The sequence below is a fragment of the Nitratireductor sp. StC3 genome (assembly GCF_003015025.1).
GTDB lineage: Bacteria > Pseudomonadota > Alphaproteobacteria > Rhizobiales > Rhizobiaceae > Mangrovimarina > Mangrovimarina alexandrii.
This window is the reverse complement of sequence record NZ_PYBP01000001.1, coordinates 840,437-890,353: the sequence shown is the minus strand read 5'-3', so window position 1 is coordinate 890,353 and position 49,917 is coordinate 840,437. Positions and strand designations below refer to the sequence as shown.

The window sequence follows — 49,917 nt, the reverse complement described above, 5'->3', positions numbered from 1 at the left end:
GATGCTCCTTCAAAACCCCGATGATCTGTTCTTCCGAGAACCGTGATCGCTTCATTGCCTGTCTCCTTTGTCGAGGAACAGGCTAACCCAAAATCGGGAACATCTCAGGGGAGCAGGTCAGGAACGGTCGCTCGGCATCGCTCGCCGCAAGGCGCTCGCCCTCGCAGCCTGGCCATCTTTGTGGATGCCGAGGTCTCGTCGATGAAGATCAGCTTCTCGGGATCGAGATCGAGTTGGCTATCGAACCAGGCTATGCGGCGGCGCAGGACGTCCGCGCGCTGCTGTTCGGCAGCATGCGCCGACTTTTTTTGAACGTGATGCCGCGCCGGTCGAGGAACAGCCACACCGTCGAGGGCGCAGCCCGCACGCCGCGCTCGGCGGCAAGGCGCTCGCCGATCTCGGCAAGCGTGATGTCCGGCGCCGCCTCGATCAGGCCCACAATGAAAGCCTCGTGCGCATCGAGCTTCGAGCGCGACGGCTGGCCCTGCTTGCGCGCCTCGGTCTCGCCAGTCTCGCGATAGCGGCGATACCAGGCCCCGGCCGTCGAGATCCCGATGCGGAAGCGCCGCGCCGCCTCCCGCGTCGAAACCCCATCCTCGATCGCCGCAATCACCCGACCGCGAAGGTCGCCGCTCAGGCTCCTCGTCATCTTCACCTCCTGCCAAATCACCCGCAGCAGTGAATCAGACAAGGCCGTCCGCGTTAACCCTCAAATCGACTCTGCGTTCTTCGAAGATGCTCTAGTCCTGCTGTTTCCGACCGTTCACCGGTATGGTTTTCACAAACGTCCAATTTTGATCGGCATATCCGAACATTCCCAGTTCTCGAATTTCTGATAGATGATCGGTCATACTGCCGAAAAAATACACTGTCCTGGATTCCGGTGGCTTTCGGTACAACGACACACCTTCCATTTTTGGGTCATGAAGTCCGAAATATTCCAAAATAGTCGGCGCGACATCGAGGAGTTGCCGATTTTCCAGCTCGGTCTTGAACGCTGTCTGTCCGGGAAACTTCACCATGAGCAGCACGCTCGCCTCGCACGCGGCCTGCTGTGTCGAAATGTCTGAAGGCTTTGTCGTGTCACGATCGAGTGTAGGTACCTTGGGATCGAAGGAAAATCCGTCGTTCCACCAGCTGCAAATGCGCGGCCAGCCTAGGCCATGGTCGGAATGGACGACGATCAAGGATGTGTCGTATCTTCCCAGACTTTTGAGCAGATCGCCGACGCGGCGCAGCACTGCCAAAGAGCAGTCACTTTGGTCTTCCAGGGCGCGGCGGGGGTCTTTGGCTTTTGCTGCGTCTGTGCCGATAAAAGAACAGTCGCCGTCGAAGGCGAACGGTCCATGCGGAAGCATGAAGTGCAAGTAGGTATATCGGCCGCTTGCCGGCCAGTCGGCTTCCTGGCGTTCGAACTCATGCAGCGTTTCCATCGTGAATGACTGGATCGGCCAGTCGGCTTGCGCCCGCTCCGTCGCGCTCAAGGTCTTTTGAAGCCAGTCGGATAGCGAGAACGCATAATCCCACCGTTCGACATCCGGACGGTCATTGCCGAGCGACCCGGAGAGCACCGCTCTCAAGGACGCCGGTATTGACCTCAGAAATATCGTGTCTACGAGAAAGTAAATGGACGCCTTTTCGTCACGTTTATTGTAAATATCGATTGTTGAATTGCATACGATAGCGTTTGGGTCGCAATAATAGGAGTAAAATGGGAAGTACGCCAGTGAAACGCCACTTTCCCGCATGGTTTTTGTCATGCCTTCCGTAAAAGCAGCTTCAGACCATGCTTCAAAATCCTCTGAATATAACTGGCCATGAAATACGGAGCGCATGGAAAGATTTGTTCTGCCATATTGTGACGCAGCATTTGAAAAATATGTATAGCCATCGAGGCCCGGATTTCTATTTTGTTCTATTAGATATTGAACATAGGGCCCAACAAACGCGTCAAGAACGATATGATAGACATTGCCGGGATAAGTCCCGCCATCGGAGAGGTCCGGGCCCTTGGAAATTTCTTGGCCGTTTTCGGCAGGATCGACGAATGTCCCTCTTATGGCGTAGGCATTGATTGCTCCGAAACCACCATTAATGAGTGCGAACGCCGCCAGCGCCCTGATCGTCAGCGCCAACGGCGCGCGCGCGATGAGCGCAATGCAGGTCGCGAGCACCAGAATTTCTATGACGGCGACAGTTGCAAGCTGTCGCGCGGACGATATCCAGATCGTTGACGCCAATGCGTCGAAAACAAACACGCTTATGCAAAGCGAGCCGAGCGTAGCTGCCGCGTATTTTTGCATTGCAGGGCGGAAAAAAATCAATATCGAAAGAAAAAGTAAAATAGAAATCAAGAATGAATAAATTAACGGATACAAGTCTGTCAAATAAAACGTAAATATTTTGGAGTTTTTGGATATCGCGTCAACTGGAATTGAGATAAATAATATTGTTGGAAACGCGGAGGAGGCAAGTAATATTATAAAAAAATATATTATATTTCTATTAGTCATTAACAATGCCTTGAGTACTGGTATACTGTTCTTCCGGATTGGGAGGTCTCCAGGGAGCGTTCAATCCGAGACGACGCGGCGAGGATTTTCTCAAAATTTTCCTTGGTGTATTCGTCGAAAATATCCTCGCGAAGCGCGAGCATTTGGCGGATCGTGGGGTCGTCTTTGGGAACGAATTCTAGGATTCCGGATGGTGCCCTATCTATAATCCAGGGGATAACTTGGTCGAGCGGGGCATTGTGCGCTATGGCTAGGTGATGTTCGAAAGCCAGTGCCAGCACCGCGTCGGCCTTTGCACGCGCATCGTGGCCGCTACGTTCCATCTGGCGCCAGCCTTGGCTTGGTGAGGGGTTCTTCGCATCCAGAAATAGTGGTAGGAAGTTGAGCGATTGCTCCTTGGCGCGATGATGCGCGACGTCCAAGGCTTTTTGATCGAAGTCGAACCCAAGCGCCTGTTCTGCACCGGCGTCCAGAGCGACCTTCGAGTATTCGCCGGTGTTGCATCCGAGGTCAATTATGCTGGCCGGGTGCTCCGATGCCACGAAATCATGCACAAATTGACGTTTTTGCGCTTCCTCGTCCGTGGTATAGGTGTTGTTTTTTGCATAGTCTTCCCACACGGTCGCCCCGATCCGGTCAGGCCTGAGCTTCGCAATCCAGTTGCGCAATTGCTTGAGCAATGCCTTGAAGCTGGCGAGCGGCAAGCTGCGTTTGGTCAATTTGCTCGCGACTTCCTCGCCCCCGGCGGTGCGCTGTTGAAAGCGGTTCGGAACAACCACATGCGTCATGACGTTCCAGGACAGCTTGTTGCGCAGCGAAAGCAGCTTCGCCAACTCGTCGGTCGGAATACCTTCGAGATTGCCCCGGTACCAGCTGTTGTGCGCAACGCCAAAAATCGCGCGGAGCAGGAGCGGGTTGAGGAACTGCTCGCAAAACTGCCGGTGACCGAGCCAAAATTCACCCTGTTGATAGCGGCGGATAGAAAGATGGTCGATGAATATCGGCCTGGGACCGTCAAACTGCACGTTGTAGGCGGACGCATCTGAGAGGGTAAAACCGCGATCCAAGAGTTGCAGATGAAGGTCGAGGTGAAACAAGGCGGCGTCGCGGAGCAGCGAGAAGGACCACTCATAAGGGTATGAGATAAAGGGCAAGCGAGGATGTTCCAAAAGATACGCCTCGCCGGCCTGTTTCCCTTTTTCAACTTCGCTTAAGGCGACGAGCTTCTCGGCGCCCACAAGGCTGTCGAAAACGCCGCTGTCGCGTGCCGCCTCGTAGTCTGCGGCAGCCCTTGGCGCGACCGACCTATATATTGACCCGCCTGCCTCGTAGACATAGCCAGACGGATCTCGGAAAGAGCCTGCGTTTCTTTCCAGCATGGCCGCTCAGCGTTTGTCGTCGTCATTGTCGGACGATGTTTCGGAGTCCCTAGATGACTGGGTGAAAACGCTTTTTACGCGATGCCAGAAGACAGAAACCGACGCCGCGCCGATGGCAACGGCACCCAAAATACCCTGCAAGATCATACTGCCCGTGCCTGGGTCGAGGTAGGCGTAAGCGTTATTGGTTAGTAGTCCCGTTATCGCGATAAAAGTGACTAGTTTGGCGGTCATGGAAGGGTTCCCTTCGTGGAAGTTTTCGAGCTTATCCAATCGATATCGAGACTGTATACGACTGTCAAGAAACTGTCATACATAGGAGTAAAATGTTGAAAATATTGTATTTTGTTTGATAAAAAATAATTGCAGCGCGCAAATGAACGTCAGAATGCGCCTGATTGAAGGTGGTTATGAAGAAGAATCGCATATATTTGTTGAGAATGTTCGCTTTAGAATCAATAGCTTGACGTTATTGGGCGAAATGAGGAATGAGCCTGGAGGGAAGCCGGTCAATAGGTTTTATCAACGCAGGCCGATGCAGCGTCGCCGACAAAAAATACACGCTTGGCGAGCTTTCAACCAACCCCACTTTCCGGTGTCGACTGTGCGACCGGCAGGCTGACGGTGAATGCGGCGCCGCCCTGGGGGCTCTCGGCCACCGTCAGCGTGCCGCCGAAACCGGTCACGATCTGCCGGCTGATGGCGAGCCCGAGCCCGGCGCCGGTCTGGCCGGCCGCGGCGCCGCGCGCGAATTTGGCGAAAATCGCCTCGCGTTCGGCTTCGGGTACGCCGGGCCCGTTGTCACTGACGGTCGCCTCGTAGCGCCCCTTGCGCACGCGGCTGGCGATGACGACCTCGGGCGCGCGGGTGCCGTTATATTTGATGGCGTTGGAAAGCAGGTTGACGAATACCTGGGCCAGCCGGTCGCGGTCGCCGTCGACGATGGCCCGGCGCGCGCGTTTTGCGCGGACGATGCCGACCCCGGCCGCGCGGGCCAGCGCCTCGCAGCTTGCCAGCGCCTGGTCGAGCGCCAGCTCCGGATCGAACGGTGCCGGCGTCGCGCGCGCGCCGCTGTCGCCGGGCTGGTTGAGGTCGAGAATGCCGTCGAGTAGGCGGGTTAGCCGTAGGCTTTCCTCCTGGATGACACGCAGATAGCGCTGCTTTTGCGCCGCCGGCATGTCCGGGGTTTGCAAAAGAATGTCGCTGAAGGCACGGATCGACGTCATCGGCGTGCGCACTTCGTGGCTCACCTGGCTCAGGAACTCGTCCTTGCGCTCGTCGATGGCACGCAATTGCCGGTTGGCGCGTGCGAGCTCGTCGGCCGTCGCCTCGATCTCGCGCGATTTCTGCTCCAGCTCTTCGGAATAGGCGCGGATCTGTTCGGTCTCGTCGGCCAGTCGCTTCAGCTCTTCCACGCTGATCGTCTCGCTGGTGACCACCGACGACACCAGCGCGCGTGCGGTGGCGGCGCCGACATTGGCGGCGAGCCTTTGTTCGACGGTGGCGATTAGCTCGTCGCTGGCGGTCATGGCGTGGTCGCGGGTGTTTTGTGAGGCGAACAGCGACACTGCCTCGCCGGCCCCCAAAACGCGGTCGGCGATGCCGCGCAGATCGCGGATGTTGGCCGTGCGCCGCATGACGCTGAGCTCGCTCTCGGTCTGGCGCCGGAAAATGTCGATGAACAGGCGCGACTGGTAGCGGGCGAGTGGGGTCGGATCGGTGAGCAGCGACACGCCGAAAAACAGCGCCAGATTGGCCGTCATGCTCCAGAACAGGGCATGCACCAGCGGATCGAGCCGGCTGAGGCCGAACAGCGCGTGCGGCCGCAGCCAGCCGAGCCCGAACGGGCCGTCGGCGATTGCGCTCGCCGGCAGCAGGAAGGCGCCTTCGAAACTGGGCAGGAACAGCGTGTAGGCCCAGATCGCGAAACCGGCGGCAAGCCCCGCCAGTGCTCCGGCCTGGGTGGCGCGGCGCCAGTAGAGCCCGCCCACCAAGCTTGGCAGGAATTGCGCCACGCCGCAAAAGGAGATTAACCCGATCGCGGCAAGCGCGTCGAAACTGCCGCTCAGCCGATAATAGAGCAGGCCGAGAAACACGATGAACACGATGCTGACGCGGCGCGCCGTCAGGATGAAACGGCGCATCAGCCGGGCGCTGGCGTCTGGGGCGAGGCGCAGGCTGAGCGCCAGCGGCATGACGAGATGGTTGGAGATCATGGTCGACAGCGCGATCGACGACACGATCACCATCGAGGTGGCCGAGGAAAAACCGCCGAGAAAGGCCAGCAGGCCGATCGTGCCCTGATCGGCGCTGAAGGGCAGGGTGAGCACGAACAGGTCGGGGTTCGAGCCTTCCGGCAGGCGCTGCAGGCCGGCGAGCGCGATCGGAATGACGAACAGGCAGATCAGGAACAGGTAGAGCGGAAACAGCCACGAGGCCGTGCGCAATTGGCGCTCGCTGGTGTTTTCCACCACCGTGACCTGGAACTGCCGTGGCAGGCAGATGACCGCCGCGCCGGCCAGAATGACGAGGCTCACCCAGCGGCTGCCGAACGTGTCGGCGGGGTTGGTCAGGTTGGCCGGCGCATCCGCGAACATTGCCGTCGGTCCGCCTTCATTGCCCAGAACGACCCAAAGCCCCACCGCCACCAGCGCCACCAGCTTGACCACCGCCTCGACCGCGATCGCCGCGATCACGCCGTGGTGGCGCTCGTTGACGTTGATGTTGCGTACCCCGAAAATGATCGAGAAGGCGCACAATCCGGCCGCGACCCAGAACGCGATCGCAAAATCGGGTTTTAGGTTGAGATTGGCGGCCGCGACGGCACCAGCCGGATAGGTCAGCACTTGGAAGCTTGCCGTCAGCGCCTTGAGTTGCAGCGCGATATAGGGCGTGGCGGCAACCACCGCGATGATGGTGACCAGCGCGCCGAGAGCCGAGCTCTTGCCGAACCGGGCCGAGATCAGATCGGCGACCGAGGTGGTGTGGTAGGTGCGTCCGACCGCGACCAGCTTGCGCAGAAACACCCACCAGCCAACGAACACGATCGTCGGGCCGATATAGATGGTGGCGAATTCCAGCCCGTTGCGCACCGCCGAACCGACCGCGCCGAAAAACGTCCACGACGTGCAGTAGATCGAGATCGACAGCGTGTAGACCAGCGGCGACGACAGCCATCCGCCGGGACCGCGCCGCGCCCGACGGTCGCCGAAAAAGGCGACCGCAAAAAGCAGCGCCACATAGGCCATGCACGCGACAATGACGAGATCGGCCGACAGCATCAGTCTTTCGCCGGCTCGTCCGGCCGCCGGAAAGCCTTGTCGCGCGCACCGGCGCCTGCGAGTCGGCTCGCCACGATGGCCGCGCACAAAATCACCAGCGCCCACACGCCGAAGATGTAAAGCACGATCAGCGGAATGCCGCCCAGTGCCACGGGGGCGGTGAAGGTCAGGACAAAGGGCGGCAGGAACAAGAATATGGCCGCGAACGGCAGAACCGAGGCCAGGTCGCGCGTGCCGCGCTTGTCGTCGCCGCGGCGCTCAGTGTCACGCGCCGACAATGGAGCGCACCCGCGCCACGACGTCGGCGTTGGAGAACGGTTTGGTGATGAAGGCGTCGGCGCCGATCGTTTCGGCCATGCGCCGGTCGGCGGCCTGGCCCTTGGCGGTAAGAACCAGAACCGGCAGCCGCTTCAGGGCGGGATCGGCGCGGATGGCGCGCAGCAGCTCGAAACCGTTCATGCCCGGCAGCATGACGTCGAGGATGGCAGCGCTGAACCGGCCGCGGCGCAGCCGGTCGAGCGCGTCCGTGCCGCTGGCGAGCGCCTCCACGGCAAAGTCGGCGCGCTCGAGAATGAAACGCAGCGATTCAACGATATTGGGCTCGTCTTCGACGATCAGGACGCGTGTCCGCTCCACCCCCCGTTCCCTCTTTTATTTTTGCGGTTTTACCTACACGCATCGGCGGTGTTCAAACATTCGCCTTTTGTCTGACGCCGCGCCGCGACAAGGCCCGGCAGGTGCCGGAGTTCAGCCGATCAGCGGAGCTTCCTGACGGTGGCTGCAGTCCTGGCGCGGGCACAGCCGGCAGACCGTGCCGACGGCGAGCGTTGCGCTGTTCCGGTCGATGCCGTCCCCGTATACCGTCGCGTCGGCCTCGGCGGCCTGGCACACAAGCATGATCGATTGCAGGTTGCGCGGCCTGCCGATCGCGGCCGTGCTCTTGTCGACCGCGCGGGCGAAGAACAAAAAACTCTCGCCCGACGGCAGCTGGCCGTAATGCCGGACGGTGACCCCGGGACTCTGGAAGGCGGCGTAAACCGCCCACAAGGGACAGGCGGTCCCGTAACGCGGCAGGGGCAGGGCGGCGAGCGGCAGACGCTTGGTGACATAGCCCGATGGGTCGGAGCGCATATAGGCAAACCGTACGCCCTCCGCGCCCGGCCTGCGCAAGGTCGCAAGTCTGTGGGCGGCCTGTTCGTAGGAGACGCCGAACCGGCGCATCAGCGCGTCAATGTCGTAGCGGCTCTCGCGCGCCGCCAGCAGGAAGGCATCGTAGGGCATCAGGATCGCGCCGGCGACATAGCTTTCGAGCGCGGCAGCGGCGAGGGTGCGCGCCGTCTCCGAGCCGAGTGCGGGGTGGTTTTGCACGATCCGCGCTATGGGGTCGCCCGCGGTCCCGTGGACCGTCTCCTTGACCAGGGCGAAGCGGCTGGACGGGTCGCGGAAGCCGGCCCCGCCGCCCGGCGGGCCGTCGCCATGGCCGAGGCCGGCTGCCAGCGCCTCGAGGTCGGGAAAGAAATTGTCGGTTTCGGCGATGAAGGCGTCGACGCTTTCCATCGGCGTGGCCGAGCGCACCCGCTGATGGGCGCTGCCGAAAAAGTCCACCAGCGCCTGGGCGGTGTCGGACAGGCGGGCGCTGTCGGAGGCGATGATGTCGAGGAAGCGCCGCCGGCTCGGCAGGTCGAGACGTTCCTCGTCGGTCAGGATCTCGGCCGCTGCACGGATTGCCGTCACGCTGGTCAGCATGCGGTGCACGCTGTCGGCCAGGAAGGGATCGCGGTTGAGACGGTCGGCCAGCGCCAGGACCGCCTCGTTGCGATCGCGATAGACACTGTAGAGCCGCAACAAAAGGCCTGCCCAGTCCGGCAGGCGGCCGACCAATTCCTCGGCGCCGTGCGGCGGTAACGCGGCCGCGCCGATCGCCGGATCGACGGCGATCTCGTTGAGATCGTCGACGCGCCGTTTCTCCGCCTGCCCGTCGAGCGTTTCTCGTCCGGTGTTGAGACCGGCGGCGAGGCGTTCGAGCACGGCCGCGGTCACGGGGCGGCGGTTGGCCTCGATCAGGTTCAAGTAGGAAGCGGAAATCCCGGCGCGCCGGGCGAGCTCGGCCTGGGTGAGGGCGCGCTGCTTGCGCAATACCCTGATTTTCAACCCCGAAAGCGTCTTGGTCATCGTCGGCAATCCGCCATTTTTGTGAATTGTTTACACAATTTTCGAGGTAGAGCGCAAGTTATTTACAGAAATTTCTATATAAACCAAAGGCTTATTGTGAAATTGACTGAATTTGCGCAGAAAGGGGAGCGGGCGGCCGGCATGCATCGCCGCATGGCGCCGCACCGACACCCGAGGGAGGAATTTCATGCATTTCGACAAAATGAACCGCCGCGGCTTTCTCACCAGCACCGCCGCGCTCGGCGCCGGTCTGGCCATGCCGACCATTTTCACCAGCGCTTCGCGCGCGCAGGAATATTGCAACATGCCGACCGGCGATACGGTTGTGTTCGGCTTCAACGTGCCGCAGACCGGCGCCTATGCCGACGAGGGCGCCGACGAGCTGCGCGCCTATGAACTCGCCGTCAAGCATCTGAACGGCGAGGGCGACGGCGGCCTGTTGAACACCTTCACCTCCAAGGCGCTGAAGGGCAGCGGCGTGCTCGGCAAGAAGGTGGCGTTCGTCACCGGCGACACGCAGACCAAGTCCGATGCCGCCCGCGACAGCGCCAAGCGGATGATCGAGAAGGAAGGCGCGATCATGATCACCGGCGGATCATCGTCGGGCGTCGCGGTCGCGGTGCAGGGCCTGTGCAACGAGATGGGCATCATCTTCATGGCCGGCCTCACCCATTCCAACGACACGACCGGCAAGGACAAAAAGCGTTACGGTTTCCGCCACTTCTTCAACGCCTATATGTCCGGCCAGGCGCTCGGCCCGGTTCTCGCCGAGGAATATGGCACGGACCGGCGCGCCTATCACCTGACCGCCGACTACACCTGGGGCTGGACCCAGGAGGAATCGATCATCAACGCCACCGAAAAGCTCGGCTGGGAGACGGTTTCGGCGGTGCGCACGCCGCTCGGCGCCGGCGATTTCTCGCAATACATCACCCCGGTCCTGAATTCCGGCGCCGACGTGCTGATCCTCAACCACTACGGCAAGGACATGGTCAATTCGCTGACTCAGGCGGTCCAGTTCGGCCTGCGCGACAAGCAGGTCAACGGTAAGGATTTCCAGGTCGTCGTGCCGCTGTTCTCGCGCCTGATGGCGCAGGGGGCGGGCAAGAACATCGAGGGCATTCTCGGTACCACCAATTGGAACTGGTCGCTGCAGGACGATGCCTCGCAGGCCTTCGTGAAATCCTTCGGCGAGGAATACGGATTTCCGCCGTCGCAGGCCGCCCACACCTGCTACGTCCAGACGCTGCTTTATGCCGATGCCTGCGAGCGGGCCGGAACCTTCGCCGCCCCGGAAGTCATCAAGGCGCTGGAGGGCTTCGAGTTCGACGGCATGGGCAACGGCCCCACGCTCTACCGCGCCGAGGATCACCAGTGCTTCAAGAAGGCTCTGGTCGTGCGCGGCAACGATGACAAGCAGTCCGAATACGATCTGCTCAAGGTCGTCAAGGAAGTCGACCGCGAGGCGCTGACCTACGACGCCTCGATCTTCGGCGGCGACCTCGGGCCCAACGAAGGCAAGAGCTGCTAGGCTGAAGGGCCAAGCACCGGACCGGTCGCCCCCGTGGCGACCGGTCGCCATCGCGGCCCGCCTCGCGCGGGCTTTGGAGCCGGACGGGGCGGCAAGATCATGGACGCTATCATCATCCAAATTCTCAACGGTCTCGACAAAGGCGCGGCCTACGCGCTGATCGCGCTCGGGCTGACGCTCGTGTTCGGCACGCTGGGGGTCGTGAACTTCGCGCATGGCGCGCTGTTCATGCTCGGCGCGTTCTGTGCCGTATCCTTTAACGCGCTTTTGACATGGCCGATCCAGCCGCCGAAGGCGGAAGGTCAGCTGTTCGCCCCCAAGGCGATCCCCTTCATGGAGCATCAGTTCGGCGAACTTGGCGCGGCGATCGTCAATTGGTCGGTGCCGCTGTCGATCCTGATCGCCATCCCGGTGATGCTGCTCATCGGGTTGATCATGGAACGCGGGCTGATCCGCCATTTCTACAAGCGGCCGCATGCCGATCAGATCCTCGTCACATTCGGCATGGCGATCGTGCTGCAGGAAATCGTCAAGAAGATTTTTGGCGCCAACCCGATCCCGCAATCGGCGCCGGAGATGTTCAACGGCACCGCCGATATCGCCGCCTGGCTGGGCATGAGCGATGCCTTCATCGTCTATCCCTGGTGGCGTCTGATCTATTTCGTCTTCGCCGCCGTGGTCATCGGCGCCGTCTTCGCGTTCCTGAATTTCACCACCTACGGCATGGTGGTGCGCGCGGGCATGCGCGACCGCGAGACGGTCGGGCTTTTGGGCATCGATATCGAAAAGCGTTTCACCGTCGTGTTCGGCATCGCAGCGGTCGTGGCCGGGCTCGCCGGCGTGATGTACACCCCGATCCTGCCGCCCGACTACCATATCGGGATGGAGTTCCTGGTTTTGAGCTTCGTCGTGGTGGTGGTCGGCGGCATGGGCTCGCTGTCGGGCGCCGTGCTGGCCGGTTTCGTGCTCGGAATCCTGCAATCCTTTGCCTCGATGAACGAGGTCAAAAGCATCTTTCCCGGCATCGATCAGATCATCATCTATCTGATCGCCGTGATCATCCTGCTGACCATGCCACGCGGGCTGATGGGACGCGCCGGCGTGATGGAGGACTGACCGATGTTCGCCAATCTTTCGCGCAATGACTGGCTGCTTTTCCTGGGGTTCTCGATCGTGGTGCTGATCAGCCCGTGGACGCTCACGCCGTTCGGCGCCGGGTACCCCGCCCTTTTGCAGAAATTCTGCATTTTCGGCATCTTCGCCCTCGGCTTCAATATCCTGTTCGGGCTGACGGGCTACCTCTCCTTCGGTCACGCAGCCTTTCTGGGCGTGGGCTCCTATGCCGCCGTGTGGTCGTTCAAGCTCTTCACCATGAACGTCCTTCCCAGCGTCATTTTCGGCATTGCCGCGGCCGGCCTGTTCGCCGTCGTCATCGGCTATATCAGCCTGCGCCGCTCGGGCATCTACTTCTCCATTCTCACGCTCGCCTTCGCGCAGATGAGCTACAATCTCGCCTATTCCGTGCTGACCCCGATCACCAATGGCGAGACCGGCCTGCAACTGACGCTGAATGATCCGCGCATCATCGACAACGCCTTCGCCGCGCCGGGCGCCGGGCTGCCGCAGACCAATTTGTTCGGCATCGACATGAGCGGCTATCCGGGTTTCTATTTCTGTGCCGCGGCGTTGATCGTGTGCTTCTTTCTGACGATGCGCATCTTCCGCTCGCCCTTTGGCATGATGTTGCGGGCGATCAAGTCGAACCAGAACCGCATGCGCTATACCGGTTTCAACACCAGGCCGTATCTGCTGACCGCCTTCGTCATCTCGGGCATGTATGCCGGGCTGGCGGGTTCGCTGATGGCGGCCACCGATCCGCTCGCCGGCGCCGAACGCATGCAGTGGACGGCCTCCGGCGAGGTGGTGCTGATGACCATTTTGGGCGGTGTCGGCACGCTGGTCGGGCCGGTGCTGGGCGCGGGCGTCATCAAATATTTCGAAAACATCTTTTCCTCTTTCAACGAGGGCACCCTGCACGCCGCCTTCGCCTTCCTGCCCGACGGGCTGGAGACGGTGATGGTCAAGCTTGCCGGCCTGTTCGTCGGCGAGGGATGGCATCTCACCCTGGGCGTCATCTTTATGCTGATCGTCATCTTCCTGCCGGGCGGCATCATGGAGGGCATTGCCCGGCTGGCGAAGCTTGCCGGCATCAAACGCAAACCCTCCCACGCCGACATGTCGGCCGGGTCGGCCCAGCCAGCGGAGTAGGGCGCATGTCCACGCAGAACATGGTTCTCAACGTCGCCGACGTCAGCAAGAGCTTCGGTGGCCTGAAAGCGCTGAGCGATGTCGACCTGCAGATCGAGGAAGGCACCGTCCACGCCATCATCGGCCCCAACGGCGCCGGCAAATCGACGCTGCTCAACGTGTGCATCGGCCGCATCGCGCCCGACACCGGCCACGTGATCTTCGACGGCGAGATCCTCGACAGCCACCAGCCGCACGAGATCAACCAGCTCGGCGTCAGCCGCGTCTTCCAGACGCCGGAGATCTTCGCCGATCTGTCCTTGCTCGACAATGTCATGATCCCCGCCTTCGCCCGCCGCGACGGCTCCTTCCGCTTCAACGCCATCCAGGCCGTCAGCGGCCAGGCCGATATTCGCGAGGAGGCCGAGGCCGTGCTGCATGATGTCGGTCTCTACGAGCAGCGCCATGCGCTCGCCGGCAGTCTGTCGCGCGGCGACAAACGGCGGCTGGAAATGGGCATGTGCCTGATCCAGCGTCCCAAGCTGCTGCTTCTCGACGAACCGACGGCCGGCATGTCCCGGCATGATACCAACATGACCATCGACCTGCTCAAGCGTCTCAAGCAGCGCGGCATGACCAAGGTGATCATCGAGCACGACATGCATGTCGTGTTTTCGTTGGCCGACCGCATCAGCGTGTTGGCGCAGGGCCGCATCATCGCCGAAGGCTCGCCCGAACAGGTGCGCGCCGATCCGAAGGTCAAGGAAGCCTATCTGGGGGAAAGTGAGCAATGAACGCCAGCGTTTCGGCAGCCGACACCGCCACCGCCTCGCCGGTCTCACCAGACACGGCGCCGTTTTTCAGCGTTAAAGACATCCACGCCTATTATGGCGAATCCTATATCGTCCAGGGCGTGTCCTTCGACGTCGCCAAGGGCGAAGTCCTGTCGTTGCTCGGCCGCAACGGCGCGGGCAAGACCTCGACGCTGCGCACACTCGCCCGGCTCGACCAGCCGGCGCTCAAGCATGGCGAGATCTGGCTCGACGGGCGGCCTCTGCACGATATGAAGGCGCATCAGGCGGCGGTCGAGGGCGTTCAACTCGTGCCGGAGGACCGGCGCATCATCGGCGGGCTCACGGTGGAGGAAAACCTCATCCTGGCCCAGGTCAGCGAGCCGCGGGGCTGGGAGATCGCGAGGATATACGAGCATTTCCCGCGCCTGGCCGAGCGCCGCAACCAGGAAGCCACCACCATGTCGGGCGGCGAGCAGCAGATGCTGGCCGTCGCCCGGGCGCTGGCGCGCGACATCAAGATCCTGTTTCTCGACGAGCCTTACGAGGGGCTGGCACCGGTCATCGTCCACGAGATCGAGAGCATCGTGCGCCAGATCCGCGATATCGGCATCACCACGATCATCGTCGAACAGAACGCGGTTGCCGCGCTGCGCCTGTCGGACAAGGCGGTCATCATGGACATGGGGCAGATCGTTTACGAGGGCTCGGCGCGCTCCGTGCTCGACGACACCCGGTTGCGCGACGAATATCTCGCCATCTGAGCCCGGCGTGCGGCCGGTCACGCCGTCAGCGGAAAGACGCGTGCGTTCGGCCGGTATAGGCGAGCCGGTATTCGAGCGCGATCGCGCCCCACACCAGGCCGAGCAGCACGTAAAAATGCCGCCAGTGATCGGTGTCGATCACCGTGCCAAGCAGGACGTGGCCGACGAGGACGACATAGGCGCACAAAAAATAGGGGTGCCAGGGGCGGTCGCGAAACAGGATGCGCAGGCCGGCCACCAGCGTCCACACGATAAGCATCGCGTAGGCCGCGAAGCCGAGCCAGGAATAGGCCAGCAGCGCCTTCAGCCAGATATTGTGCGTGTCCTCGCCGAACGTCTTGCCGAACACCAGCGGCCCGATGCCGAACGGGCTTTCCAGCGCGATCGAAAACCCGATCGCGTGCCGCGCGAAGCGCCCGAGCCGCGCGCCGTCATAGTCCTGCACCAGCCGGGCGCGATCGGCGAACAGGTCGGCGATCACCGGAATCTGCAAGGCGATCACCATGCCGGCGACCAGAAGCGCCAGCGCGATCAGTGCCATGACGATGATCTTGACGCGGAACGCGCCGCTACGGTGGCGTATGAACACCGCCAGGGTGATCAGCATCGCCGAGATCGCGAACAGGCCCCATGCGCCGCGCGAAAAGGACAGGAAAAGGCCGAAGGCGATCACCAGCAGCGGCAACGCGTAATAGGGGATGCGCGTCGCCGGGCCGGTCAAAAGCCGATAGAGCAGGTAGATGCCCGGCAAGGTGATGAACGGGCCGAACACGTTCGGATCCTCGAACACGCCGGCCGCGCGTTCGAACTTGGTGAACATCTCCGCCCCCGGGAAGGCGTGGAAATAGCCGAGTATGCCGAAAAACGCCGTCGACAGCGCGGCCGCGATCCAGGCGTGGAAGACCAGTTGGTAGAACTCGGGCCGCCGTTCCAGCACTGCGGCGAAGAACACCGAGGTCAGGGCCAGAAACAGCGACACCGCCAGATAGAGCGGCGCGTCGTTGAAGGTGTCCATCTGCAGCATGGAGACGACGCCGCCGAGATTGAAGACGATCAGAAGCACCAGAAGCGGCGCCGTGCCGCGCGACAGATGCAGGCCGAAAAGCGCCCAGATCGGGATCAAAGCGGCCATGTAGAGCTCGTAGGGCGCCGGCTCGCGGATCACGAAGCCCGACAGGAACACGCCCAGCGCAATCGCGGCCGAGGCCAGCAGCGAAATCAGCTTGGCGTTGATGGCCTGGCGCGGCAGAGAGGGCGCGGCTGCCGTCAATAGGCGGACTCCGTTTTCAAGAGCCGGATCGGCGTCAGCACCAGAATCTTGAGATCAAACCACAGCGACCAGTTCTCGATGTAATGGAGGTCGTATTCGGTGCGCATCTTGATCTTCTCGTCCGTATCCACCTCGCCGCGCCAGCCATTGATCTGGGCCCAGCCGGTCACGCCCGGCTTGACGCGGTGTCGGGCGAAATAGCCGTCGACCACTTCGTTGTAGAGCAAATTGTGCGACTGCGCCGCCACCGCGTGCGGGCGCGGGCCCACCAGCGACAGGCTGCCGACCAGTGCGTTGAAGAACTGGGGCAATTCGTCGATCGAGGTCTTGCGGATGATGCGGCCGACGCGCGTCACGCGCGGGTCGTCCTTGGTCACCGCCTTTTTCGCCGTCGGGTCGCATTGCTCGGAATACATCGAGCGGAACTTCAGCACCTCGATGACCTCGTTGTTGAAGCCGTGCCGTTTTTGCCGGAACAGCACCGGCCCCTTGCTGTCCAGCTTGATGGCGATCGCGGTCGCGATCATCACCGGGGCGAACAGCACGATTCCGAACAGCGAAAACACGATGTCGAAAATCCGCTTGGCGACAGAGTCCCAGTCGTTGATCGGCTTGTCGAAAATGTCGAGCAGCGGCACCGAGCCGATGAAGGAATAGGAGCGCGGCTGGAAACGCAGCGCGCTCGAATGCGCCGACAGGCGGATGTCGACCGGCAGCACCCAAAGCCGCTTGAGCATCGACAGAACCCGCGCTTCGGCCGAGATCGGCAGCGAGACGATCAGCATGTCGATTCTGGCGATGCGGGCGAATTCGAGCAGTTCCGAAACCGTGCCGAGCTTGGGATAGCCGGCCACGATCGGCGGCGAGCGCTTGTCGTCGCGATCGTCGAAAATTCCGCAAATGCGGATATCGTTGTAGGGCTGGCGCTCGAGCGAGCGGATCAGGCTTTCGGCGGCGGCCCCACCGCCGACAATGACGGCGCGGCGCTCCATTGTGCCGTTGCGTGCCCAGCGGCGGATCAGTCGCGACACGACGAAGCGCAGCGCGAGGACGCCGAGCAGCCCGCTGAGATACCAGCCTGCGAACCACAGCCGCGAGAACTCGGCGGAATTTTTCATGAAAAAGCCGGCGAGCGCCATCAGCGCGAAGGTCGCCGACCAGACCAGCGCGATACGTCCGGCAAAGCGCAACGGCGCGCGCAGGGCGCCGATATGATAGGCGTGCGCGAATTCTAAAAGCACCACCGCGCCCAGCGACCCAGCCGGGATCGCAACCGCGTATTCCCAGTAGAGATGGGTCTGCGGACCGACGTAATAAAGATACATCAGCGCGCCGGCGAGCGCGAAAACGGCGAACTCGGACAGTCTGAGCATGCCCATGACCATCACCGGCGACAACGTGTCGCGCCGGTACTGGCTGGCGATATTGCGCGCCATCGGGCCCAGCGTGCCGGCCGTCTGATGGGCCGTGCCCTCGTCCTCGAATTGCCGGACCGCCTCGAGCGTGTATCTCAGTTCTGGGTCGATCTTGTTCATGCCAACGCCTTCCACGCCGCAACGGGTCTAGCAGGAAGCTGCTAAGATTCCCTTGATGGGGCCGTCGGCATTGGCGTTATTTGCGGGTTAGCGGACGCGTGCGACCGTGTCCTCGTAGATTGCCTCGATGCGCGTGGCCATCGCGTCGGCGCTGAAATTTTCTGTCATGAAGGCGCGCCCGGGCATCGAGGCCGCATAGGCGTCCTCGTCGGCGAGCGCCTCGGCCATCTTGGCGGCGATCGCGGCCGCATCCGGCTCGACAAGTGCGTTGGACGCGGTGGCGAAAATCTCGGGGATGCCGCCGACCGCGCTGGCGATCATCGGCCGGCCGGCGCCGAGTGCCTCGATCACGATATAGGGCATTGCCTCCGCACGCGACGGCACCACGACGATGCGCGCGCGCGTGAAAGCCTGACGAGCCGGCATCGGCATCTCGAAGCGGATCCGTTCGCCCAGCCCGAGCGCGCCGGCCTGGGCGATGTAGCGTTCGCGATCCTCGCCGTCGCCGACCATCACCGCGCTCACCGGGCGTTGCAGCGTGTGTTGCGCGCGCGCCAACGCGTCGATGAAGATGTCGGGACCCTTCAGGTCGCGCATCATGCCGATATAGAGGAAGTCGGCGGCCTGTTGATCGGTCGCCACCGGCTCGAATTCTTCGGCGCGAATGCCGTTATAGACGACGTGATGGGGCGCTTTCGGCTCGCCGATCTTGCGCCGGAACATGGCGCGCTCCTGCTGCGACACGAACAGGATATGATCGGAAAACCGGTCCATCAGTCGCTCCAAACCAAAGAAGAAGCGGCCCGTCAGGGCCGTTTCGTCGTAGTGGAGACTGCCGCCATGCGGCGAATAGAGGCGGGCTACGCGAGACCCAGAAACCCGCAACAATGAGCCGAACATGCGCGCGTAGACGCCACCTTTGGCGCCGTGCCCGTGCAGGATGTCCGGCCGCAATTTCTTGATCAGTCCAAAAGTCCGAAACGCGGACACGATGTCGCCCGGTCCGATATGGCGCTGCATGGGGGTGCGCGCCACGCCCAGCGCGAGCTCGGGCTCGAGCTCGGCCAACAGGCGGTTTTCGAAATCGCCGCCCGTCGAGGAATCGCACACCACCCCGACCTCATGTCCCGCCGCCGTCTGCGCCTGGCTCAGGTCGCGCACATGGCGGAAAATACCGCCGACAGGGGAGCGGAAGCAATGAACGATGCGCAGGCTTTGTGTCACGGAATACGAGGCCGTTGCGCGTTAGAACAGGCGTTCGCGGACATAGATCGTGTCTCCCGGCAGCACCGGGTCGGAGGTCAGAACGCGCCCGGTCATCACCTTGCCGTTGATGTCGCGCGTGATATCGACGCCGCCCTGATTGGCTCTGGCGGTAAAGCCGCCGGCCGCCGCTATCGCCTTTTGCGCCGTCATGCCCGGCACGTAGGAATACTGGCCGGCCGCGCCGACCTCGCCCATCACGAACACCGGGCGATAGCGGTCGATCTCGACAGACACGTCGGGGTCGCGCAGATAGCCGTCGCGCAGCTTGCCGGCGATCTGCCGCTCGATCGCGCTGGCCGATTGTCCGCGCGCGGCGACCGCGCCCACGAGCGGGAAGGCGATATAGCCGGCCTGGTCGACGCTGTAGACGTTGCTTAGGCTTTCCTGCTCGAAAACCGTAATGCGCACGCGGTCGCCCGAATCCAGCACGTAGGGCTTGGTCAGTGCGGCGTGGAAGGCCGGCGGAGCCGGACGATAGCCGGAACACCCCGCCGCTGTCGCGAGCGCGAGAAGGGCAACCGAAATGACGAGCCGGCGTTTCATGATCCGCTACGCACCTTTGATTGACACAGGCGGCCGCCAGGGGAGGCCGACATCGCGCTTGTTATCCACCTGTTAGGGTTAATGCCCGGTAAAGGGCCGGCGCGAAGACGGTCGAGACAGTTCTTTCAGCCGGCACTGGTTTCTTAACCTGCCGGTTACCATAGGCGTTTACTTTTGCCCGCAGAAAACTCGGAGTTTTGCCGATGGCCGGCGTGCGCAATCCCGACCAGGACCTTGATATCGACATTGCCGCTTTGTTTGCGGGACTTGCCGGCAACTGGCTGCGCATTCTGGTCGTTGCGCTGGGCGTGACGGCGGTTGCGTTCATGCTGGCCTCGATGGCCACCCGCCACTACAAGGCAGAAACCCGTATTCTGATTGAGACGCGGGAATCGGTGTTCACCCGGCCCGAAACCCAGCGCGACGCCGATCCCATCCTCGACGAACAGGGCGTGACCAGCCAGGTGGAGGTGATTTCCTCCACCGACATTCTCACGAAGGTCGCCCGTCAGCTCGACCTGGCGGCGCTGCCCGAGTTCGAAGCCGACGGCCAGGTATCGCTCGTCGACAGGCTGATGATCCTGACCGGGCTGCGCGGCGATCCCGTCGCGCTGCCGCCAGAGGAGCGCGTGCTCAAGGTTTTTCGCGAAAAGCTCAATATCTATCGTGTGGAAAGCTCGCGCGTCATCGTCGTCGAGTTCTCCTCCGAGGACCGCGAACTGGCCGCTGCCGTGCCCAATGCGATCGCCGACGCCTATATCCAGCTGCAGCGTGATGCCAAGCAGCAATCCAATGCCGACGCAACCGAATGGCTGGAGCCGGAAATCGCCGATCTGCGCGCCAAGGTGAAGGAGGCGGAAAGCAAGGTCGCCAATTTCCGCGCCCAGTCCGACCTGCTTGTCGGGGGCAACAATTCCATGCTTGCCACCCAGCAGCTTTCGGAGCTGTCCAGCGAATTGTCGCGCGTGCGCGCCAACCGCGCCTCGACCGAGGCGACGGCGCGTTCGATGCGCGAGGCACTGTCGCAGGGCGCTTCGATCGACGCTCTTCCCGACGTGCTGGCCTCGCCGCTGATCCAGCGCCTTCGCGAGAACCAGGTTCAACTCAAGGCCGATATCGCCGACCTGTCGGCCAGCCTGCTCGACAATCATCCGCGCATTCGCGCGCTGCGCTCGCAATTGGCCGACCTCGACCGCCAGCTCCGCGCGGAGGCCCAAAAAATCCAGTCCAGCCTGGAAACCGAGGCCGAATCCGCGCGTTTGCGCGAGCGCGAATTGGTCGCCGAGCTCAACAAGCTCAAGGCCGAATCCGCCCGCGTGGGTGAGCAGGAAGTCGAATTGCGCGCCCTGGAGCGCGAGGCGGCCGCACAGCGCGATCTGCTGGAATCCTACCTGTCGCGCTACCGCGAGGCGCTCTCGCGCAAGGACCGCAACTACCTGCCGGCCGATGCCCGCATCTTCTCGCGCGCCACGGTGCCGGGCGAACCCTATTTCCCCAAAGTGCTGCCGATCTCCGGTGCGGCATTCGCCGCCGCACTCATCCTGATGGCAGTCGCGACCCTGCTTGCGGAACTGTTCAGCGGTCGCGCGCTGCGTCCCGCGCAGCGTTATGACGGTGTGCCGTCAAATGTCGTCATGCCGCGCGACCAAGCCGACGAGGCCGAAGCCGAAACCGCCCGGCGGCAGGCCGCCACCGAGGTGGCCGCGCGCGCCGAAGTCGAACAGGCCGATGCCGACGAAAATCTTGTCGAAGACGACACCGGCGTCGAGGCGGCGGCCGCCGCGCCGATGCCGGTTTTCACCCGTGGCCAGATCACCATCGAGGCGGCAGCGGAAAAGCTCATCGCAGGGGGCGCGTCGCGGGCCCTGTTCATCTCTCCGGAAGGCGACGAGGGGGCGGCGTCGGCCGTGATGGTCGCGCGCGAGGTGGCCGACGCCGGATTGCGTGCGCTGTTGCTCGACCTGACGGAAACCGGCGCGGCATCGTTTCCGATGCTGGAGAGCGCGCGGCTGCCGGGGATAACCGACCTGTTGTGCTCGAAGGCGCAGTTCACCGACGTCATCCATCCCGACCACTATTCGGAGTGCCATGTGATCCCCAGCGGCACTGCCGATCCCGCCCTTGCCATGCGGGCGGCGGACCGCCTGCCGATCATCATGGAATCGCTGACCACCGCCTACGACATGGTGATCGTGGAATGCGGACCGGCGGACGCGGCCGGCATCGGCCGGCTGATCGACGGGGCGAGCGAGGTTTTCGTCTCCGTGATCGAGGAAGACGACGAGGCGATTTCCACCACCACCACCGATCTGCACTCCAGCGGCTTCTCCGACGCCATGCTCGTCACTCCGGTGGGGTATGTTCCGCCTTACGCGCCGGAGCCGGGCCGTCGGTCCGCGGCCTGATCGAACCGGCGAAATCAGGTTTCGCGGCTGCCGCGTGTTGCCCGGCGCGCCCGCTTGACGGCCTCCCAAAGAAGAGGGGTGGCTTTCACCCGTCGCTTTACCAGCGCGGCGGTGCGGCGCGACAGGGCGCTTGCGCGACCCTTGAGCGTTAGCGGGAGAACGATGTCGACGTGGTGGGTCTCGATACCGCACCACAACCGCTTGTAGGTTTCGTCGCCGACGCTGAAATCGTAGATCGCCAGACCCTGCTCGCATGCCTCGCGGATATTGTCGAAAAACAGGAACTCGCCCGGACTGGCGAAGGCGAGTTCGTCGCCGGCGATCGCTCCGAACTCGCAAATGACGCTGTCGGCGCTGATGCTCGAACCCGTCACCGCGCGCAGCAGGCCGCCGACTTCAAGCCCGTGCAGCACAAAGGCGGGGGCGGCCTTGTGTGCCTCGGATCCGAACAGCTCGCGGAAGAAGTCCTGGACCGGTGTTCCGTCAAAGACGTTCTTGATACCCATGGTGGCGAAACGCTCGGCCTTCATGGCGAAAAACGCATCGAGCAGGCGTTCGCTCTCGAGCCGGTTTTCGGCGCGCAGGCGGCGAAACCCGCCGGCCGCCTCGAACTTGCGGGTTTGCGAGCGGTGTTTCTTGCGTTTGCGCTTGCCGCTGGCACGAGCCAACACCGCCTCGAATCCGCCGGTGAGATCGACGGCCAGCGCCGGATTGGGGCTTTGCGCGCCGCCAAGACGACTTAACGGGTTCGGGCTGCCGCGAAACGCGCTGATCAAGCGTTCGAAGACGAGCAGGTCGATATCGGGCCGCGCGGCCCGGATCGACCGGATGAGGGTTTTGATGTCGCCTGGGCCGATGTCGGCGGCCGCGGCCGGCACAACGGGCGAAAAATTGCCGTTGGCATGGGTGCCGCCGACGAGGCAGGCCATCTTGGCGGAGCCGTGCGCCACGACTTCCAGCGCCACGGCGAAGACCGGTCGGTGCCGGCGCGACAAAGTCGCGACGACGATGTCGGCGTTGCAGTGCCGGGCCCAGCACGCGACCCATTGCGCGCTCTGGGCGGGCGCAAAGACGCAATCGGGGCACAGGGCGGCATAGGCCGTCAGCGCGGCCTCGCCCTGCAGGCAGGTCGCCTGCAGGGCATCGCGGCCGGAATAAGCTGCGCGGCCCGCTTGCGTGGCGTGGCGGTGCGTCTGCGGTGCCGTTCGCGTCGTCACGGGGCTCCTTGCGTCAACCATACCTTTAACCTTCGGGTGTAGACCTCGAACGGTAACAGGGCCGAACGGGCCTTTCGGCCGATGCGCCGAACCTAACCGACAATGGTGAAGGAATGATCGACAGGGGGGAATTGCTGCGCAAACTGGCCCTGAACGTGGCGCGCTTCAGCCTCCTGGGGCCCATTGCCGGCGGTTTCTATCGCGGTGTAGGTGCCATTTTGATGCTGCATCGGGTCACGGAGGCGACGGGCGAGGTGATCGGCGCCAACCGCCATCTGACGGTTTCGCCGCATTTCCTCGACGCACTTCTGGTCGAGGTGGGCCGTCTCGGCTACCGGTTCGTGACGATGGACGAGGCGGTCGATCGGCTGGCTTCGCGCGCAAGCGGCGAGCCTTTCGTCACCGTCACCGCAGACGATGCCTATCGCGACAACGTGCAGGAGGCTCTTCCGGTGCTGGAAAAGCACGAAGCGCCGATCACGATCTATGTCGCGCCCGCACTGATCGAGGGCCGGGCGCTGTTGTGGTGGGACGTTCTGGAACGGATCGTGTCGTGCCGCGACACGGTCTATCTGTCGACGGCGAGCGGCAAGGTGGCGCTCGACTGTTCCACCCCGGCCGGCAAGCTGAACGCCAACAACGCCATTCACGATTATCTGACGCGCGAGGTGCCGGAGGAACACCAGCGCGCGGTCATCCGCGATCTGGCGCTCGCGGCCGGGGTCGATCCCGAGGGGCCGAACCGGGAAACGCTGATGAACTGGGACGAGATCCGCGCCGCGGCCGCCCATCCGCTGGTCACGATCGGTTCGCATACCGTGCATCATTACAATTTGCGGCGGCTCGACGAAGACAAGGCCCGCCGCGAGATCGTCGATGCCGGGGGCATTCTGGAGATTGAGCTCGGGGCGCGTCCCCGGCACATGGCCTATCCCTACGGCTATGTCTCTGCGGTCGGCGCACGCGAGGTCGCGCTGGCGCGGGAGGCCGGCTACGCCTCGGCCGTCACCACGCGCCACGGTATGGTGCAAGCCGAGCACGCCCGTCACCTTCACTCGCTGCCGCGCATCTCGATCAACGGGCGCTATCAGCGCGTGGCGCATGTGCGCACCATGCTGTCGGGCATCACCACGCCGATCGCCAATCGCGGCCGCCGGGTCGTGACCCTGTGAACCGTCCTAGGGTCGCAATTTCGGCGGCCCGACCATCCATTTGATGATCGCCATCGCGGGCAGGATCCACAACAGGCCAGTGAACAGAAAATAGGCGAGATGCACCAGCGCGCCGGATTCGGCCAGCCGCGCGGTGGCGATCGCGGTGGCCAGCAGCGCGTAAATCACCACCAGCGCCACCAGCAGCACGGTGCCGATCAGTTTTTTCACTCGCACGGGCATCGGTCTTCCTCTTCTGGCGTGCTTATTGCGCCTTCGCGCCGGCCGGTGCAATCCCGGCGGCCCGGGAAACGTCCGGCGCGACGGCTTGCCGCGTGGGGCATGCTTGCCAGCGCGGGGCAATTGGTCCACCTGTTCGCCGTCATCGACGCAGCAGGGAACCGGTGCCCATGACCGCCATCGCGCAGACGCCGCTTCACGGTGCCCTCGCCAAGCTCGACCGCGACCGCGCCCAGGTGCGGGCCTGGCTCTATGTCGTACTCGTAGTGCTGTTTGCGCTGGTCGTGGTCGGCGGCGCGACCCGGCTTACCGGTTCGGGCCTGTCGATCACCGAATGGAAGCCGATCCACGGCGTCATCCCGCCGCTCAATGCCGCCGAATGGCGCGAAGAGTTCGAAAAATACCGGCAGATCCCGCAATACCAGCAGATCAACAAGGGCATGAGCCTTGCCGAGTTCAAGGTGATCTTCTGGTGGGAATGGGCTCACCGGCTGCTTGCCCGCGGCGTCGGTTTCGTCTTCGCCCTGCCACTGATCTATTTCTGGGTTGGCGGCCGCCTCGAACGGCGCGTCAAGCCGAAACTCCTCGGCCTGCTTGCGCTTGGGGGGCTGCAGGGGGCGATCGGCTGGTGGATGGTCGCTTCCGGGCTCGTCGAGCGCACCAGCGTCAGCCAGTACCGGCTGGCGACCCACCTGACGCTTGCCTGTCTGATCTTTGCCGCCACCATGGTTGTGGCGCGCGGGCTGGCGCCGCATTCCCAGGCGCCGTCCGGTCGCGCCACGCGGCGCTGGGCTGGCTGGTTGGTGGTTCTGGTCATGGTGCAGATCTATCTGGGCGGTCTCGTCGCCGGCCTTGATGCCGGCCTCGCCTACAACACATGGCCGCTGATGGACGGCAGCCTGATTCCCGGCGGCCTGTTCGTGCAATCGCCCGCGATCGCCAATTTTTTCGAAAACCCCAAGACGGTGCAGTTCGTGCACCGCCTGGGCGCCTACATCGTGTTCCTGGCCGCGCTCTGGCACATGATCGCCACCCTGCGGGCCGAAGCCGGCACGACCCACGCGCGCCGCACCGTTCTGCTTTTCCTTCTGGTTCTGGCCCAGGCCGCCATCGGCATCATAACGCTGCTCCTGCAGGTGCCGCTCGGCTGGGCCTTGTGGCACCAGGCCGCCGCTTTGGTCGTGCTCGGCTTCGCCGCTGCCCACTGGCGCGGCACCAGGGGCAGTTATCCGCGCGAGACGGAAGTCGAACTCAGGAACTGAGGCGCACGGCGGATTGGACCGCCGGCCTCAGCGCGATCGACGCTCCGTCATGCCGCGCCGAGCATCAGCGTCATGTTCTGCACGGCAGCGCCCGAGGCGCCCTTGCCGAGATTGTCGAGCACGGCGACCAGATTGGCCTGACCTTTGCCCTCGGTCCCGAAGACGTAAAGCCGCATGTCGTCCGTGCCGTTGAGCGCGGTCGGGTCGAGACGCGCGAGGCCGGCGCTTTCGGCCAAGGGCACCACCTCCACGATCGACTGTCCGGCATAATGGGCGTCCAGCGCGGCATGGATGTCGCCAAGCTGCGGCGCCCCGGAAAGATCGGCAAGATGCAGCGGCACCTGCACGATCATGCCCTGGGCGAAACGACCGACGCTCGGCGAAAAGATCGGCGCGCGGGTGAGAAGTCCGTGCGCCTGCATCTCCGGCACATGCTTGTGCGCCAGGGTCAGCCCGTAGAGGAAATGGGGGGCTGCGATGTGCTCGGGATGGGCCTTGTCCTCCATCTGCGCGATCATCTGCTTGCCGCCGCCCGAATAGCCCGACACCGCGTTGACCGTGACCGGATAGTCCCCGGGCAGGATGCCGGTTTCGGCCAGGGGACGCAGCAGCGAGATCGCGCCGGTCGGATAGCAGCCCGGATTGGCGACCAGCCGTGCCTTGGCGATTTTCTCACTCTGGCCGGCGGTCATTTCGGCGAAGCCGTAAGCCCAGTCGGGATGCGTGCGGTGCGCGGTCGAGGTGTCGATGATGCGCGTCGAGTTGACGCCGTCCAGCATGGCGACCGATTCCCGCGCCGCGTCGTCCGGCAGGCACAAGATGGCGATGTCGGCGTCCTTCAGCATCGCCGCGCGCAAGTCGCGGTTGCGCCGCTCGGCCTCGGGAATCGAGAGCATGTCGAGGTCGGCGCGGCCGGACAGCCGCGTACGGATCTGTAGACCCGTCGTGCCGTGTTCGCCGTCGATGAAGATTTTCGGTTTCATGGCCTTCTCTAGCTCAAAAAGGAATCTGCCATCAACGGCTTGCCGCGATCGTTTGATTCAACGGCCGAGGCGTTTGACTCAGCGCATCAACGCCTTCGCGCGCCGGATCAGGGCCGGGGCGTTGCACCGGCTGTGCCTATGCTTGTTCCCGCGCCTTTCGTTCGGCCAGCAGTCCCAGATAATGCTGGGCCACCGTCGCCCCGGCGATCGCGGTGATGTCGGCATGGTCGTAGGGCGGCGAGACCTCCACGATGTCGGCGCCGACGATGTCGAGCTGGCCGAGCTGGCGTAACACCGACAGCATCTTGGCGGAGGAGGGGCCGCCCGCAACCGGCGTGCCGGTGCCGGGCGCGTAGGCCGGATCCAGGCAGTCGATGTCGAAGGTGATGTAGACCTTGCGTCCGCCGGTGCGCTCGGCGATCTGATAGGCGATCTCGTCGGCGCGCATTTCGTCGATCTCGTGGCCGTAAAGGATCCGGATGCCGCAATCCTGCGGCGCGTGGGTGCGGATGCCGATCTGGATCGAGCGCTCGGGATCGATCACGCCGTCGCGCACCGCGCGGCCGACGAAGGAGCCGTGATCGATGCGCTTGCCGTCGTCGAACCAGGTATCCTGATGCGCATCGAACTGAACCAGCGCGAGCGGTCCGTGTTGCGCGGCGTGTGCCTTCAAGAGCGGCCAGGTGACGAAATGGTCGCCGCCCAGCGAAAGCAGGAACGCACAGGACTTGAGCAGCTTTTTCGCCTCGCGCTCGATCGTGGCCGGGGTTTTTTGATGATTGCCGTTGTCGAGCAGGCAGTCGCCGTAGTCGATCACGGCCAGTTCGGCGAACAGGTCGCGCGCGAACGGATATTGCGGGTCGTTGTCGAAGATCGCCGCCGCGCGCCGGATCGCCTGCGGGCCGAAGCGCGCGCCGGGGCGGTTGGTGACGGCGGCGTCGAAGGGGATGCCCCACACCACCGCGTCGGCGCCCTTGAGGTTTTTCGTGTAGCGGCGGCGCATGAACGACAGCGCCCCGGCATAGGTCGGATCGCCGGCCGCACCCCGGTTGGAGCGGGCTGTGAAAGCATGGTCGATCGAGGATGCGGGCATGGCGGGCTCCTTGCTGATGTCGAAGCAAGCTATCGTGGCTCGGTAACGTCGGCGCAACAAAAAAGCGGACCCGAAGGCCCGCTTTTGCATCTGAAACCAGTTGCGAAGATCAGCGCTTCGAGAACTGGAACGACCGGCGGGCCTTGCGCTTGCCGTATTTCTTGCGCTCGACCACGCGGCTGTCGCGGGTCAGGAAGCCGCCCTTCTTGAGCGTACCGCGCAGCGTCGGCTCATAATGGGTCAGCGCCTTGGAGATGCCGTGGCGAACCGCGCCGGCCTGGCCCGAAAGCCCGCCGCCGGTGACGGTGGCGACGATGTCGTACTGGCCGTCGCGGTTGGTGGCGACGATCGGCTGGCGCAGGATCATCTGCAGCACCGGGCGCGCGAAATATTTGTCGAAGTCCTTGTCGTTGACCGTGATCTTGCCGGAACCCGGCTTGACCCAGACGCGCGCGATCGCGTCCTTGCGCTTGCCGGTGGCATAGGCGCGGCCCTGGTCGTCGAGCTTCTGGACGTGAACCGGCGCTTGCGGCTCTTCCGTCGTGGCGACAGCGCCGGTGGCGGCGCCGAGTTCTTCGAGCGAGTTGAGCTCAGCCATATCAGGCCCTCTTGTTCTTGCGGTTGAGCGCGGCGACGTCGAGCGTCTCCGGCTGCTGGGCGACATGCGGATGGTCGGTGCCGGCATAGACGCGCAGGTTCTTCATCTGGCGACGGCCGAGCGGGCCGCGCGGGATCATGCGTTCGACGGCCTTTTCGATGACACGCTCGGGAAAGCGGCCCTCGAGCAACTGGCGCGCGGTGCGCTCCTTGATGCCGCCGGGATGGCCGGTGTGCCAGTAATAGGTCTTGTCGGTATATTTGCGGCCGGTCAGCGCCACCTTGTCGGCATTGATGACGATGACGTTGTCGCCGTCGTCGACATGCGGGGTGAAGCTCGGCTTGTGTTTGCCGCGCAGGCGGTTGGCGACGATCGAGGCGAGGCGGCCGACGACGAGACCTTCGGCGTCGATCAGCACCCACTTCTTGGTCACGTCCGCAGGCTTCTGCGAAAATGTTTTCATGGTTCCGGTTTCCAAAATGACCTTCGCTGGCGAAGGCGTTTCTTGTTGCTTCGATTGCCGGGCAGGCCAAGGCCGGCCGGCAAAACGGGTCGCGTCGACAGATCCTCGATGTGACCGCGCGTTCCCATAAACGCCGCAAACGATCCGGTCAAGGGATTTCAACAACGGCCTTCAAAATTATAACAGTAAAATCAATAGGTTAAAAATACGGTATTAAAATACCACATTATTCTCAGCGTTGAACGGGGGCGAGGACGCCTCGTTAGGGCTCGGTGGCGGTGTTCGGGGTTCGTCAACCGTCCCGTTTCGGCGGGATCGAATAGGTGCCGGTGGCGTGCGCCACCGTCAGCCCGTCCGCGCCTGCCTTCATGTCGACCTCGAACACCATCAGGTTCCGGCCCAGCTTGATGATGCGGCAATGGCCGTCGATCGGGCCGGCCGGCGCCTTGCGCACGAAATTGATGTTGAGATTGGTCGTCACCGACAGCGCGTCGGGGCCCGCATGCGAAAGCACGCACACATAACCGCCAATGTCGGCGAGCGTGAACAGGGACGGACCCGAGACCGTGTCGCCCGGCCGCAAATGGCGTTCGTTCGCATTGAGCCTGACGGTGCAGCCGCCGGCGAACACCTCGAGCGTGACATAATCGGAAAATTCGGCATTGAGTTGCGGATAGGCGCGTCGCAACAGCGCGTTGATCTGGTCGGCGTCGAGTTTCGGTTCGTGGATCGTCATTGGCTGCTCCTGGCTCTAGCGGGTGAAGCGCGCTTGTCCGCGGGTCGCGATACCGCCTTGCAGCCCGGTATTCGGCGTGAGCCCGCAGGCTTCGACCATCCGTCGGGATGCCGTGTTGGTTGGTGAAACGAACTCGTAGATATGCGTGGCTCCCAGCGTTCTTACCGCGTCTCGAACCGATATCGCGTTGACCAGCGTTCCCAGGCCTCGGCGCCGGGCTGCCGCCGCCACGGCGATAAGCCCGCACCAGGCGTGGCGCGCATACCGGCTGAAGCGATTGTGCGGGAGATACGCATGGCCGCAGGCGAGCAAGACGCCGGACGCGTCCTCCAGCCCGACCGTCACGGCATGTCCGAAATTTCCCCGTAGGAACGAGGCCGAGAACGGGGTGATACCGTTCTCGTGCATCAGCCGTTGAAAGCGCGCTGCCTCCGCGTCGTCCGCATCTGCGTCAAGCCGCACGACTGTGACATCGCTGGCGCGCGCGCCGTCCAACACGGCCTCGCTCCCTTGAAGGGCAGTGTGTGCGTCGGCACTGAACATGTCCCAGTAAGCGACATGGTAGCCCAGTTGCGCCATCTGCAGGCTCGTCTGTTTGGCCGTGTCGGGTACGATCATGCGGAACGCGAACGCCCCGTCGCGTTCCAGCACCCTGGCAATCTCGACCGCGCCCAGCTGCTCTGGATCGTCGGTTCCGATCAACCGTCCCATATTGCATGCGCCCGGCGTGTTCATCGTCCAGTCGTAGTCGAGTTCCGCGCGTTGCTGAAGGAGGCGCTGATTTTCGTCGCCGACATAGCCGCTCATCGGACCGGGCCTCCTATTTTGGATTGATCGGCCGGTTCTCGGTCCAGTCGAACGTGCCGAGATCGCGTTCGCGCACCGCCTGTTTCCAGCCGGTCTCTTCGGCGCGATGTTTGAAATTGAGCCCTTCCGGCGAATGGCGGGTGATGCCGTCGAAGAGCGTGGCGAACATCTGCGTCTGCTTCAGACCCATCGCCTCGATCGCCTGGTTCACCACCAGCTTCTGCATCATCAACTGGTTGACCGGTACGCCCGCCATGCGTTCGGCGAGTGCGTCGACCTCGTCGTCGAGCCGGTCGGCCGGCACCGCCTTGAGCACCAGGCCGAGCCGCTCGGCCTCGCTGCCGGTGATCCGGTCGCCGGTAAAAAGCATGCGCTTGGCGCGTTCCGGCCCCAGCCGGTAGACCCACATCGCCGTGGTCGGACAGCCCCAGACCCGCACCGGCATGTAGCCGATCTCGGCGTCCTCGGCCATCACGATCATGTCCGCGCACAGCGCGATGTCGGAGCCGCCGGCGACCGCGAAGCCGTGCACCTTGCACAGCACCGGCCGGTGGCTGCGCCACAGCGACATGAACAGTTCCGTGTTGCGCATCATGAAGGCGTAATCCTTCATCGGGTCCCATGGCATATCCTGGGTCACCGCATTGCCGTCGCCGCCGGCCGCCTCGGCATAGTAGGCGAGATCGAATCCGGCGCAGAAGGCGCGCCCGGCGCCGGCAAGCACGATGACGTGCACGCCCGGCTCGTCATTGGCGCGCGCCACGCATTCTGCCAGTTCGCGCGGCAAGTCGTCGTCGATGGCGTTGAGCACGTCCGGCCGGTTGAGCGTGATGCGGGCGATGCGCCCGTCCTTTTCATACAGAACTCTCGCCATCCGCTCCTCCCCAACGTCTCTTCCGTTTTCGTAAACGTCAATCACAATTGCCGTTTCCCGGCTGATCTTCAAGCCCCGGCATGATAGTCATGGCTGACGAACAGCGATCAACAGGATGAAAAGGGAGGTGGCCGATGGCCGAGATCGTGAACCTCGCGAGCAGCGAAGCGTCCGACGGGCTGCTCGACGTGGCGACCAGCGACGGCGTCATGACGCTGACCCTGGCCAATCCGCCCGCGCACGCCCTGTCGACGGAGATGATCGCCGCGCTGCACGAGGCGCTGCTGGCGGCGCGCGAGGACCGGGCCGTGCGGGTCGTGGTGCTTGCCGCGACCGGCAAGATCTTTTGCGCCGGTCACGATCTCAAGGAGATGGCCGCGCACCGGCGCGATCCCGACCGTGGCCGGATCTTTCTGGAAGAACTGTTCCGGCGCTGTTCGGAGATGATGAAGACGGTGGTGCGCCTGCCCATGCCCGTGATCGCCAAAGTCGGCGGCGTGGCGACGGCCGCCGGCTGCCAGCTCGTCGCGAGCTGCGACCTGGCGATCGCCTCCGAAACGGCGCGTTTCTGCACGCCCGGCGTCAATCTGGGCGGCTTCTGCTCCACGCCGATGGTGGCGCTGTCGCGCAATTTGTCGCGCAAGCACGCCATGGAGATGCTCCTGACCGGCGAGATGATCGACGCGGCGACCGCGCGCGAGTTCGGCCTCGTCAACCGGGTCGTGCCGGAGGAGTATCTCGACCAGGTGGTGGCGAAATACGCCGCCGCCATCGCCTCCAAATCGCCGGTGGCGATCGCCCGCGGCAAGCGCGCCTTCTACGAACAGGCTGACATGCGCCTGTCGGAGGCCTATGACTACGCGTCCGCCGTCATGGTCGATGGTTTCATGACCCGCGACTCCGAAGAAGGCCTCGACGCCTTCTTCGACAAGCGCGATCCCGAGTGGACGGGCAAGTAGCGATGGCGCGCCCGGGCTTGATCGATCCCGCCGCTTCCGGCACAGGCATGGCATGAACCACGACGCATACGACAACGCCTATATCGCCGATATTCTCAACGCGGTGAAATCCGTCGCCATCGTCGGCGCCTCGGCCAACGATGTCAGACCGTCCTTTTTCGTGACCAAATATCTGATCGACAAGGGTTACACGGTCTTCCCGGTCAATCCCGGCAAGGCCGGCGGCACCATTCTCGGTCGGCCGGTTTTTGCACGTCTCGCCGACATTCCCGAGCCGATCGACATGGTCGACATTTTTCGCGCCAGCGATGCCGTGCCCGGCATCGTCGAGGAGGCGCTTGCGCTTAACCCGTTGCCGAAAGTGATCTGGATGCAGCTCACCGTAAGTCACGATGAGGCCGCCGCGCGCGCGGAGGCGGCCGGCATCAAGGTGGTGATGGATCGCTGTCCGAAGATCGAATATGCGCGACTTTCCGGCGAAATCGGCTGGAACGGCGTCAACAGCCGCGTGATTTCGGCCAAAAAACCGCTGATGCGCGACGGCTACCAGAGTTTTGGCATCGTCAAGCGATAGCGCGCCAGCCTTGCGGCGCGGGGCGGCAGGGGCGGCAGGGGCGTAGTTTCCGGCAATCCGCACCAAGGCTTACACGCATGAATCATGCACGCCACTATACCACGCTTCTGGAGGCCGCACGGCGCCATGCGCGTCGCCCCGACGAAGCAGAAGACATTGTCCAGGAGGTGCTTCTCTCCGCCTTTGCGGTCGGTCGGATCGACATGTCGAAGCCGGAAAACCGGCGATGGATCGCCGGGGCGATCCGCAACCGCGCCGCGTTTGACGCGCGCAGCGCCATGCGGCGAAAAATCCGCGAGGCGCAATGGCAGCAGCAAGCTGAGCCGGCGCATGATGATGCCGGGACCGACGCGCCCATTCCGTCCGCCCTGCCGAAATCGCTGCGCGTCGTCGCCGCGCTGGCGCTGTCGGGCCACACACGGCGCGAGATCGCCTACCTGCTCGGGCTCACCGACACTGCGGTGCGCCAGCGCGTCTCGGCGCTCAGAAAGGCGCTCGCACAAAGCGGCAGCCGGCTGCCGGGCGGACTGCCCGGTCTCAGCCTCGATCTGCCGTACGGACGCATAAGGCAGGGATTGCGGCCCTATCTGGCGCGTAAGAACGGTGATTTCGCCAGCCATGATCCGGACGGGCACGTTTTTCTGATCCGGCGCTCACAAAAGTCGCGGGCGCGGCAACGATAGGCGTATCACGTCACCAACAAGGAACTCCCGAACATGCTGCCCAAACCGCATCGCGCTTCGATCGTCTTCTACGTCTCGGATATCGTCCGCACGGAAGCTTTCTACAACGACGTCCTCGGGCTGGGGCTGGTCCGGCAGGAGGGGGCCGAACCCTTCTGGCTGCAAGGCACGCTGGATAGCGGTCTCGACATGGTCTTTTTCGAGATGGAGGCCAGTCGCGGCAACACGCCGGCGCTGGTCTTCGACCTCGAGGACGGCGGCATCGACGACATCGTCGCAGCGCTCGCCGAACAGGGAGTAACCATCGTGACCCCGGTCGAAGAGGCACCCGGAGGATGGAGCGCCGACTTTCAGGACCCCGACGGCTTCGGTCTCGGCCTCTACCAGGCGGCCGAAAAGCCCCGTTCGCGAAAATAGTCAACCGAAAGGGCGGCTTGCGGCGACGGGTTTGATCCCGGATGCTCACGCGCCACGCAAATTTCTGCTTTGCCAAGCCGCCCTCCCTTTGCGATGTATGGCGCGCACATCCATTCAGGGAGATAATAAATGGTTCAGCGCACGCCCGGATTCGATACTCTTGCCATCCATGCCGGCGCGCAGCCGGATCCGGCAACCGGCGCGCGCGCCACGCCGATCTACCAGACCACCTCCTTCGTCTTCGACGACGTCGACCACGCCGCCTCCTTGTTCGGGCTGAAGGCGTTCGGCAACATCTACACCCGCATCATGAACCCGACCCAGGCCGTGCTCGAGGAGCGCATCGCCGCGCTCGAAGGCGGCACCGCCGCGCTCGCCACCGCCTCCGGCCACGCCGCCCAGTTGCTGGTGTTCCACACCCTCATGCGGCCGGGCGACAATTTCGTTTCCGCCAACAAGCTTTATGGCGGCTCCATCAACCAGTTCGGCCACGCCTTCAAGAATTTCGGCTGGGAAGTGCGCTGGGCCGATACCGACGAGCCGGAAAGCTTTGACGGCCTGATCGACGACAAGACGCGGGCGATCTTCGTCGAAAGCCTGGCCAATCCCGGCGGCAAGTTCGTCGATCTGGAAAAGATCGGCGACATTGCGCGCAAGCACGGCCTGCCGCTGATCGTCGACAACACCATGGCCTCGCCCTACCTGCTGCGGCCGATCGAACACGGCGCTGACATCGTCGTGCATTCCCTGACCAAGTTCATGGGCGGCCACGGCAATTCCATGGGCGGGGCGATCGTCGACGGCGGCACGTTCGACTGGTCCAAATCCGGCAATTACCCGATGCTGTCGGAACCGCGGCCGGAATATGCTGGCATGGTGCTGCACGAAACGTTCGGCAATTTCGCCTTCGCGATCGCCTGCCGGGTGCTCGGCTTGCGCGATTTTGGGCCGTCGATCTCGCCCTTCAACGCGTTCTTGCTGCTGCAGGGCATCGAGACGCTGGCGTTGCGGATGCAGCGTCACTGCGACAACGCCCTGAAGGTTGCCGAATGGCTGGAAAAACACCCGCTGGTCGACTGGGTATCCTATCCCGGCCTGCCGTCCGACCCCAATCATGCGCTGATGAAGAAATATTCGCCCAAGGGCGCCGGCGCAGTGTTTACCTTCGGGCTGAAGGGCGGTTTCGACGCCGGCGTGAAAGTGGTCGAAAATGTCGAGCTGTTCTCGCACCTGGCCAATATCGGCGACGTTCGCTCGCTGATCATCCATCCGGCTTCGACCACCCACAAGCAATTGTCGGACGAGCAGCAGACCGCCGCCGGCGCAGGCCCCGATGTGGTGCGGCTTTCGATCGGCATCGAGGACGCCGACGACATCATTGCCGATCTCGACCAGGCGTTCGCCAAGGCCGGCTGACCGCAAGGAGAAAAGGACCGGCGGCGTTCGTCGCCGGTCATGCAGGCCGATTGCGATGCCGTCGACGCAAGATGTTGCCGGAAAGCCCATCGATGGCCGGGAAGATTGCGCGCGGAGGGTCCATCGCGCAAATTCTTGCAAGTTTTCCCCTTGATCCCCGTTTTCCACAGGTGGTCAAACCTTGTCGCGCCCGCGCGGCAGGCATAGCGTGAGGTCATCTCAGGTGCTTGGACGTCCCGCCCGGACCGCGGGGAAAACCGAAAGGCAAACCTGAGCCCGTGCTGGCCCGGATGGGACGGCGGGGCGACCCGCCAGACGATGCGGAGCCAGGGTCCCGCGGACCCGCTGAAAGCGGTCTGGAACGCGGAAAGCGGAACCGATGCTGCCGTGAAGGCCGGTCAAGTCCTTCGATGGCGTGCTTGCAGGTCCTTGTGGGCTGCGGGCGGGTTTCGGGAAGGGAAATCCTTCGGGAAACGCCGTTGCCGAAATCGTCCGGTTCAGCGGTACCGCTTGGCGGATGGTCTTCGGACCAGAGGCAAGATGAACGCTGATCCGAACAGGGAGGCACTGGGAGCGATCCCAGTGCTTTCCTTGTCTGCGGACCGGCTTGGCCGTTCAAGGGCTCGTTCTGTCTCGGAGCGGGACGTCGTCGGCCGCGATCCGTGCGTCTTTTGCCCGCTGAACTCCTGTTCCGATCCATTGTCTACGCCGCGCTCAACCTGTCGTGCGACACGGCGTTGCGCTTGAAACGGGCCGGTTGCGCGGGGGCGGCGTGTCGGTCGGCCCGGAGCGCTTGGACAGCAGAAAAATCCCGACGCCGATCAGAAGGGCGGCCGGCAGCAGGCATTGCGGCACGCTCTCGTCCAGAACCAAGATCGCCACCGCAGCGCCGCTGATTGCGCCCACCGAGCCGATTTGGCTGAGATAGACCGGGCCGGCGACTTTTTGCAGCACGAAATAAAGCAGATACATCGCCGAAAACGTCGCGATCTGGGCAGCCAGCGTGCCGAGCACGGCCGGCGTTGCCGGGAGCGAAAGCGGGATCGTGGCGGCCAGGCTTGCAAGGCCAAGCAGCAAGGCCGCGCCCAATAACATGCCTGGCGCCAATGACAGCGAACCAGCGCCCTGCGGCCAGCGCATGGTGCGGTAAATATTGCCGGCGGCGATGATGACCGGGGCCAGCAGCGTCGCCGCGATCCATATCGGCGCGCTGTCGCCGCTCATCGTCTTGGCGGCGGCCAGGAACACGACGCCGACCAGTGCCGCCAGGATGCCCGCGCCGCGTATCGCGCGGAACCGTTCCAGGCCGAACGCGATCGCCAGCGCATAGGTATAGAGCGGCGGAAACGCGAAGGAGATTGCGGCGAACCCGGCGCCGACATGCGGCACGGCCGAAAAGATCAAAAAATTCGGCAGCGCCAGGCTGAGCAGGCCCGACATGAAAAAATATTCGCCGGTGCGGCGGCCTGCGCGTGGCAACTGGCCGGCGAGCGCGGCGGCCGCGGCCAGCACCAGGCCGGCGCCGAGCGTGGACCAAAACAGCAAGGCGAAGGGCGTCGCGCCGGCTGCCGTCGCGAGCTTGACCAGATTGGCCGTCAGGCCGATGAACAGGCCAACGACGACCAGCAGGCCGAACGCGAGCAGCGGGGCTGAGCGGGGTGTGGCGGGAGGGGGCATGGCGTGTGGTCCGGTTCTGGTCGGTATCGGTTGACATTTATCTTTGTATCAAGATACTTTTCGTCAAGTCAAATAGGAGAAAAAAGATTGGATCGCGTCACTCTCGCCATCGCGCAATGGCAGCGCGAACGTCCCGATCTCGATACCCTGCCGATGGCGGTTCTCGGCCGGATCGCGATCGCCGCCCGCGCGATCGCGCGCGATCATCTCGACCCGGTTTTCGCCCGGTTCGGGCTCCAGGCCGGCGATTTCGACGTGCTGGCGACCCTGCGCCGCGCCGGCCCGCCCTATGCGCTGAGCCCGACCGAGCTCTATACGGCCACCATGGTCACCTCTGGCACCATGACCAGCCGGCTCGACCGGTTGGAAGGCAAGGGTTTGATCGCCCGCGCGCCCGACCCGCGCGACCGCCGCGCCCTGCAAGCGGGCCTGACCGAAAAGGGCAGGGCGCTGATCGACGAGGCGGTGAGCGCCCATGTCGAGAACGAGGCCAGGGTCGTTGCGGCCCTCAGCCGCGCCGAGCAGGAGGAACTCGACGCCCTGCTTGCCAAATTGCTGGCAGGTCTTCCCGAAAGGTGAACGGCGCTAAAAGCGTACGTTCAGCCGCTCCAGACCGTGGAAATGATAGATGTCGCGATAGCGCGGCGTCTCGGCCAGCCGGAGGCCGGGCAGCCGGTCGAACAGCACCTTGAGCCCGACCTGGAGCTCGAGCCGGGCGAGCGGCGCGCCGATGCAGAAATGAATGCCGGCCCCGAAAGTGACGTTCTTCTGGTCGGTGCGCGCCGGGTCGAAGCGGCGCGGCGCCGAAAAGGCGGCAGGATCGCAATTGGCCGCCCCCAGCAGCAGACCGATGCGCTCGCCCGGTTCCACCGTGATGCCGGGCTCGATCTCCACCGTCTCGTAGGCGTAGCGGGTAAACATGTGCAGCGGCGCGTCGATCCGCAGGCATTCCTCGACCGTGGCCGCCGTTGCCTCCGGCGTTTCGAAAAACCGGCGTGGATCGCCGCCCTCGGCCAGCAGCGTGCGCACCGCGTTGCCGGTCTGGTGCACGGTCGCCTCGTGGCCGGCGTTCAACAACAGGATCACCGACGAGATCAATTCGTCCTCGTCGAGCTGCTCGCCGTCCGCGCTGGCCTCGATCAACAGGCTCAAGAGATCGTCGCCCGGTGCCTCGCGCCGCTCGCGGACATAGCCGCGCAGGAAGGCGGCGAAATCGCGTGCCGCGCGGTTGGCCTCCTCTTCGGTCCGGCGGTCCTGGGTCAGCGTGTACATGGCCACCATCCGGTTCGACCACGCAACCAGCCGGTCGCCCATCTCGACCGGTACGCCCAGCATCTCCGCGATCACCGTCACCGGGATCGGGGTGGCGAAGGCGGGGAGCAGATCGGCTTCGCCGTCGGCCTCGAAACGGTCGATCAGCGTATGCGCGAGCTGCTCGACGCGCGGGCGCAGCCGTTCGACCTGGCGCGAGACGAAGGCGCGGTTGACCAGCTTGCGCAGCCTTGTGTGTGCCGGTGGTTCCAACTCCAGCAGCGAGCGTGCCTCCACCGCATCGAAATCGGCGAGATGGGCGCGTTCGTCGCCGACGATCGCCGGCGGTCCCCAGCGGTTTTCGCGTCCGAAGCGCCGGTCGCGCAGCAGCCGGTTGACCGCGTCGAAGCCGGCAAAGCACCAGAACCCGTATTCCTGCCAGTAAAAGGCCGGCATATGGGCGTGCAGCCAGCCATAGGCCCCGTACGGATCCTGGACGAAGGCGGGGTCGCGTGGCGAAAGCGATAGCCGGCGCTGGGTCAGGTCGGCGCCGGCGACAAGGGCGGTCTCAAGGCTCATCCCCACCCCATAGCCCAGCTCCGCCATTCGGCGCCATGTTTGTGTTGTGGTCCAGAGCTCGGCGCGCGCATGCCCGGCGATCGGTTCTGGCGACCGGTCTATGGGGCGATCGTCGCGGCAAGCGAAGGCCACGCCTTCAAGAACGCTTCGCGGGTCCGGATGCCGGGCGAGCCGGATTGGCGCGTTTGGTCCTGGGCCAGACGGGCAAAGACCAGGCGACGCTCGCCGCGGACAGCCCAGCCGACGAACCAGCCAAAACCGCGTGCCCGGTCGAAACTGCCGTCCGCCTTGCGCGGGTAGGCGCCGCCCGTCTTGCCGGAAACGCGCCAGCCGCCGGTTTGGGTCGTCGCCACGATCCGCAGCGTCTTGTCCATTGCGGCCTGGCTGACGGGCAGGCGTCCGGTGACGAGCTTGCGCAGGAACGCCACCTGCTCCAGGGGCGAAATGGCCAGAGACGAGCTGATCCAGGCCCGTTCGAGCCCGTTATTCTTGCCGGGATCGCCGGAAAAATCGGCATTGCCGTAGCCGAAAGCGCGCGCATAACGTGTCAGCGCATCCTCGCCGAGCGCGCGCGTGATGCGTTGCGAATACCACACGACGGAATATTTCAGCCAGCGCGTCGGTTCCGTCGGCCGCCGCCAGTTTTCGCCGCCCCAGTCGACCTCTCCCTCCCGGTAGGCGAGCACCGGCGCTTTCATGTCGGTCAGGAAGCCGGCGTCGAACCCGATCACGGCGAGCGCGACCTTGAACGTGGAAGCCGGCGTCGCACGTAGATCGCACGTGCCGTCTTCCAGCAGGCGCGCACCGGTGTCGGCATCGACGATCACCGTGCACAGCGTTTTTGCCGACGCCGTCGAAGGGACCAGGACCGCCAGCAGCGACAGGCAAAACAGGCATGAGCGGATCATCGAGGTCCTTTCCAAGGTTTGTTCGAAATAAGGACCGGGGCGGGCTAAAGCCAAGTGAAGCGGGAGGTCGCGGCTTTCGCCGGGCCGCGTTTGCCGCTATCAGCGATCCAGATCGTGCTTGTCGGCGACAGGGCTGGCGGAGGCGCGGTCGGGGAGGCACGGATGCAGGTCATCGTCGTCGGCGCCGGCATCGCCGGTCTGTGCACGGCCTGGGCGCTTGCCGCGCGCGGCCACGCCATCACCGTGCTCGAACAGGGGCAGATCCCCAATCCGCTTGCCGCCTCCGGCGACCATCACCGCATCATCCGCCGCGCCTATGGCTCGGTCAGCGGCTACGGCGATGCCATTACCGAGGCCTATGATGCCTGGGACGCGCTTTGGTCCGATCTCGGCCGCAGCCATCTCGATCCGCGCGGGTTCCTGTGCGTGTCGCGCCAAAAGGGCGACGAGGCGGAGGATTTTCTCGAAGGCCTGAAGGCCGGCGGCTATCCGTTCGCGCTTTTCCAGCCGGACGAGGCGGCCGCGCGTTGGCCGTTTCTCGACGCGGGCGCGATCCGTTACGCCTATGCCTCGCCTGAGGGCGGGGCGCTGCACTGCCGGCGCATCGCCGCCGACCTGCTGGGCTGGCTGCGCGACAAAGGCGTCGATGTGCGCGAGCATACCCGTGTCGTCGCCGTCGACGAGGACAAGGGCCGCGTGCATCTGGCCGACGGTGGCACGCTCACCGCGCAGAAAGTGGTCGTCTGCGCCGGCGCCTGGGTGACCAAGCTTTTCCCCGATCTGGCCGGCTCGCTGGCCGTCTACCGCACGGCGGTCGTCTATCTCGACCCGCCCGCTGAACTGGCAGGCGCCTGGGCGGACGCACCCGTCGTGCTGGATGTCGGCGGGGCCACCGACGGCTACATCATCCCGCCCTCTGGCGATGGCGGGTTGAAATTCGGCTCCGGCCTGCACCGCTTCGCCTCGCCCGACGCCGACGCGCGGAGAACGCCCGAGGCCGGCGAGGGCGAGGCGATCCGCGACCTGTTCGCACCGCCGTTGACGCGCATCGCCGACTATCGGGTCTCCTCGGTCGTCACCTGCGCCTATACCTTTACCCCGGACGAGGCCTTCTTCGCCGCCGAGCGCGGCCGCTGCCTGGTGGTGTCGGCCTGTTCCGGCCACGGCTACAAGTTCGGCGCCTATGTCGGCCGTCGCGTGGCCGATCATGTCGAGCGGCCCGATTTCTCCCGTCTGCGCGCCGGGCTGCGGGCCGAGCCTGCGTAAACCATTCCGGCCGTTTCCCGGGGGCGCGGCGCACCCGGCCTTGCGAAAGCGGGACCGGGCCCCTTATCTAGCGCGGAGTGAGCCTTGCCGAATCAAGCCACCGGCGCAATCCAGCTACCGGAAGGGGGATACCTGATGAAAGACCCAGTCGAGACCGCGATGAACCTCGTTCCGATGGTTGTGGAGCAGACCAATCGTGGCGAACGAGCCTACGACATTTTCTCGCGGCTTCTGAAGGAGCGCATCATCTTCATCACCGGCCCGATCGAGGACGGCATGGCCACGCTGGTATGCGCCCAGCTTCTGTTTCTGGAGGCGGAAAACCCGAAGAAGGAAATCTCGCTCTACATCAACTCGCCCGGCGGCGTGGTGACGAGCGGCATGGCCATCTACGACACGATGGAGTTCATCAAGCCGGCGGTCTCCACGCTGTGCATCGGCCAGGCCGCCTCGATGGGCTCGCTCCTGCTGTGCGCCGGCCACAAGGACATGCGTTTCGCCACGCCCAATGCGCGCATCATGGTGCACCAGCCCTCAGGCGGCTTCCAGGGCCAGGCCTCAGACATCGAGCGTCACGCCCAGGACATCATCAAGCTCAAGCGCCGTCTCAACGAGGTCTATGTCAAGCACACGGGCCAGGACTACGAGACCATAGAACGGACCCTCGACCGCGACCATTTCATGACCGCGGAGGAGGCGCTCGAGTTCGGCCTTGTCGACAAGGTGATCGCCAGCCGCTCGGCGATCGAGACCGAGGCCAAGGACAAGCCTGAAGGCTGACCTGGCAGGGCGCGCGCCAAAGCGCGCGCCTGACGCAATTTTGAAACATCCTGCGGCAATTCTGTCACATTCGGGTGTTCCCTCCTGCGGGGGGAGGCCCTACGTTAAGCCTATGTTGAGTTTCGGGGGAATACCCTCGGGCGGGGTTTGGCGAGTTGTTGCCGCTTCGCGCAAAGTGTGTTTCGTAGTCGAACGGGGTAACGGGTGAGTTCGACAAGTCCTCCCGGTTTCCCAAAGACATATCCTCCTCGCCGGCGCTTGCCGGGAAGGACCGAAAAGGACTGAAGGCATGAGCAAGGTCAGCAGCAGCGGTGGCGGCGATTCCAAGAACACGCTCTATTGCTCGTTTTGCGGCAAAAGCCAGCATGAGGTTCGCAAGCTGATCGCCGGCCCGACCGTGTTCATCTGCGATGAATGCGTCGAGCTGTGCATGGACATCATCCGCGAGGAGAACAAGACCTCGATGGTGAAGTCGCGCGAGGGCGTACCGACCCCGCAGGAGATCATCGAGGTCCTGGACGACTACGTCATCGGACAGAGCCACGCCAAGCGCGTGCTGTCGGTCGCCGTGCACAATCATTACAAGCGCCTGGCCCACGCCTCCAAGGGCAACGACGTTGAACTGTCGAAGTCCAACATCCTGCTGATCGGACCCACCGGCTGCGGCAAGACGCTCTTGGCCCAGACCCTGGCGCGTATCATCGACGTGCCCTTCACCATGGCCGACGCCACCACGCTGACGGAGGCGGGTTATGTCGGCGAGGACGTGGAAAACATCATTCTGAAGCTTCTGCAGTCCGCCGACTACAATGTCGAGCGGGCCCAGCGCGGCATCGTCTATATCGACGAGATCGACAAGATTTCGCGCAAGTCGGACAATCCCTCCATCACCCGCGACGTGTCGGGCGAGGGCGTCCAGCAGGCGCTGTTGAAGATCATGGAAGGCACGGTCGCCGCCGTGCCGCCGCAGGGCGGCCGCAAACATCCGCAACAGGAATTTCTTCAGGTCGACACCGCCAACATCCTGTTCATCTGCGGCGGCGCCTTCGCCGGCCTCGACAAGATCATCTCCGATCGCGGCCGCAAGACCTCGATCGGTTTTGGCGCGGAAGTGGCCTCGCCGGAAGATCGCCGCTCGGGCGAGCTGTTCCGGCTGGTCGAGCCGGAAGACCTATTGCGCTTCGGACTGATCCCCGAATTCGTCGGCCGCCTGCCGGTGTTGGCGACGCTGGAGGATCTCGACGAAAAAGCATTGGTCCAGATCCTCAGCGAGCCCAAGAACGCGCTGGTCAAGCAGTACCAGCGCCTGTTCGAGATGGAAAATGTCGAGCTGACCTTCCATGAATCGGCCTTGCTCGCCATCGCCCGCAAGGCGATCGAGCGCAAAACCGGCGCGCGCGGCCTGCGCTCGATCATGGAATCGATCCTGCTCGACACGATGTTCGAGCTGCCGGCCCTGGAAGGCGTTCAGGAAGTCGTGATCTCGGAGGACGTGGTGACCGGCAAGGCCCGGCCGCTCTACATCTACGCCGAGCCGAAAAAGGAAAAGGCCAACGCCAGCGCCTGACCGATCGGTGGCGGCTCGTGCCGCCGTTTCGGCCTCCAGACCGGGCCTAAAGGGTGGCGCGTACGCGCCGTCGGACCGCAATGGTTCGTGCCGTTTCCGTACCTTTTGCGTTTGTCGTGGCGCCGCAGTGCTTGGGTGGCCGGCCGCCCTTGATCTTTGACTGCCGGGCCTCCAACTAAGATAGGACGAGACGGCGCCTCATCCGACCGTGCTTGGGCTTCGCGTGGCGCGAAGCAGAGATAGGCGGAACGGGTCGGTGCCGTTACAATAGGATTCGCGGTTGGCTTAAGGGTGGCCGCGGAATGAAAGGCAAGACTATGACCACAGCCCCAGCGCCCACCGGCTCTGCCCCCGGCGGTGTTTACGCCGTCCTCCCCCTGCGCGACATCGTGGTGTTCCCGCACATGATCGTGCCGCTTTTCGTCGGACGCGAAAAGTCCATCAAGGCGCTCGAAGACGTGATGGGCGCTGACAAGCAGATATTGCTCGCAACCCAGATGAATGCCGCCGATGACGATCCCGCGCCCGACGCGATCTACGAGGTCGGCACGCTGGCGAACGTGTTGCAGCTTCTCAAACTGCCCGACGGCACCGTGAAGGTGCTGGTGGAGGGCGCCTCGCGCGCGCGCATCACCGAATTCACCGATCGCGGCGACTTCCACGAGGTTCGCGCCGAAATGCTGGCCGAGCCCGAGGAAGAAGAGGTTGAGATCGAGGCGCTGGCGCGCTCGGTGGTCGCCGACTTCGAAAATTACGTCAAGCTGAACAAGAAGATTTCGCCCGAAGTGGTTGGCGCCGCCAGCCAGATCGAGGATTATTCCAAGCTTGCCGACACGATCGCGTCGCATCTGGCCATCAAGATCCCCGAAAAGCAGGAAATGCTGGCAACGCTTGCCGTGCGCGAGCGCCTGGAAAAAGCGATGGGCTTCATGGAGGCCGAGATTTCGGTGCTCCAGGTCGAAAAGCGCATCCGCAGCCGCGTCAAGCGCCAGATGGAGAAGACGCAGCGCGAATATTACCTCAACGAGCAGATGAAGGCGATCCAGAAGGAGCTCGGCGAGGGCGAGGACGGCCGCGACGAGATGGCCGAGCTCGAGGAGCGCATCAAGAAGACCAAGCTGTCGAAGGAAGCGCGCGAGAAGGCGAGCGCGGAGCTGAAGAAGCTGCGCACCATGTCGCCGATGTCGGCCGAGGCCACCGTCGTGCGCAACTATCTCGATTGGCTGCTGTCGATCCCGTGGGGCAAGAACTCCCGCGTCAAGCAGGATCTGCATTTCGCCCAGGAGGTGCTCGACACCGATCATTACGGGCTTGAGAAGGTCAAGGAGCGGATTGTCGAATATCTCGCCGTGCAGAGCCGGCAGAAGAAGCTCAAGGGTCCGATTCTGTGCCTCGTCGGCCCGCCCGGCGTCGGCAAGACCTCGCTTGGCAAGTCGATCGCCAAGGCGACCGGTCGTGAGTTCATCCGCATGGCGCTAGGCGGCGTGCGCGACGAGGCCGAAATCCGCGGCCATCGCCGCACCTATATCGGCTCGATGCCCGGCAAGGTCATCCAGTCGATGAAGAAGGCGAAGAAGTCCAACCCGCTTTTCCTGCTCGACGAGATCGACAAGATGGGCATGGATTTCCGCGGCGATCCGTCTTCGGCCCTGCTGGAGGTGCTCGATCCCGAGCAGAATTCGACCTTCATGGACCACTATCTGGAGGTCGAATACGATCTGTCGAGCGTGATGTTCGTGACCACAGCCAACACGCTCAACATCCCGCCGGCCTTGATGGACCGCATGGAAATCATCCGTATCGCCGGTTACACCGAGGATGAGAAGGTCGAGATCGCCAAGCGCCACCTGTTGCCCAAGGCGATCCGCGATCACGCGCTGCAGCCGAAGGAGTTTTCGGTCGACGACGAGGCCATCCGCCTGACGATCCGCACCTATACGCGGGAAGCCGGCGTGCGCAATCTCGAGCGGGAACTGATGAAGCTCGCCCGCAAGGCTGTAACCGAGATCCTCAAGACCGACGCGAAATCAGTCGAGGTGACATCGGACAATCTCGCCGACTATCTCGGTGTGCCGCGCTACCGGTTCGGTCAGGCCGAGGGTGAGGATCAGATCGGTGTGGTCACAGGCCTCGCCTGGACCGAGGTTGGCGGCGAGCTGTTGACGATCGAAGGCGTGATGATGCCCGGCAAGGGCAAGATGACCGTGACCGGCAATCTGCGCGACGTCATGAAGGAATCGATCTCGGCCGCGGCGTCTTATGTGCGCTCGCGTGCGGTCGATTTCGGCGTCGAGCCGCCTGTTTTCGACAAGCGCGACATCCACGTCCACGTGCCGGAAGGCGCAACGCCCAAGGACGGTCCGTCGGCGGGGGTGGCCATGGTCACGGCGATCGTGTCGGTGCTGACCGGCATTCCGGTGCGTAAGGAGGTTGCCATGACCGGCGAGATCACCCTGCGCGGCCACGTGCTGCCGATCGGCGGGCTCAAGGAAAAGCTTCTGGCGGCCCTGCGCGGCGGCATCAAGAAGGTGCTGATCCCGGAGGAAAACGCCAAGGACCTGGCCGAGATCCCCGACAACGTCAAAAGCGGTCTGGAGATCATTCCGGTCGCCCGCGTCGGCGAGGTGCTCGAGCATGCGCTCATGAAGATGCCCGAGCCGATCGAATGGACCGAGCCGGCCGAACCCGCGGAGGCGGCCAAGGCCAAGGCCGACGAGGCGGGTGCGCAGAACCTGGCGCATTAGTCCTCGCCGCCGAGGCGACTGTAGAACAAGGAAAGCCGGGCCCTCTTGCCCGGCTTTTCGTTGGAAAACGATCGAAAAACCCCGCAAATGCGGTCTTTAGCCGATTTGCTGCTTGGTTGGGGCCTTACTTGTCACTAGAGTTCGGGCGCGGCGGGTTGAGTCGCCATAAATGCGGTTTTTGAACGAATGAGGATTTCATGAACAAGAACGAACTCGTATCGGCCGTGGCCGAGGCGGCGAACCTCTCCAAGGGAGACGCGCAATCGGCCGTCGAAGCCGTATTCTCGGTGATCACCGGCGAACTGAAAAATGGCGGTGACGTCCGTCTGATCGGCTTCGGCAATTTCGAAGTGTCCCGGCGCGAGGCGTCCACCGGACGCAATCCGCAGACCGGCCAGCCGGTTCAGATTCCGGCCCGCAACGTCCCGAAATTCTCGGCCGGCAAAGGCCTCAAGGACGCCGTCAACAGCTAGGCTTTTGCGGCGCGGTGTCCGCCGGAAAGCCCGCCGAGCAGCGGATGCCGGGAGCGGGGTGGAGCCTGGTTGCTTCTCGTCGGTTTTGTCGGGGGACGATCAATGAAGCCGGGCACGTCCCGGCTTCATTCATTGTGGGGGTCTGATGACAGAGCCCGGGCTTCGGAGGCTGTGTCGAGCGCACGCCAGCCTCCGTCTCCCACGGCCTCCAGCAGCGGTGTTTCAAACGCGCCGCGCACCCGTCGGCAAAGACCGGCTTCGAGCGTTTCAAGCTCGGTCTGCCAGCGTGCGGTCTGAAGCATGGCATAGGCGAGCACGACCGGCCTTGTTCCTGCCTTGCCGAGCAGCTTGACCACGGCCGCCGTGGAGCGGCCGGTCGAGATCGCGTCGTCGACGACCGCGACCCGCCTGCCTTGCAGAAGTGGCAGCAGGCGCGGATCGAGATAGAGATTTCGCGTGTGTCCCGGACTGGTGATCGAGGCGAGCGGTTCCGAGAGCGCGTCATCATACCAGAATTTCCGCGAGGTTCCGAGCGCGACCATGCGGCTGTGGCCGAGGCCGCGCGCCACCGCGTGGGCGAGCGGCAGGCCGAGGGTCGGCACGCCGACGACGATCTCGGGCTTGAACGGGCGTATGGCGTCGATCATGTGCCCGGCCAGCGCCTCCTCGACGACAAAACTCGCCTGATTGACGATTAGCGAAGCCACCGCGAGCCGGCTTTTGCCGGGCAGGGGGCGGATCGGCAGCGCGATCTGGCACCCGTCGGGCAATACCGCCGGATAAAGCGTGTCGTGGCGCGTCTGCGCCTTGCAGGCAAAAAAGCCCGGCGGATAGAGTTCCTGCCAGAATTCGTGCGGTTTCAGTGGCAATCGCGTCCTTTCTGTTGCAAAAAAAGACCTCGAAACAAGGTTTTGCGCGGCGCGACCGGGTCGGCCCACGGCGGATGGAGTTTAGGGATGACGGGAGCGGAAAACCATGCCGGCGAGGACGAAATCGCCTTTCTCACCCGCTTGAGGCGCGATCTCCACGCCCATCCGGAACTCGGTTTCGAGGAGGAGCGCACCAGTGCACTCGTTCGCCGCATCCTGAACGAGGCGGGCCTGGCGGTTCACGCCGGCCTGGGCAGGACCGGCGTCGTCGGCACGCTGTCGCGCGGTGCGGGCGGACGGCGTATCGCCTTGCGCGCCGACATGGACGCACTTGCCATGGGCGAGGCGGCAACGGCCGACGAGCGGCCCTACCGTTCGACGATCGAAGGGCGCATGCATGCGTGCGGCCATGACGGGCACACGGTCATGCTGCTGGGGGCGGCGCGTGCGCTTGCAAACCATCCCGATCTTGCCGGCACCGTGCATTTCGTCTTCCAGCCGGCCGAGGAGGGCCGGGGCGGTGCCAAGGCGATGATCGAGGACGGGTTCTTCGATCGCTTTCCGGTCGATGCCGTCTACGGCCTGCACAACATGCCGGGGCTTGCCACCGATCAGATCGCGGCGGTCGAAGGCCCGCAACTGGCCAGTTCCGACCGCTGGACGCTGACCTTCCGGGGCAAGGGCACGCATGGCGCCAAGCCGCATTTCGGACGCGACGCCGTCACCGCCGCCGGCCATTTCCTGTCAGCGGTCCAATCGATCGTGGCGCGCCGTGTCGACCCGTTGCAGCCGGCCGTGGTCAGTGCCTGCGCGCTTTCGGCCGGCGATTTCGACGCCCTTAACGTCATTCCCGACGAAGTGCGTATCGGCGGCACCACCCGCGCCTACACGCCGGAGACCCGCGACCTGCTCGAGGAAGAGATCGGCGTGTTCGCGCGCGGCGTCGCGTCGATGTTCGGCATCGAGGTCGATTACCGCTACATCAGGCAGATCCCGCCGGTGATGAACGATCCCGAAACGACGCGGCGTGCCCGGCGTGCGGCCGAATTGGCGCTGGGTGCCGGGCGGATCGTGAACACCTTCGCCCCGTCGACGGCCGGCGACGACTTTGCGCATTTTTCCGCCGTGGTGCCGGGCGCCTATGTCTGGCTCGGCAACGGACCGGCCGAAAACGATGCGCTCCATCACAACAGCCGCTACGATTTCAACGACGCCGCGATTGCCTCCGGCGTCGCCTTCTGGACCCGGCTGGTGGAAATCGAACTGGCAGCCGACTGAGCCCGCCTCAGCGTTTCCCAAGCATGTCGGCAAGCAGCGCCAGCGCCTGGTCGGCGTCGACGCGCAGCGCCACCGTCACGCTGGGCGCGTCCGCCTTGCCGGGCGCCAGCGCGCCGGCGTCGGGTCCTTCGCCGGTATCGACCGACAGGGTGAGGTCTTCGCAGTCGAACAGGTCGGGGCGGAGCGCGAACAGCATCACGCAGGGATCGTGCAGCGGCCGGCTGGTGCCGCCCGTCGTGGTGGTGAAATAGGCCTCGATCAGGTCGGCGGAGGCGGTTGCTGCCGTGGTGGAGGCCGCGCGCAGCGACGCCACATAGGCGCGCGCGGCGCGCACGCGGCGTGTCACGTCGAGCGGGATCAGCGTCACCGGTAGGCCGCTGCCGAGCACGGCCGCCGCCGCCTCAGGATCGGCGGCCAGGTTGAATTCCGAGCGCGGCCCGATATTGCCGGGCTCGTCGATGGCGCCACCCATTGCGATGATGCGGCCGACGCGCTGGGCCGTGTCCGGCCGGTCTCGCAGCAAAAGCGCCAGATTGGTCAGCGGCCCGAGCGCCAGGATATCGAGCGTGCCGGGCGCAGCCGCGTCCAGCGTGGCTGCGATCCAGCCGGCGGCGTCGGCGCCGGCCGGTGGCGCATGGGGTTCGGGAAACGGCACTCCACCGAGCCCGTCGCGACCATGAATCTCGGCGGTATCAAATCCCTTGCGCGCCAGCGGCTCGGCCGCTCCGGCGATCACCGGAATGTCGCCGCGCCCGGCCAGCGCCAAGATGCGGCCGGCATTGCGCGTGGTGGTCTCGATGCCGATATTGCCGGCGACCGTCGTCACGCCGCGAATGTCGAAGGCGGGTGCGGCGAGGGCGGCCAGGATGGCGATCGCGTCGTCGATGCCGGGGTCGGTATCGATGACGACCGGCCGGGGCGCGGTGTCGTTCACGCTCTTTCGGTCTCCGTTGCGGCAAAGGCGGCAAGGATGCGCGCCCAGGAGCGGATGCCCTTGTGGTAGCTCGACAGGTCGTATTTTTCGTTCGGGCTGTGGATACGGTTGTCGAACTTCGCAAAGCCGACCAGCAGCGAATCCATGCCGAGCCGGTCTTTGAAGACGGTCGCGATCGGGATCGAACCGCCAGTGCCGGCGACCGCCGCCTCGCAGTTCCATTCTTCGGACAGCGCCCCGAGCGCCTTTTGCAGCAACGGGCTGTCGATGGGCATCACGGTGGCCGAACTGCCGCCATGGACCACGAAATCGACGCTGCAATCCTCCGGCACATGCGCGCGCACATGGGCGCGGAAGGCCGCGCGGATTTTTTCGGGGTCCTGGCCGGCAACCAGGCGGAAAGAAATCTTGGCGTGTGCCT

General features: G+C 64.1%; 47 protein-coding genes (1 of these 47 running past the window's edge). 20 read left to right on the top strand and 27 right to left on the bottom strand.

The window, feature by feature from the left end; all coding sequences use genetic code 11:
- Window positions 1–250: 250 nt before the first annotated feature.
- From C7T96_RS04420 to C7T96_RS04380, 8 genes are all read right to left on the bottom strand, one after another.
- The gene (locus C7T96_RS04420) at window positions 251–649 is read right to left on the bottom strand and encodes a helix-turn-helix domain-containing protein (protein ID WP_146149139.1); all 399 of its coding nucleotides are present in this window, start codon (window positions 647–649) and stop codon (window positions 251–253) included.
- Window positions 650–740: 91 nt separating this feature from the next.
- On the bottom strand, window positions 741–2,387 hold the full coding sequence (locus C7T96_RS23815) for a hypothetical protein (RefSeq protein WP_158264305.1): 1,647 nt from the start codon (window positions 2,385–2,387) through the stop codon (window positions 741–743).
- A 125-nt stretch (window positions 2,388–2,512) separates the two neighbouring features.
- On the bottom strand, window positions 2,513–3,892 hold the full coding sequence (locus C7T96_RS04405) for a class I SAM-dependent methyltransferase (protein ID WP_106569905.1): 1,380 nt from the start codon (window positions 3,890–3,892) through the stop codon (window positions 2,513–2,515).
- 6 nt (window positions 3,893–3,898) lie between these two features.
- The gene (locus C7T96_RS04400; protein WP_106569904.1) at window positions 3,899–4,126 is read right to left on the bottom strand and encodes a hypothetical protein; all 228 of its coding nucleotides are present in this window, start codon (window positions 4,124–4,126) and stop codon (window positions 3,899–3,901) included.
- Window positions 4,127–4,467: 341 nt separating this feature from the next.
- Window positions 4,468–7,173: a sensor histidine kinase gene (locus C7T96_RS04395; protein WP_106569903.1), complete on the bottom strand. Its 2,706-nt coding sequence runs from the start codon at window positions 7,171–7,173 to the stop codon at window positions 4,468–4,470.
- The gene (locus C7T96_RS04390) at window positions 7,173–7,451 is read right to left on the bottom strand and encodes a hypothetical protein (protein ID WP_106569902.1); all 279 of its coding nucleotides are present in this window, start codon (window positions 7,449–7,451) and stop codon (window positions 7,173–7,175) included. The genes C7T96_RS04395 and C7T96_RS04390 overlap by 1 nt, the downstream gene beginning before the upstream one ends.
- Window positions 7,438–7,809, bottom strand: coding sequence for a response regulator (locus tag C7T96_RS04385; protein ID WP_106569901.1), 372 nt, complete (start codon window positions 7,807–7,809; stop codon window positions 7,438–7,440). Before C7T96_RS04385 ends, C7T96_RS04390 begins: the two co-directional genes overlap by 14 nt.
- Window positions 7,810–7,920: 111 nt before the next feature.
- Window positions 7,921–9,345 carry a helix-turn-helix transcriptional regulator gene (locus C7T96_RS04380; protein ID WP_106570006.1) on the bottom strand — a complete coding sequence of 475 codons (1,425 nt, stop codon included), beginning with the start codon at window positions 9,343–9,345 and terminating at the stop codon, window positions 7,921–7,923.
- A gap of 187 nt (window positions 9,346–9,532) precedes the next feature.
- Between C7T96_RS04380 and C7T96_RS04375 the strand changes: the two genes are divergently transcribed.
- The 5 genes from C7T96_RS04375 to C7T96_RS04355 all read left to right on the top strand — a co-directional run bounded on the left by C7T96_RS04375 (window position 9,533) and on the right by C7T96_RS04355 (window position 14,678).
- A complete protein-coding gene (locus C7T96_RS04375; RefSeq protein WP_106569900.1) occupies window positions 9,533–10,876 on the top strand; it encodes a substrate-binding protein in 1,344 nt (447 codons plus the stop codon).
- A 99-nt stretch (window positions 10,877–10,975) separates the two neighbouring features.
- A complete protein-coding gene (locus C7T96_RS04370; protein ID WP_106569899.1) occupies window positions 10,976–11,992 on the top strand; it encodes a branched-chain amino acid ABC transporter permease in 1,017 nt (338 codons plus the stop codon).
- A gap of 3 nt (window positions 11,993–11,995) precedes the next feature.
- Window positions 11,996–13,144 (top strand): branched-chain amino acid ABC transporter permease, encoded by a 1,149-nt coding sequence (locus C7T96_RS04365; RefSeq protein ID WP_106569898.1) that lies wholly within the window; start codon window positions 11,996–11,998, stop codon window positions 13,142–13,144.
- A gap of 5 nt (window positions 13,145–13,149) precedes the next feature.
- The gene (locus C7T96_RS04360; protein ID WP_106569897.1) at window positions 13,150–13,917 is read left to right on the top strand and encodes an ABC transporter ATP-binding protein; all 768 of its coding nucleotides are present in this window, start codon (window positions 13,150–13,152) and stop codon (window positions 13,915–13,917) included.
- Complete coding sequence (locus tag C7T96_RS04355) at window positions 13,914–14,678, top strand: ABC transporter ATP-binding protein (RefSeq protein WP_106569896.1); 765 nt, start codon at window positions 13,914–13,916, stop codon at window positions 14,676–14,678. Before C7T96_RS04360 ends, C7T96_RS04355 begins: the two co-directional genes overlap by 4 nt.
- A 25-nt stretch (window positions 14,679–14,703) precedes the next feature.
- Here the strand turns inward: C7T96_RS04355 and C7T96_RS04350 are convergent, their stop codons facing one another.
- From C7T96_RS04350 to C7T96_RS04335, 4 genes are all read right to left on the bottom strand, one after another.
- The gene (locus C7T96_RS04350) at window positions 14,704–15,948 is read right to left on the bottom strand and encodes an O-antigen ligase family protein (RefSeq protein ID WP_106569895.1); all 1,245 of its coding nucleotides are present in this window, start codon (window positions 15,946–15,948) and stop codon (window positions 14,704–14,706) included.
- The gene (locus C7T96_RS04345) at window positions 15,945–17,483 is read right to left on the bottom strand and encodes an undecaprenyl-phosphate glucose phosphotransferase (protein ID WP_106569894.1); all 1,539 of its coding nucleotides are present in this window, start codon (window positions 17,481–17,483) and stop codon (window positions 15,945–15,947) included. The genes C7T96_RS04350 and C7T96_RS04345 overlap by 4 nt, the downstream gene beginning before the upstream one ends.
- 87 nt (window positions 17,484–17,570) lie before the next feature.
- Complete coding sequence (locus tag C7T96_RS04340) at window positions 17,571–18,707, bottom strand: glycosyltransferase (RefSeq protein ID WP_106569893.1); 1,137 nt, start codon at window positions 18,705–18,707, stop codon at window positions 17,571–17,573.
- Window positions 18,708–18,728: 21 nt separating this feature from the next.
- Entirely contained in the window at window positions 18,729–19,292 is a 564-nt protein-coding gene (locus C7T96_RS04335) for a polysaccharide biosynthesis/export family protein (protein ID WP_106569892.1), read from the bottom strand.
- A gap of 203 nt (window positions 19,293–19,495) precedes the next feature.
- Between C7T96_RS04335 and C7T96_RS04330 the strand changes: the two genes are divergently transcribed.
- Window positions 19,496–21,697, top strand: coding sequence for an exopolysaccharide transport family protein (locus C7T96_RS04330; RefSeq protein ID WP_106569891.1), 2,202 nt, complete (start codon window positions 19,496–19,498; stop codon window positions 21,695–21,697).
- A gap of 14 nt (window positions 21,698–21,711) precedes the next feature.
- On the opposite strand, the gene C7T96_RS04325 is transcribed toward C7T96_RS04330, so the two are convergent.
- Window positions 21,712–22,914: a GNAT family N-acetyltransferase gene (locus tag C7T96_RS04325; RefSeq protein WP_158264304.1), complete on the bottom strand. Its 1,203-nt coding sequence runs from the start codon at window positions 22,912–22,914 to the stop codon at window positions 21,712–21,714.
- A 113-nt stretch (window positions 22,915–23,027) separates the two neighbouring features.
- Between C7T96_RS04325 and C7T96_RS04320 the strand changes: the two genes are divergently transcribed.
- On the top strand, window positions 23,028–24,086 hold the full coding sequence (locus tag C7T96_RS04320) for a polysaccharide deacetylase family protein (RefSeq protein ID WP_106569889.1): 1,059 nt from the start codon (window positions 23,028–23,030) through the stop codon (window positions 24,084–24,086).
- 6 nt (window positions 24,087–24,092) lie between these two features.
- On the opposite strand, the gene C7T96_RS04315 is transcribed toward C7T96_RS04320, so the two are convergent.
- Window positions 24,093–24,308 (bottom strand): DUF2842 domain-containing protein, encoded by a 216-nt coding sequence (locus C7T96_RS04315; RefSeq protein ID WP_106569888.1) that lies wholly within the window; start codon window positions 24,306–24,308, stop codon window positions 24,093–24,095.
- A 167-nt stretch (window positions 24,309–24,475) separates the two neighbouring features.
- On the opposite strand from C7T96_RS04315, the gene C7T96_RS04310 reads away from it, so the two are divergent.
- Window positions 24,476–25,567, top strand: a complete 1,092-nt coding sequence (locus C7T96_RS04310; protein WP_106569887.1) for a COX15/CtaA family protein — start codon at window positions 24,476–24,478, stop codon at window positions 25,565–25,567.
- Between the two features lie 47 nt (window positions 25,568–25,614).
- Here C7T96_RS04310 and argC read toward each other — a convergent pair whose 3' ends face one another.
- From argC to C7T96_RS04275, 7 genes are all read right to left on the bottom strand, one after another.
- Entirely contained in the window at window positions 25,615–26,550 is a 936-nt protein-coding gene (argC, locus tag C7T96_RS04305; protein WP_106569886.1) for an N-acetyl-gamma-glutamyl-phosphate reductase, read from the bottom strand.
- A 136-nt stretch (window positions 26,551–26,686) separates the two neighbouring features.
- The gene (speB, locus tag C7T96_RS04300; protein ID WP_106570005.1) at window positions 26,687–27,643 is read right to left on the bottom strand and encodes an agmatinase; all 957 of its coding nucleotides are present in this window, start codon (window positions 27,641–27,643) and stop codon (window positions 26,687–26,689) included.
- 109 nt (window positions 27,644–27,752) lie between these two features.
- A complete protein-coding gene (rpsI, locus tag C7T96_RS04295) occupies window positions 27,753–28,241 on the bottom strand; it encodes a 30S ribosomal protein S9 (RefSeq protein ID WP_106569885.1) in 489 nt (162 codons plus the stop codon).
- 1 nt (window position 28,242) lies between these two features.
- Window positions 28,243–28,704 (bottom strand): 50S ribosomal protein L13, encoded by a 462-nt coding sequence (gene rplM / locus C7T96_RS04290; RefSeq protein ID WP_106569884.1) that lies wholly within the window; start codon window positions 28,702–28,704, stop codon window positions 28,243–28,245.
- A 292-nt stretch (window positions 28,705–28,996) separates the two neighbouring features.
- On the bottom strand, window positions 28,997–29,440 hold the full coding sequence (locus tag C7T96_RS04285; protein ID WP_106569883.1) for a PaaI family thioesterase: 444 nt from the start codon (window positions 29,438–29,440) through the stop codon (window positions 28,997–28,999).
- Between the two features lie 15 nt (window positions 29,441–29,455).
- The gene (locus tag C7T96_RS04280) at window positions 29,456–30,247 is read right to left on the bottom strand and encodes a GNAT family N-acetyltransferase (protein WP_106569882.1); all 792 of its coding nucleotides are present in this window, start codon (window positions 30,245–30,247) and stop codon (window positions 29,456–29,458) included.
- A 13-nt stretch (window positions 30,248–30,260) separates the two neighbouring features.
- A complete protein-coding gene (locus tag C7T96_RS04275; protein WP_106569881.1) occupies window positions 30,261–31,121 on the bottom strand; it encodes a crotonase/enoyl-CoA hydratase family protein in 861 nt (286 codons plus the stop codon).
- A 134-nt stretch (window positions 31,122–31,255) separates the two neighbouring features.
- Between C7T96_RS04275 and C7T96_RS04270 the strand changes: the two genes are divergently transcribed.
- The 5 genes from C7T96_RS04270 to C7T96_RS04250 all read left to right on the top strand — a co-directional run bounded on the left by C7T96_RS04270 (window position 31,256) and on the right by C7T96_RS04250 (window position 35,170).
- Entirely contained in the window at window positions 31,256–32,080 is an 825-nt protein-coding gene (locus C7T96_RS04270) for an enoyl-CoA hydratase (RefSeq protein ID WP_106569880.1), read from the top strand.
- Between the two features lie 52 nt (window positions 32,081–32,132).
- A complete protein-coding gene (locus C7T96_RS04265) occupies window positions 32,133–32,654 on the top strand; it encodes a CoA-binding protein (RefSeq protein ID WP_106569879.1) in 522 nt (173 codons plus the stop codon).
- A gap of 77 nt (window positions 32,655–32,731) precedes the next feature.
- On the top strand, window positions 32,732–33,337 hold the full coding sequence (locus C7T96_RS04260; protein WP_106569878.1) for a sigma factor: 606 nt from the start codon (window positions 32,732–32,734) through the stop codon (window positions 33,335–33,337).
- A 33-nt stretch (window positions 33,338–33,370) separates the two neighbouring features.
- Complete coding sequence (locus C7T96_RS04255; RefSeq protein ID WP_106569877.1) at window positions 33,371–33,754, top strand: VOC family protein; 384 nt, start codon at window positions 33,371–33,373, stop codon at window positions 33,752–33,754.
- Window positions 33,755–33,883: 129 nt separating this feature from the next.
- Window positions 33,884–35,170, top strand: coding sequence for an O-acetylhomoserine aminocarboxypropyltransferase (locus C7T96_RS04250; protein ID WP_106569876.1), 1,287 nt, complete (start codon window positions 33,884–33,886; stop codon window positions 35,168–35,170).
- Window positions 35,171–35,884: 714 nt separating this feature from the next.
- On the opposite strand, the gene C7T96_RS04245 is transcribed toward C7T96_RS04250, so the two are convergent.
- A complete protein-coding gene (locus tag C7T96_RS04245) occupies window positions 35,885–36,847 on the bottom strand; it encodes a DMT family transporter (RefSeq protein ID WP_106569875.1) in 963 nt (320 codons plus the stop codon).
- Between the two features lie 87 nt (window positions 36,848–36,934).
- On the opposite strand from C7T96_RS04245, the gene C7T96_RS04240 reads away from it, so the two are divergent.
- The gene (locus C7T96_RS04240; RefSeq protein WP_106569874.1) at window positions 36,935–37,426 is read left to right on the top strand and encodes a MarR family transcriptional regulator; all 492 of its coding nucleotides are present in this window, start codon (window positions 36,935–36,937) and stop codon (window positions 37,424–37,426) included.
- A gap of 6 nt (window positions 37,427–37,432) precedes the next feature.
- On the opposite strand, the gene C7T96_RS04235 is transcribed toward C7T96_RS04240, so the two are convergent.
- Window positions 37,433–38,677 carry a cytochrome P450 gene (locus C7T96_RS04235; RefSeq protein WP_106570004.1) on the bottom strand — a complete coding sequence of 415 codons (1,245 nt, stop codon included), beginning with the start codon at window positions 38,675–38,677 and terminating at the stop codon, window positions 37,433–37,435.
- A gap of 98 nt (window positions 38,678–38,775) precedes the next feature.
- Window positions 38,776–39,585 (bottom strand): class D beta-lactamase, encoded by an 810-nt coding sequence (gene blaOXA / locus C7T96_RS04230; protein WP_106569873.1) that lies wholly within the window; start codon window positions 39,583–39,585, stop codon window positions 38,776–38,778.
- 162 nt (window positions 39,586–39,747) lie between these two features.
- Between blaOXA and C7T96_RS04225 the strand changes: the two genes are divergently transcribed.
- The 5 genes from C7T96_RS04225 to C7T96_RS04205 all read left to right on the top strand — a co-directional run bounded on the left by C7T96_RS04225 (window position 39,748) and on the right by C7T96_RS04205 (window position 46,415).
- Complete coding sequence (locus C7T96_RS04225) at window positions 39,748–40,851, top strand: FAD-dependent oxidoreductase (protein ID WP_106570003.1); 1,104 nt, start codon at window positions 39,748–39,750, stop codon at window positions 40,849–40,851.
- 135 nt (window positions 40,852–40,986) lie between these two features.
- Window positions 40,987–41,631 (top strand): ATP-dependent Clp protease proteolytic subunit, encoded by a 645-nt coding sequence (locus C7T96_RS04220; protein WP_106569872.1) that lies wholly within the window; start codon window positions 40,987–40,989, stop codon window positions 41,629–41,631.
- Window positions 41,632–41,920: 289 nt separating this feature from the next.
- Window positions 41,921–43,198: an ATP-dependent Clp protease ATP-binding subunit ClpX gene (clpX, locus tag C7T96_RS04215; protein WP_106569871.1), complete on the top strand. Its 1,278-nt coding sequence runs from the start codon at window positions 41,921–41,923 to the stop codon at window positions 43,196–43,198.
- Between the two features lie 317 nt (window positions 43,199–43,515).
- Complete coding sequence (gene lon, locus C7T96_RS04210) at window positions 43,516–45,942, top strand: endopeptidase La (protein ID WP_106569870.1); 2,427 nt, start codon at window positions 43,516–43,518, stop codon at window positions 45,940–45,942.
- 197 nt (window positions 45,943–46,139) lie between these two features.
- Complete coding sequence (locus C7T96_RS04205) at window positions 46,140–46,415, top strand: HU family DNA-binding protein (protein WP_106569869.1); 276 nt, start codon at window positions 46,140–46,142, stop codon at window positions 46,413–46,415.
- Between the two features lie 125 nt (window positions 46,416–46,540).
- On the opposite strand, the gene C7T96_RS04200 is transcribed toward C7T96_RS04205, so the two are convergent.
- Window positions 46,541–47,284: a phosphoribosyltransferase gene (locus tag C7T96_RS04200; RefSeq protein WP_106569868.1), complete on the bottom strand. Its 744-nt coding sequence runs from the start codon at window positions 47,282–47,284 to the stop codon at window positions 46,541–46,543.
- Window positions 47,285–47,371: 87 nt separating this feature from the next.
- Here C7T96_RS04200 and C7T96_RS04195 point away from each other — a divergent pair, with 87 nt between their 5' ends.
- Window positions 47,372–48,562, top strand: a complete 1,191-nt coding sequence (locus C7T96_RS04195) for a M20 aminoacylase family protein (RefSeq protein WP_106569867.1) — start codon at window positions 47,372–47,374, stop codon at window positions 48,560–48,562.
- A gap of 7 nt (window positions 48,563–48,569) precedes the next feature.
- On the opposite strand, the gene C7T96_RS04190 is transcribed toward C7T96_RS04195, so the two are convergent.
- Together C7T96_RS04190 and C7T96_RS04185 are read right to left on the bottom strand one after the other, a co-directional pair.
- Window positions 48,570–49,496 (bottom strand): nucleoside hydrolase, encoded by a 927-nt coding sequence (locus tag C7T96_RS04190; RefSeq protein ID WP_106569866.1) that lies wholly within the window; start codon window positions 49,494–49,496, stop codon window positions 48,570–48,572.
- Window positions 49,493–49,917, bottom strand: the 3' portion of a protein-coding gene (locus tag C7T96_RS04185) for a dipeptidase (protein ID WP_106569865.1). The gene runs 988 nt beyond the window's last position; 425 of the gene's 1,413 nt are visible here — the last part of the coding sequence; its start codon lies off the right edge, out of view — the gene reads right to left on this strand; it ends in the stop codon at window positions 49,493–49,495. The genes C7T96_RS04190 and C7T96_RS04185 overlap by 4 nt, the downstream gene beginning before the upstream one ends.

Excerpts from the sequence above, each read along its gene's own strand:
- C7T96_RS04255 (WP_106569877.1), top strand. The coding sequence starts at position 33,371 with ATGCTGCCCAAACCGCATCGCGCTTCGATCGTCTTCTACGTCTCGGAT.
- C7T96_RS04375 (WP_106569900.1), top strand. The coding sequence starts at position 9,533 with ATGCATTTCGACAAAATGAACCGCCGCGGCTTTCTCACCAGCACCGCC.
- rplM (WP_106569884.1), bottom strand. The coding sequence starts at position 28,704 with ATGAAAACATTTTCGCAGAAGCCTGCGGACGTGACCAAGAAGTGGGTG.
- C7T96_RS04205 (WP_106569869.1), top strand. The coding sequence starts at position 46,140 with ATGAACAAGAACGAACTCGTATCGGCCGTGGCCGAGGCGGCGAACCTC.
- C7T96_RS04405 (WP_106569905.1), bottom strand. The coding sequence starts at position 3,892 with ATGCTGGAAAGAAACGCAGGCTCTTTCCGAGATCCGTCTGGCTATGTC.
- C7T96_RS04365 (WP_106569898.1), top strand. The coding sequence starts at position 11,996 with ATGTTCGCCAATCTTTCGCGCAATGACTGGCTGCTTTTCCTGGGGTTC.
- C7T96_RS04270 (WP_106569880.1), top strand. The coding sequence starts at position 31,256 with ATGGCCGAGATCGTGAACCTCGCGAGCAGCGAAGCGTCCGACGGGCTG.
- clpX (WP_106569871.1), top strand. The coding sequence starts at position 41,921 with ATGAGCAAGGTCAGCAGCAGCGGTGGCGGCGATTCCAAGAACACGCTC.
- speB (WP_106570005.1), bottom strand. The coding sequence starts at position 27,643 with ATGCCCGCATCCTCGATCGACCATGCTTTCACAGCCCGCTCCAACCGG.
- C7T96_RS04250 (WP_106569876.1), top strand. The coding sequence starts at position 33,884 with ATGGTTCAGCGCACGCCCGGATTCGATACTCTTGCCATCCATGCCGGC.
- argC (WP_106569886.1), bottom strand. The coding sequence starts at position 26,550 with ATGAAACCGAAAATCTTCATCGACGGCGAACACGGCACGACGGGTCTA.
- C7T96_RS04275 (WP_106569881.1), bottom strand. The coding sequence starts at position 31,121 with ATGGCGAGAGTTCTGTATGAAAAGGACGGGCGCATCGCCCGCATCACG.
- C7T96_RS04220 (WP_106569872.1), top strand. The coding sequence starts at position 40,987 with ATGAAAGACCCAGTCGAGACCGCGATGAACCTCGTTCCGATGGTTGTG.
- rpsI (WP_106569885.1), bottom strand. The coding sequence starts at position 28,241 with ATGGCTGAGCTCAACTCGCTCGAAGAACTCGGCGCCGCCACCGGCGCT.
- C7T96_RS04355 (WP_106569896.1), top strand. The coding sequence starts at position 13,914 with ATGAACGCCAGCGTTTCGGCAGCCGACACCGCCACCGCCTCGCCGGTC.
- C7T96_RS04320 (WP_106569889.1), top strand. The coding sequence starts at position 23,028 with ATGATCGACAGGGGGGAATTGCTGCGCAAACTGGCCCTGAACGTGGCG.
- C7T96_RS04235 (WP_106570004.1), bottom strand. The coding sequence starts at position 38,677 with ATGAGCCTTGAGACCGCCCTTGTCGCCGGCGCCGACCTGACCCAGCGC.
- C7T96_RS04285 (WP_106569883.1), bottom strand. The coding sequence starts at position 29,440 with ATGACGATCCACGAACCGAAACTCGACGCCGACCAGATCAACGCGCTG.
- C7T96_RS04260 (WP_106569878.1), top strand. The coding sequence starts at position 32,732 with ATGAATCATGCACGCCACTATACCACGCTTCTGGAGGCCGCACGGCGC.
- C7T96_RS04380 (WP_106570006.1), bottom strand. The coding sequence starts at position 9,345 with ATGACCAAGACGCTTTCGGGGTTGAAAATCAGGGTATTGCGCAAGCAG.
- C7T96_RS04225 (WP_106570003.1), top strand. The coding sequence starts at position 39,748 with ATGCAGGTCATCGTCGTCGGCGCCGGCATCGCCGGTCTGTGCACGGCC.
- lon (WP_106569870.1), top strand. The coding sequence starts at position 43,516 with ATGACCACAGCCCCAGCGCCCACCGGCTCTGCCCCCGGCGGTGTTTAC.
- C7T96_RS04345 (WP_106569894.1), bottom strand. The coding sequence starts at position 17,483 with ATGAACAAGATCGACCCAGAACTGAGATACACGCTCGAGGCGGTCCGG.
- blaOXA (WP_106569873.1), bottom strand. The coding sequence starts at position 39,585 with ATGATCCGCTCATGCCTGTTTTGCCTGTCGCTGCTGGCGGTCCTGGTC.
- C7T96_RS04245 (WP_106569875.1), bottom strand. The coding sequence starts at position 36,847 with ATGCCCCCTCCCGCCACACCCCGCTCAGCCCCGCTGCTCGCGTTCGGC.
- C7T96_RS04420 (WP_146149139.1), bottom strand. The coding sequence starts at position 649 with ATGACGAGGAGCCTGAGCGGCGACCTTCGCGGTCGGGTGATTGCGGCG.
- C7T96_RS04330 (WP_106569891.1), top strand. The coding sequence starts at position 19,496 with ATGGCCGGCGTGCGCAATCCCGACCAGGACCTTGATATCGACATTGCC.
- C7T96_RS04400 (WP_106569904.1), bottom strand. The coding sequence starts at position 4,126 with ATGACCGCCAAACTAGTCACTTTTATCGCGATAACGGGACTACTAACC.
- C7T96_RS04265 (WP_106569879.1), top strand. The coding sequence starts at position 32,133 with ATGAACCACGACGCATACGACAACGCCTATATCGCCGATATTCTCAAC.
- C7T96_RS04335 (WP_106569892.1), bottom strand. The coding sequence starts at position 19,292 with ATGAAACGCCGGCTCGTCATTTCGGTTGCCCTTCTCGCGCTCGCGACA.
- C7T96_RS04280 (WP_106569882.1), bottom strand. The coding sequence starts at position 30,247 with ATGAGCGGCTATGTCGGCGACGAAAATCAGCGCCTCCTTCAGCAACGC.
- C7T96_RS04395 (WP_106569903.1), bottom strand. The coding sequence starts at position 7,173 with ATGCTGTCGGCCGATCTCGTCATTGTCGCGTGCATGGCCTATGTGGCG.
- C7T96_RS04195 (WP_106569867.1), top strand. The coding sequence starts at position 47,372 with ATGACGGGAGCGGAAAACCATGCCGGCGAGGACGAAATCGCCTTTCTC.
- C7T96_RS04315 (WP_106569888.1), bottom strand. The coding sequence starts at position 24,308 with ATGCCCGTGCGAGTGAAAAAACTGATCGGCACCGTGCTGCTGGTGGCG.
- C7T96_RS04360 (WP_106569897.1), top strand. The coding sequence starts at position 13,150 with ATGTCCACGCAGAACATGGTTCTCAACGTCGCCGACGTCAGCAAGAGC.
- C7T96_RS04310 (WP_106569887.1), top strand. The coding sequence starts at position 24,476 with ATGACCGCCATCGCGCAGACGCCGCTTCACGGTGCCCTCGCCAAGCTC.
- C7T96_RS04370 (WP_106569899.1), top strand. The coding sequence starts at position 10,976 with ATGGACGCTATCATCATCCAAATTCTCAACGGTCTCGACAAAGGCGCG.